This window comes from Actinomyces sp. oral taxon 180 str. F0310, from assembly GCF_000185285.1.
Taxonomy (GTDB): domain Bacteria; phylum Actinomycetota; class Actinomycetes; order Actinomycetales; family Actinomycetaceae; genus Pauljensenia.
This window is the reverse complement of sequence record NZ_GL622194.1, coordinates 2,039,373-2,097,043: the sequence shown is the minus strand read 5'-3', so window position 1 is coordinate 2,097,043 and position 57,671 is coordinate 2,039,373. Positions and strand designations below refer to the sequence as shown.

46 protein-coding genes (2 of these 46 cut by a window edge) are annotated in these 57,671 nt (G+C 67.2%); 9 read left to right on the top strand and 37 right to left on the bottom strand.

Going from position 1 to position 57,671, the window contains the following annotated elements; genetic code table 11:
* Positions 1-147 carry the end of a hypothetical protein gene (locus HMPREF9006_RS08955; RefSeq protein WP_009213273.1) on the top strand. 1,098 nt of this gene lie to the left of the window's left edge, so only the last 147 of its 1,245 coding nucleotides appear in the window; its start codon lies beyond the left edge, outside the window; its stop codon occupies positions 145-147.
* 69 nt (positions 148-216) lie between these two features.
* On the opposite strand, the gene HMPREF9006_RS08950 is transcribed toward HMPREF9006_RS08955, so the two are convergent.
* The 15 genes from HMPREF9006_RS08950 to HMPREF9006_RS08880 form a co-directional block, all read right to left on the bottom strand.
* A complete protein-coding gene (locus HMPREF9006_RS08950) occupies positions 217-588 on the bottom strand; it encodes a cupin domain-containing protein (RefSeq protein ID WP_009213272.1) in 372 nt (123 codons plus the stop codon).
* Positions 585-1,406, bottom strand: a complete 822-nt coding sequence (locus HMPREF9006_RS08945; RefSeq protein WP_009213271.1) for a class I SAM-dependent methyltransferase — start codon at positions 1,404-1,406, stop codon at positions 585-587. Before HMPREF9006_RS08945 ends, HMPREF9006_RS08950 begins: the two co-directional genes overlap by 4 nt.
* 75 nt (positions 1,407-1,481) lie before the next feature.
* Positions 1,482-3,155 carry a phospho-sugar mutase gene (locus HMPREF9006_RS08940; protein ID WP_009213270.1) on the bottom strand — a complete coding sequence of 558 codons (1,674 nt, stop codon included), beginning with the start codon at positions 3,153-3,155 and terminating at the stop codon, positions 1,482-1,484.
* A 7-nt stretch (positions 3,156-3,162) separates the two neighbouring features.
* A complete protein-coding gene (deoC, locus tag HMPREF9006_RS08935) occupies positions 3,163-3,816 on the bottom strand; it encodes a deoxyribose-phosphate aldolase (protein ID WP_009213269.1) in 654 nt (217 codons plus the stop codon).
* A gap of 20 nt (positions 3,817-3,836) precedes the next feature.
* The gene (deoD, locus tag HMPREF9006_RS08930; protein WP_009213268.1) at positions 3,837-4,544 is read right to left on the bottom strand and encodes a purine-nucleoside phosphorylase; all 708 of its coding nucleotides are present in this window, start codon (positions 4,542-4,544) and stop codon (positions 3,837-3,839) included.
* Between the two features lie 101 nt (positions 4,545-4,645).
* Positions 4,646-5,641: a sugar-binding transcriptional regulator gene (locus tag HMPREF9006_RS08925; RefSeq protein WP_009213267.1), complete on the bottom strand. Its 996-nt coding sequence runs from the start codon at positions 5,639-5,641 to the stop codon at positions 4,646-4,648.
* A 31-nt stretch (positions 5,642-5,672) separates the two neighbouring features.
* Positions 5,673-6,959, bottom strand: a complete 1,287-nt coding sequence (locus HMPREF9006_RS08920; RefSeq protein WP_009213266.1) for a thymidine phosphorylase — start codon at positions 6,957-6,959, stop codon at positions 5,673-5,675.
* The gene (locus HMPREF9006_RS08915) at positions 6,946-7,398 is read right to left on the bottom strand and encodes a cytidine deaminase (protein WP_009213265.1); all 453 of its coding nucleotides are present in this window, start codon (positions 7,396-7,398) and stop codon (positions 6,946-6,948) included. The genes HMPREF9006_RS08920 and HMPREF9006_RS08915 overlap by 14 nt, the downstream gene beginning before the upstream one ends.
* A gap of 12 nt (positions 7,399-7,410) precedes the next feature.
* Complete coding sequence (locus HMPREF9006_RS08910) at positions 7,411-8,694, bottom strand: ABC transporter permease (RefSeq protein ID WP_009213264.1); 1,284 nt, start codon at positions 8,692-8,694, stop codon at positions 7,411-7,413.
* The gene (locus HMPREF9006_RS08905; protein WP_009213263.1) at positions 8,681-9,817 is read right to left on the bottom strand and encodes an ABC transporter permease; all 1,137 of its coding nucleotides are present in this window, start codon (positions 9,815-9,817) and stop codon (positions 8,681-8,683) included. Before HMPREF9006_RS08905 ends, HMPREF9006_RS08910 begins: the two co-directional genes overlap by 14 nt.
* The gene (locus HMPREF9006_RS08900; RefSeq protein ID WP_034231627.1) at positions 9,814-11,379 is read right to left on the bottom strand and encodes an ABC transporter ATP-binding protein; all 1,566 of its coding nucleotides are present in this window, start codon (positions 11,377-11,379) and stop codon (positions 9,814-9,816) included. The genes HMPREF9006_RS08905 and HMPREF9006_RS08900 overlap by 4 nt, the downstream gene beginning before the upstream one ends.
* 92 nt (positions 11,380-11,471) lie before the next feature.
* Positions 11,472-12,560 carry a BMP family lipoprotein gene (locus HMPREF9006_RS08895; RefSeq protein WP_009213261.1) on the bottom strand — a complete coding sequence of 363 codons (1,089 nt, stop codon included), beginning with the start codon at positions 12,558-12,560 and terminating at the stop codon, positions 11,472-11,474.
* A gap of 154 nt (positions 12,561-12,714) precedes the next feature.
* Complete coding sequence (locus tag HMPREF9006_RS08890; RefSeq protein WP_034231624.1) at positions 12,715-14,997, bottom strand: bifunctional metallophosphatase/5'-nucleotidase; 2,283 nt, start codon at positions 14,995-14,997, stop codon at positions 12,715-12,717.
* 64 nt (positions 14,998-15,061) lie between these two features.
* Positions 15,062-17,392, bottom strand: coding sequence for an ExeM/NucH family extracellular endonuclease (locus HMPREF9006_RS08885; RefSeq protein ID WP_009213259.1), 2,331 nt, complete (start codon positions 17,390-17,392; stop codon positions 15,062-15,064).
* Positions 17,393-17,563: 171 nt separating this feature from the next.
* Positions 17,564-18,688 carry a GuaB3 family IMP dehydrogenase-related protein gene (locus tag HMPREF9006_RS08880; protein WP_009213258.1) on the bottom strand — a complete coding sequence of 375 codons (1,125 nt, stop codon included), beginning with the start codon at positions 18,686-18,688 and terminating at the stop codon, positions 17,564-17,566.
* Between the two features lie 80 nt (positions 18,689-18,768).
* Between HMPREF9006_RS08880 and HMPREF9006_RS08875 the strand changes: the two genes are divergently transcribed.
* Positions 18,769-19,521 (top strand): exonuclease domain-containing protein, encoded by a 753-nt coding sequence (locus HMPREF9006_RS08875; RefSeq protein ID WP_009213257.1) that lies wholly within the window; start codon positions 18,769-18,771, stop codon positions 19,519-19,521.
* 885 nt (positions 19,522-20,406) lie between these two features.
* On the opposite strand, the gene HMPREF9006_RS08870 is transcribed toward HMPREF9006_RS08875, so the two are convergent.
* The 4 genes from HMPREF9006_RS08870 to HMPREF9006_RS08855 form a co-directional block, all read right to left on the bottom strand.
* The gene (locus HMPREF9006_RS08870) at positions 20,407-21,096 is read right to left on the bottom strand and encodes a transaldolase family protein (protein ID WP_009213256.1); all 690 of its coding nucleotides are present in this window, start codon (positions 21,094-21,096) and stop codon (positions 20,407-20,409) included.
* Between the two features lie 105 nt (positions 21,097-21,201).
* Positions 21,202-22,722, bottom strand: coding sequence for an IMP dehydrogenase (guaB, locus tag HMPREF9006_RS08865; protein WP_009213255.1), 1,521 nt, complete (start codon positions 22,720-22,722; stop codon positions 21,202-21,204).
* A gap of 90 nt (positions 22,723-22,812) precedes the next feature.
* Positions 22,813-24,084 carry an AGE family epimerase/isomerase gene (locus HMPREF9006_RS08860; protein WP_009213254.1) on the bottom strand — a complete coding sequence of 424 codons (1,272 nt, stop codon included), beginning with the start codon at positions 24,082-24,084 and terminating at the stop codon, positions 22,813-22,815.
* A gap of 119 nt (positions 24,085-24,203) precedes the next feature.
* The gene (locus tag HMPREF9006_RS08855) at positions 24,204-25,124 is read right to left on the bottom strand and encodes a MerR family transcriptional regulator (RefSeq protein WP_009213253.1); all 921 of its coding nucleotides are present in this window, start codon (positions 25,122-25,124) and stop codon (positions 24,204-24,206) included.
* A 292-nt stretch (positions 25,125-25,416) separates the two neighbouring features.
* Here HMPREF9006_RS08855 and HMPREF9006_RS08850 point away from each other — a divergent pair, with 292 nt between their 5' ends.
* Positions 25,417-25,713 (top strand): WhiB family transcriptional regulator, encoded by a 297-nt coding sequence (locus HMPREF9006_RS08850; RefSeq protein ID WP_003790481.1) that lies wholly within the window; start codon positions 25,417-25,419, stop codon positions 25,711-25,713.
* Positions 25,714-25,819: 106 nt separating this feature from the next.
* Entirely contained in the window at positions 25,820-26,638 is an 819-nt protein-coding gene (locus HMPREF9006_RS08845) for a DsbA family protein (protein ID WP_034231620.1), read from the top strand.
* A 158-nt stretch (positions 26,639-26,796) separates the two neighbouring features.
* Here HMPREF9006_RS08845 and groES read toward each other — a convergent pair whose 3' ends face one another.
* A complete protein-coding gene (groES, locus tag HMPREF9006_RS08840; protein ID WP_009213250.1) occupies positions 26,797-27,093 on the bottom strand; it encodes a co-chaperone GroES in 297 nt (98 codons plus the stop codon).
* Between the two features lie 238 nt (positions 27,094-27,331).
* Between groES and HMPREF9006_RS08835 the strand changes: the two genes are divergently transcribed.
* The 4 genes from HMPREF9006_RS08835 (at position 27,332) to HMPREF9006_RS08820 (ending at position 34,261) form a co-directional block, all read left to right on the top strand.
* On the top strand, positions 27,332-28,570 hold the full coding sequence (locus HMPREF9006_RS08835; protein WP_009213249.1) for a class I SAM-dependent methyltransferase: 1,239 nt from the start codon (positions 27,332-27,334) through the stop codon (positions 28,568-28,570).
* A gap of 65 nt (positions 28,571-28,635) precedes the next feature.
* Complete coding sequence (locus HMPREF9006_RS08830; RefSeq protein WP_034231605.1) at positions 28,636-29,805, top strand: glutamate--cysteine ligase; 1,170 nt, start codon at positions 28,636-28,638, stop codon at positions 29,803-29,805.
* A 209-nt stretch (positions 29,806-30,014) separates the two neighbouring features.
* The gene (locus HMPREF9006_RS08825; protein ID WP_009213247.1) at positions 30,015-32,696 is read left to right on the top strand and encodes a bifunctional lysylphosphatidylglycerol flippase/synthetase MprF; all 2,682 of its coding nucleotides are present in this window, start codon (positions 30,015-30,017) and stop codon (positions 32,694-32,696) included.
* Positions 32,693-34,261, top strand: coding sequence for an alpha/beta hydrolase (locus HMPREF9006_RS08820; RefSeq protein WP_009213246.1), 1,569 nt, complete (start codon positions 32,693-32,695; stop codon positions 34,259-34,261). Before HMPREF9006_RS08825 ends, HMPREF9006_RS08820 begins: the two co-directional genes overlap by 4 nt.
* A gap of 132 nt (positions 34,262-34,393) precedes the next feature.
* On the opposite strand, the gene tsaD is transcribed toward HMPREF9006_RS08820, so the two are convergent.
* The 12 genes from tsaD to glmS form a co-directional block, all read right to left on the bottom strand.
* A complete protein-coding gene (gene tsaD, locus HMPREF9006_RS08815; RefSeq protein ID WP_034232380.1) occupies positions 34,394-35,449 on the bottom strand; it encodes a tRNA (adenosine(37)-N6)-threonylcarbamoyltransferase complex transferase subunit TsaD in 1,056 nt (351 codons plus the stop codon).
* A gap of 57 nt (positions 35,450-35,506) precedes the next feature.
* Complete coding sequence (locus tag HMPREF9006_RS08810) at positions 35,507-35,758, bottom strand: hypothetical protein (protein ID WP_009213244.1); 252 nt, start codon at positions 35,756-35,758, stop codon at positions 35,507-35,509.
* Between the two features lie 114 nt (positions 35,759-35,872).
* Positions 35,873-36,334, bottom strand: a complete 462-nt coding sequence (locus tag HMPREF9006_RS08805; RefSeq protein WP_009213243.1) for a hypothetical protein — start codon at positions 36,332-36,334, stop codon at positions 35,873-35,875.
* Positions 36,335-36,364: 30 nt separating this feature from the next.
* Positions 36,365-37,108, bottom strand: a complete 744-nt coding sequence (locus HMPREF9006_RS08800) for a succinate dehydrogenase/fumarate reductase iron-sulfur subunit (RefSeq protein ID WP_009213242.1) — start codon at positions 37,106-37,108, stop codon at positions 36,365-36,367.
* Positions 37,105-39,084 carry a fumarate reductase/succinate dehydrogenase flavoprotein subunit gene (locus HMPREF9006_RS08795; protein WP_009213241.1) on the bottom strand — a complete coding sequence of 660 codons (1,980 nt, stop codon included), beginning with the start codon at positions 39,082-39,084 and terminating at the stop codon, positions 37,105-37,107. Before HMPREF9006_RS08795 ends, HMPREF9006_RS08800 begins: the two co-directional genes overlap by 4 nt.
* Positions 39,085-39,100: 16 nt before the next feature.
* Positions 39,101-39,814 carry a succinate dehydrogenase cytochrome b subunit gene (locus HMPREF9006_RS08790; RefSeq protein ID WP_009213240.1) on the bottom strand — a complete coding sequence of 238 codons (714 nt, stop codon included), beginning with the start codon at positions 39,812-39,814 and terminating at the stop codon, positions 39,101-39,103.
* A 203-nt stretch (positions 39,815-40,017) separates the two neighbouring features.
* On the bottom strand, positions 40,018-40,494 hold the full coding sequence (gene rimI, locus HMPREF9006_RS08785; RefSeq protein WP_009213239.1) for a ribosomal protein S18-alanine N-acetyltransferase: 477 nt from the start codon (positions 40,492-40,494) through the stop codon (positions 40,018-40,020).
* Positions 40,491-41,186, bottom strand: coding sequence for a tRNA (adenosine(37)-N6)-threonylcarbamoyltransferase complex dimerization subunit type 1 TsaB (gene tsaB, locus HMPREF9006_RS08780; protein ID WP_009213238.1), 696 nt, complete (start codon positions 41,184-41,186; stop codon positions 40,491-40,493). The genes rimI and tsaB overlap by 4 nt, the downstream gene beginning before the upstream one ends.
* Before the next feature lie 9 nt (positions 41,187-41,195).
* Positions 41,196-41,816, bottom strand: a complete 621-nt coding sequence (gene tsaE, locus HMPREF9006_RS08775) for a tRNA (adenosine(37)-N6)-threonylcarbamoyltransferase complex ATPase subunit type 1 TsaE (RefSeq protein ID WP_009213237.1) — start codon at positions 41,814-41,816, stop codon at positions 41,196-41,198.
* Positions 41,809-43,089 (bottom strand): alanine racemase, encoded by a 1,281-nt coding sequence (gene alr / locus HMPREF9006_RS08770; RefSeq protein WP_009213236.1) that lies wholly within the window; start codon positions 43,087-43,089, stop codon positions 41,809-41,811. The genes tsaE and alr overlap by 8 nt, the downstream gene beginning before the upstream one ends.
* A gap of 4 nt (positions 43,090-43,093) precedes the next feature.
* The gene (locus HMPREF9006_RS08765; RefSeq protein ID WP_009213235.1) at positions 43,094-44,896 is read right to left on the bottom strand and encodes a bifunctional ADP-dependent NAD(P)H-hydrate dehydratase/NAD(P)H-hydrate epimerase; all 1,803 of its coding nucleotides are present in this window, start codon (positions 44,894-44,896) and stop codon (positions 43,094-43,096) included.
* 146 nt (positions 44,897-45,042) lie between these two features.
* The gene (gene glmS, locus HMPREF9006_RS08760; RefSeq protein ID WP_034231602.1) at positions 45,043-46,956 is read right to left on the bottom strand and encodes a glutamine--fructose-6-phosphate transaminase (isomerizing); all 1,914 of its coding nucleotides are present in this window, start codon (positions 46,954-46,956) and stop codon (positions 45,043-45,045) included.
* A gap of 87 nt (positions 46,957-47,043) precedes the next feature.
* On the opposite strand from glmS, the gene coaA reads away from it, so the two are divergent.
* Complete coding sequence (coaA, locus tag HMPREF9006_RS08755; RefSeq protein ID WP_082157975.1) at positions 47,044-48,069, top strand: type I pantothenate kinase; 1,026 nt, start codon at positions 47,044-47,046, stop codon at positions 48,067-48,069.
* Between the two features lie 100 nt (positions 48,070-48,169).
* Here coaA and HMPREF9006_RS08750 read toward each other — a convergent pair whose 3' ends face one another.
* The 5 genes from HMPREF9006_RS08750 to HMPREF9006_RS08730 form a co-directional block, all read right to left on the bottom strand.
* On the bottom strand, positions 48,170-51,856 hold the full coding sequence (locus tag HMPREF9006_RS08750) for a cadherin-like beta sandwich domain-containing protein (RefSeq protein WP_009213232.1): 3,687 nt from the start codon (positions 51,854-51,856) through the stop codon (positions 48,170-48,172).
* Positions 51,857-52,009: 153 nt separating this feature from the next.
* A complete protein-coding gene (locus HMPREF9006_RS08745; protein WP_009213231.1) occupies positions 52,010-52,945 on the bottom strand; it encodes a carbohydrate ABC transporter permease in 936 nt (311 codons plus the stop codon).
* Positions 52,942-53,853 (bottom strand): carbohydrate ABC transporter permease, encoded by a 912-nt coding sequence (locus tag HMPREF9006_RS08740; RefSeq protein ID WP_034231597.1) that lies wholly within the window; start codon positions 53,851-53,853, stop codon positions 52,942-52,944. The genes HMPREF9006_RS08745 and HMPREF9006_RS08740 overlap by 4 nt, the downstream gene beginning before the upstream one ends.
* 103 nt (positions 53,854-53,956) lie before the next feature.
* The gene (locus HMPREF9006_RS08735; protein WP_009213229.1) at positions 53,957-55,357 is read right to left on the bottom strand and encodes an extracellular solute-binding protein; all 1,401 of its coding nucleotides are present in this window, start codon (positions 55,355-55,357) and stop codon (positions 53,957-53,959) included.
* Positions 55,358-55,506: 149 nt separating this feature from the next.
* Positions 55,507-57,671: the 3' portion of a glycoside hydrolase family 2 TIM barrel-domain containing protein gene (locus HMPREF9006_RS08730; protein WP_034232368.1), read on the bottom strand. It continues 661 nt past the right edge of the window; only the last 2,165 of its 2,826 coding nucleotides appear in the window; its start codon lies beyond the right edge, outside the window; it ends in the stop codon at positions 55,507-55,509.

Below are 57,671 nucleotides of genomic sequence, written 5' to 3'. Positions count from 1 at the left end.
CGCGTCACCCTGACGAGGCACCCGTGGGACGGCGGGCAGGAGCAGACCGTCCTGTCCACCGCGGACCTCGCGCCGTACCTCGCGGGCAACTTGCTGACGGATTCTCTCTCCATCGACTCTTTCGCCCTTCGCCCCGGATGGGGATAGACCCGGGGCCGCCAAAGCCGCGTCCCGGCCTCGGTTTCCGCGGGGCCGGGACGGCTGATGCGAGCGAGTTCAGGCCTTGGGACGCTCGCGCCGATCGAGCATATACAGGGCCAACTTGGACGGTTCGAGGGCGCGCACCGCGTGCGGCAGCCTCGTCCCAAAGTGAATGACATCGCCCGGCTTCAGGACGACGCTCCGCCCGTCCGCCTCGATTTCGAGAGAGCCTTCGAGCGCGTGCAAGATGGCGGGCATCGCGGCCGTGTGCTCGCTGAGAAGCTCGCCCGTGTCGAAGCTGAATAGGACCAGCCGGACGCCCTCGGCGTGCATGACCGTGCGCGAGACCGTGGCCCCCTCGTTGACCTGAATCATCGAGGCGATGTCTTGCAGGTCCGTCATGATGGGCGTGGGAACCTCGGTGTTCGATTCGGGCGACAGGCTCATTGATCCTCCTTGGGTTTGCGCGCGACGATAGCAACGCCGCACAGGTTGTGGTTGTACTTGTTGAAGGTGCGCGCCATCGTCATGACGCGTCCGCGCAGCTCCTTGTCCCGCGCGACGTTGCGGAGGATGCGCAGGGCGCCCCGCAGTCCCTCGTCGGCGATCACACGGCCGGGCCGAAGCAGGGCCATGGGAGCCGTGCGCGTCTCCTCCACGACCAGGCCTGCCTCCTCCAGGCAGGCACGCCACTGGGCCACCGTCAGGGGCCTGGCGTTGACGTTGATTGCCCGAGCGAGGGCACGGCGAATCTCGGTCGCCACCTTCTCGTCGATGGTGGTGGGTGTCATCGCCAGCTCGTGGATCACGTAGCGTCCGCCGGGGCGCAGGATGCGGGCCGCCTCGCCGACGATGGCGCGCTTGGCTTTCTCTCCCTGCATGGTGAGCATCGCCTCGCCGACCACGACGTCCGCGCTCTGGTCGGCCAGACCTGTCTCGGCGGCATCCGCGTTGACGCAGCGGCCAACCCCCGATGCGATGGCATTGACGCGCGCGCAGGCATCCGGGTCCCGCTCTACTCCGACGTAGGAGGCGGGACCAACCCCGATGATCGCGCCGGCTGTCACACCCAATCCGGGGGCGAATTCGACGACGTGGGCGCCGGGTATGCCGGCGTGCTTGAGTGCCCAGGTGCTGAGTGCGAGTCCCCCGGGACGCAGGACCTTCTTTCCGGCGCGGGCGAGCACCCAGTGGCCGGGAGCCCGCTCGACGGGCCGGTCGGCGAAAGGCAGGGTGTTCGCCGACGTTTCTGCATAAGTTGCCATATACGCAAGTATAGCGTTAGCTATTTCGCTGCGCAGGCCTCCGCAGAAGAAGCGCCGACGAACACCCCGCCGCCATCACAGTCCGATGATCTGACCAAACTCCCGCTTGATGCGCTCCAGGCGCTCGCGTGCTTCCTCCCACGGAACCGGCCCGCCCTCGGGTACCGGGAGGATAACCTCCAGGTAGCACTTGAGTTTCGGCTCCGTGCCCGAGGGACGGGCGATGACGCGGTCACCGTCGCGGGTGAGCACCAGGACGCCGTCCGTGGGGGGCAGTCCCTGGTATCCCTCCGACAGGTCCGAAACCTCAACGACCGGAGAACCCGCCAGCTCGGTCGGCGGCTGGGCGCGCAGGCGCGCCATTCCCTGGGCGATCTGTTCGATCTGTTCGACCCGGAAGGTCAAAGGACCGGTCACGTGCAGGCCGTGGAGGCGCGCCAGCCGATCCAGCTCGTCCCACGCGCTGCGCCCCTGCGCCTTCAAGGAAGCGAACAACGACGCGGCCACGACGGAAGAGGCGATGCCGTCCTTGTCGCGGGCGACCGACGGATTCGGACAAAAGCCGATGGCCTCCTCGTATCCGAAGGCCAGCTGCGGCGCGCGAGCGATCCACTTGAAACCGGTGAGGGTCGTGTGGTGGACCAGCCCGTGAGCGCGTGCGATCCGACCCAGCAGACGCGAGGACACGATTGAGTTCGCGAGCGACCCGCGCACCCCGCGCGAGGCCAGGAACTCTCCCAGCAGGCAGCCAATCTGGTCTCCGCTGAGCGGGGTCCACCCCGTCGGCGAGGCGGGGTCCGGCACGGCGAGAGCGCAGCGATCCGCGTCGGGGTCGACCGCGATGATGAGGTCAGCTCCCTCGCTTCGCGCCTGCTCGATCGCCATGTCGAGGGCGCCGGCCTCCTCCGGGTTGGGGAAGGGCACGGTCGGGAAGTCCGGGTCCGGTTCGGCCTGGGCTGCCACAAGCGAGACGTTCGTGAACCCGGCCTCGGCCAGGACGCGCGACGTCAGCGACGCGCCCACGCCGTGCATGGCGGTCAGGACGATGCGCAGGTCCTGCCGTGCTGCGATCTCACCGGAGGCCAGCGCGACTGCGGAGGCCACGTACTCGTCGCGGGGGTCAACGGCCTCGACGAGGTCGTCGTTCATCGGAACCTGGTCGGCCGGCTGGGTGGCCTTGATGGCGTCGGCGATCTCGGCGTCGAAGGGCGGCACGATCTGGACGCCCTGGCCGTCGCCGGTGACGACGCTGCCTCCCAGGTAGACCTTGTACCCGTTGTCGGGTGCGGGGTTATGCGAGGCCGTCACCATGACTCCCGCGTCGGCGCCGAAGTGGCGCACCGCAAAGGAGGTGAGCGGAGTCGGGTTGGCCTGGGGCAGGGCGAGGACCCGCACGCCGGCTGCCGAGGCGACGCGGCACGCGGCCGTGGCGAACTCGGAGGAACCGTGGCGGGCGTCGCACCCGACGACCAGCGTGGGCGTGCCCGTCGCGTGGCGCTTGACGACCTCACACAGGCCTGCGGTCGCGCGGATGACGACGGCCAGGTTCATGCGGGATTCGCCGGGGCCGACGACGCCGCGCAGCCCGGCGGTACCGAATTCGAGAGGGCCGTTCATGGCGGCGCGCACGCGCGCCAGAGCCTCCTCGTCGCCGGCACGCGCGGCCTCAACATCCCCCTTCAGGGACGAGGCCGTCGCGGGATCCGGGTCGTGGTCTGCCCAACGGCGGGCGCGATCGAAAACGTCCATGGTGTTCTCATTCCTCCAGTCCTGCCAGAATGGCGTTGGTTGCCGAGACCCCCAGACGGGAAGCGCCGGCCTCGATCATGGCGAGCGCCGTTTCGGCGTCGCGGATTCCTCCAGATGCTTTCACGCCCAGGGAATCGCCGACGGTGGCACGCATGAGGGCAACCGCGTGCGTCGACGCGCCTCCGGCGGGGTGGAAACCCGTCGACGTCTTGACGAAGTCGGCGCCAGCCGCCATCGACGCCCGGCAGGCAGCGACGATCTCATCGTCGGTGAGGGCCGCAGACTCGATAATGACCTTGAGGACGCGGGGGGAGGGAACGACCCGGCGAACGGCGGCAATCTCCCCCTCCAGGTCGGCAAGCCGTCCATCCTTGACCAGCTCAATGTTGATGACCATGTCGATCTCGTCGGCACCGTCCGCGACGGCGAGGGCAGCCTCGAAGGCCTTCACCTCGGGCTTGACGGCTCCCGAGGGGAAGCCGACCACGCAGGCAACCTTGAGCCCCTCGGGCACGTCCAGGGGCAGCATCGAGGGAGAGACACACACCGAGAAGGTTCCGGCCCCGGCCCCCTCCTCGACGATGCGCGCCACGTCCGCGCGTGTCGCTTCCGGCTTGAGGATCGTGTGGTCGATCATCGCGGCCACGTCACGTTTCTTCATGAGACGACGTTCTCCTAATCTCACAGGGCTGCCAGCGGCAGGGCGAGTTCCATCATCGTCGTGAAGGCGGTCTGCCGAGACTGGGCGTCCGTGGCCTCTCCGGTGACGAGGGAATCGGAGACGGTGAACATGCCGAGGGCCTCGACGCCGGCGTGCGCGGCCGTCGCATACAGTCCAGCCGTTTCCATTTCGACCGCGAGGATCCCCATGCGCGTCCATGCCTCGTTGAAGGTCTGGTTCGCGTTGTAGAAGACGTCGGAGGACATGATGTTGCCGACGTGGAAGGGGACTCCCTCCTCGCGGGCGCGGCGCACCACGTCGTCAATGAGGCGGAAGGAGCCGATCGGAGCATAGGTTCCGGGGAGCTGGTACTGGTCCATGAACGCCGAATTCGTGCAGGCTCCCTGGGCGACCACAACGTCGTAGAGGTGCATGTCGGGCTGCAGAGCGCCACACGTTCCAACGCGCACCAGGCGCCGGCAACCAAACTCGTGGATGAGTTCATAGGCGTACAGGGAGATGGAGGGGATACCCATGCCAGACCCCATGACGGACACGGGGGTGCCCTGGTAGGTACCGGTGAAGCCGAGCATGTTGCGTACGGCGTTGAACTGCTGGACGTCCTCCAGGTAGGTATCGGCGATGAACTTCGCGCGCAGGGGGTCTCCCGGGAGCAGGATGGTTTCGGCGATGGGAGCGGTGGGATCAATGTGCGGTGTGGAACGCATGTGTCGTGTCCTTCGTTGTGTCGAGGAGAACTGGGCTCCTCTCGGCGTCTTTACCTGTGTGACAAGGCTATGCCCTGAGTTACAAATGCGTCAATAGCAATTTAACAAATGTTCCATCCTCCTGTCGTTGCGTCATCCACCCCCTCCGAGGGTTCCTCGCTCGTCTCGTCCAGCAGCGCGAGGGCCAGATCCTGGTCGACCACCAGGTGGGTGGCCAACCCCATGCGAAGCCCCGCCTCCAGAGCCCGGGCCTTCACGAGCCCTCCCGCGACGAGCAGCCGGACGGGACGCGCGCGCAGGTCGTCCAGGGAGATGCTGACCGTGCGGCGCTCGATCTGGGGACGCGCGATGGTGCCGGACTTTGTAAAGAAGTGGGAAAAGACGTCGCCGACGGCGTCGCGCAGCAGCGCCTCTACCTCCGCCTCCTCGAGCTGCCCGAGGTTCAGGGAGATGACCTCCCGGCCCATCGCGCCGACCGTGAAGACGGCGACGTCGACGCCCCGCCCCTCCTCCAGGATCTTGGCGATCGCCCGGTCCTGGCGCACGATCGACAGGGTCGCCGTGTCCTGAAAGATGACGGGGAGCGGCAGGTATCGGGGCTCGGCGGAGAATGCCTCGCAGAAGGCTCGCATGACCTCGAAGTCGTGGGTCCCGCGCTCGGAGAAGGAGGTCCCTCCCTTGAGCTGGACGACCCGCACTCCCGATCGCGGGGACCTGGACAGGTGGGAGGCGAGCGAGTTCATCGTGCGACCCCAGGAGATGCCGACGCTCATGCCGTCGTGGACCAGCTGGCTCAACAGGGCAGCTCCGACGCGCCCGACCTGGTCGATGGCCTCCTCCTCCCTCATCGCTCGCCCGTGTGCGACTCGCGCGCAGGCCAGCCCATATCGCTTCTCCAGGCGCGCCGCGAGCTCGGAGGCCTCGTCGCGCGGATCGTGGATGTCGATGGTCACGAAGCCTCGCGCGTGGCCGTGCGCGAGGAGCTTGGCCACCGTGGGCCGCGAGCACCCCATGCGGGAGGCAACCTCGGCCTGGCTCAAGTCTTGCTGGTAGTAAAGCTTGAGGGCCTCGATCGACTGCTCGTCGCGCTTCTCCACGATTCCTCCTTCCCCGTGCCGTACGGTTGCGTCAGGAGACCGTGTCCAAGATGACGCCCCGATCCTCGACGACGCCCCCATCAGCGATCGTGATCGCACCCGCGAGGCTTTCCACGGCTCGCTCGATGCGCCACTCGTCGTCCGTGTAGAGGGTGAGCAGCGGCTGCCCCGCTCGCACGCTCTCGCCGGGCTTGGCATGAATCTCGATGCCGGCACCCGCCTGGACAGCGTCCTCCTTGACCGCGCGCCCCGCGCCCAGGCGCCAGGACGCGACCCCGACGCCGAGGGCGTCCATGCCGACGACCGTTCCGTCGGCCTCGGCCCGAACCTGGTGCGCGTGGGCGGCACGAGGCATCGGCGCGTCCGGGTCGCCGCCCTGCTCGCGGATCATCTGGCGCCAACGGTCCATGGCGCGCCCATCACGCAGGGCCTCCTCCACGTCGGCGTCGTGGACGCCCGCCAGGTCCAGCATGTTCCGGGCGAGTTCGCAGGTCAGCTCAACGACGTCGGAGGGGCCTGCGCCCGCGAGGACCTCGACCGATTCCTCAACCTCAAGAGCATTGCCGATCTTGCGTCCGAGGGGCACCGACATGTCGGTCAGCAGCGCGCGCGTGGCAACGCCCGCGTCGCGCCCCAAATCCACCATGGTGCGCGCGAGCTCACGCGCGGTGTCCAGGTCCTTCATGAAGGCACCCGACCCAACCTTGACGTCCAGGACGAGCGCGCCCGTCCCCTCAGCGATCTTCTTGCTCATGATGGAGCTGGCGATCAGCGGGATGGACTCCACGGTCGAGGTGATGTCGCGCAGCGCGTACAGCTTCTTGTCCGCGGGTGCCAGGCCGACCCCGGCCGCGCAGATGACCGCGCCGCATCCGCTGCCCAGCTGCGTCATGATCTCCTCGTTGCTCAGCTGTGCCCTCCAGCCTGGGATCGACTCCAGCTTGTCCAGGGTGCCGCCCGTGTGCCCCAGGCCTCGGCCCGACAGCTGCGGGACGGCTACCCCGAAGCACGCGACGAGCGGCGCCAGGGGCAGGGTGATCTTGTCCCCCACGCCTCCCGTCGAGTGCTTGTCGGCGGTCGGCTTGCCGATCCCGGAGAAGTCCATGCGCTGCCCCGACCGGATCATCGCATCCGTCCACCGGGCAATCTCCTCGCGGTTCATTCCGCGCAGGAAGATCGCCATGGCCAGGGCGGCCATCTGCTCATCCTTGACGACGCCGGAGGTGTAGGCATCGATCACCCAGTCGATGTGCTCGGGGGATAGGGTTCCCCCGTCGCGTTTCGTACGAATGACGTCAACGGCATCAACGATCGCCATCGTTTCCTTCTTTCGTTTCGGAATAGGCCGGGGCGCTTGTCGCTCCCACCCCGTCCAGGTCATGGGGGCCGAAAGCACCGGGGAGGACCTCGCTCATGGGGGCGACCCCGCCGGGCATGAGGACCAGGCAGGAGGGGCCTCCGTGCTCGAAGATGAGCTGGCGGCACCTCCCGCACGGGGAGACGGGAACCGCGTCACCATTGACGGCGACGACACCGACGAGCGTGCCCCCGCCGGAGCGGATCAGGTCCGAGACCATGCCGCACTCGGCACACAGGGTCACCCCGTAGCCGGCGTTCTCGACGTTGCAGCCGCTGACGATCCGACCGTCGTCCGTCAATCCGGCGGCGCCGACCGGGAACCCCGAGTAGGGGCAGTACGCCCGCTTCATCGCGTCTGTGGCGACGCCCAGCAGGGCGTCCCAATCGATCAGAGGCATCGACCCCACCCCTCACTTCACGTAGGGGACGTTCTCGGCGGCGGGCGCCCGGGACTTACCGACAAAGCCCGCAACCGCGACAATGGTCACGACGTAGGGGATCATCGACACCAGGTTGGAGGGGACCGCGCTGGTCAGGTTCGGCAGCATGTGAGCCAGGGCTTGGGCGAAGCCGAACATGACGGCGGCGCTCATCGCTCCCAGCGGGTTCCACTTGCCCAGGATCATCGCCGCCAGGGCGATGTATCCGTTGCCCGCGGAGATGTTGTCCGTGAAAGCCAAGCCCGAGCCGATCGTGAAGAACGCGCCCCCCAGACCCGCGAAGGCGGAACCGAGAATCGTGTTCGTCGTGCGCGTGCGCTGAACGTTGATGCCGACCGTGTCGGCGGCTCGAGGGTGCTCGCCGCAGGCACGCAGGCGCAGGCCCCACCGCGAGCGGAACAGGAAGAACGCCAGCGCAACGACCGCCACGTACATCAGGTACACGAGGATCGACTGGTTGAACAGGGCCGGCCCCACGACGGGGATCTCCGACAGGAGCGGGATCTTGATGCTCGACAGCGAGTACTGGTTCGTGTTCAGGCTCACCGCCGGATTCTTCATGACGGTGCCCGCGAAGAACGTCGTGAGACCCAGGGCCAGCACGTTCAAGACGACGCCGACGATGATCTGATCGACCCCGTACTTCACGGAGAAGAGCGCCAGCAGCACGCCCAGGGCGGCTCCCGCCAGCGGGGCCGCGAGCAGTCCGGCGTATGGGTTCTGGAAGAAGGAGGCCACCATCACGCCCGCGAAGGCGCCGACCAGGAGGTCACCCTCAATTGCGATGTTGACCACGCCGACTCGCTCCGAGATCACGCCCGAGAGGGCGCCGAAGATCAGGGGCGTCGACAGTGCCACCGTCGAGACGAGGGTCGAAGTCAGCGTCACGGATCCGGTGGCCGACCCCGAGCCCGCGTACACGAGGAACCCACACACCGTCGACACGCCGACGACGACCATCGCACCGACACGTGCCCACGACGGGGAGCTGGCACGACGCAGCGTCGAGGCGATCGTCCACGCGGTGATCGCGATGGAGACGAGGGCAAGCACCCACACGACGGGGGCGCCCGCCACGACGATGTCGGGGATCGAGTACGACTGCGACTTGTCGTTGAGCAGCACCCGCACATCCCCGCGGGTGGCGGCGGCGAGAATGACCAGAAGGATGCAGGCGGCCACGTAGACGCCCGGGAGCTTCCAGGATCGTTTGACCTCAACCTGCGTGCGCGTTCCACGCTCACTTGTGCTCATCACTGCTCCCCTTTCGAAGTTCTTCCACACGCCGGGCGTTGGGCAACCGGAACAGCCACCGCACGAGCGCCGGCGCGGCGATCAGCAGCACGATCACCGACTGCAGGATCAAGATCATGTCGATGGGCACGCCCTTGGTTTGCATCAGGTAGCCGCCCGCCTTGAATGCGCCGAACAGCAGGCCCGCTCCGAAGGTGCCCAGCGGCTTGTTGCGCCCCAGCAGGGCGACGGTGATCGCGTCGAAGCCGATCGACCCGGCGACGTCGCGCGAGACGTAGCCGAGGGTACCCAGGGCCTCGTTGGCGCCGGCCAGGCCCAGGAACGCGCCGGAGATCACCATCGTCACCGCCGTGATGCGCTCCACCGATATTCCGGCCGTGCGCGCCGCGGCCGCGTTCGCCCCGACCGCCCGAATCTTGAAGCCGAGGGTCGAGCGCTCCATCAGCCACCAGAAGGCCGCGAGAGCGATGATGGCCACGATGATGCCCGCGTGCAGCTTGAAGGGGGCGGACAGCAGACGCGTCAACTGGGCGCTCGGGTCAACGTTGGGGGTGATGGGCTGATTAGACCCGGGGGCTTGCCATGCCTTTTGGCCCAGGAGGTAGCCCAGGCCGAGCGTGGCAATCGAGTTGAGCATGATCGTGACGATGACCTCGTTGGCCCCCGTCTTCGCCTTCAGCACGCCCGCGATGCCCGCGTACACTCCACCCGCGATCATCGCGGCGAGGAGGGCTACCAGCGTGTGAAGCACGGGAGGCAGCTGCAGCGAGAAGCCCACCCACACGGCCGCGAGCGCGCCCATGATGATCTGGCCCTTGCCGCCGATGTTGAACAGGCCGGCCCGGAAACCAACCGCCAGCCCGAGGCCCGAGATGATCAGAGGAATCGAATAGAACAGCGAGTTCGTCAGGGGCACGATCATGCGGGTAAAGGTCGCCGCCTCGGGGTCCACGATGGCCCCGCGGAACATCGCGTAGTACGCGTCCGTCACCGAGGCCCCCGACATCGCGATCAGGATCGCGCCGATCACGAAGGCGATCAGGACCGCCAGCACCGACACGAACCATTGCGAGGCCAGGACTCGGACAATCGCGATCCGGGCTCCGCTCTTGTGCGTAGTCATTTCTTTTCCTCCCCGTCAACGCCCTCGGTGTCGGCGGATCCCCTCGACGCGGCCACGGCCTCGTCGAGGGGGACGCCGGCCATCATGAGGCCCAGCACGTCGCGCCCCGTATCCGGCGCAACGATGCCGACGAGGCGTCCGCGGTACATCACGGCGATACGATCCGCCAGGGCCACGACCTCGTCCAGCTCCGACGAGATGAGCAGGACCGGGCAGCCCTGGTCTCGAACGTCCACGATCCTGCGGTGAATGAACTCGATGGACCCGACGTCAACGCCGCGCGTGGGTTGGTTGGCCACCAGGAGCGTCAGGTCCTTGGAAATCTCCCTTGCCACGACGACCTTCTGCTGGTTGCCGCCGGACAGGGAAGAAATCGGGTCGTCGATCGACGTCAAACGGATGTCGTATTCCTGTTCCTTCTCGCGGGCGTTGCGCGCGATAGCGCCGAGCTTCAGGGAGCCTCCCGCCGAGAATTCTCGGGACGTGAACTGATCCAGGACCAGGTTGTCGGCGATGGAGAAGGAGGCGATGATGCCATCCGTCGACCGGTCCTCCGGAATGAAGCCGACGCCCGCGTCCAGGGAATCACGCGGATTGGCGTGAGTGATGTCCGCGTCCCGGAGACGAATGATGCCGCTGTGGGGGGTGCGCAGGCCGAGGATCACCTCGGCCAGCTCCGTCTGACCGTTCCCCTGGACGCCGGCGACCGCCAGGATCTCTCCCTGACGAACGTCGAAAGACACGTGGTCGATGAGGGGCACTCCCCCCGAACCCAGCAGGGATACGTCCTCGAAGGCCAGGCCGCTGCCCTCGGGCTTCGCCGGGTCCTTCTTGACGCGCATGAGCACCTCGCGTCCCACCATCTGGGTGGCGAGGGACGCCTCGGAGTCCGTGGGGGATGCGTGGCCCACGACGCGGCCCCGCCGGATGACGGTGATCTTGTCGGCGACCGCTCGGATCTCGCGGAGCTTGTGGGTGATGAACACGATGGAGGTTCCCGCGTCCGCGAGCTGACGCATGATGGTCATGAGCTCGTCGGTTTCCTGCGGGGTCAGCACGGCGGTGGGTTCGTCCAGGATGAGGACCTTTGCCTCGCGCGACAGGGCCTTGACGATCTCGACGCGCTGCTGGGCGCCCACGGGCAGGTCTTCGATGAGCGCGTCGGGGTCCAGGTCGAAGCCGAAGCGCGCCGACACCTCTCGAACGGTCCCCCTCGCGCGCTCGCGGCTGATGATCCCCGCCGGACCGGTCGGCTCGAACCCGAGCGCAATCGACTCGGCCACGGTGAAGACCGGGATCAGCATGAAGTGCTGGTGCACCATGCCGATGCCCGCCGCAACTGCGTCCCCCGGCCCCTTGAAGGTCACGGGAGTTCCGTCGATCAGGATCTGCCCCTCGTCGGGGGCGTGCATCCCGTACAGGACGTTCATGAGCGTGGACTTACCCGCGCCGTTCTCTCCCAGTAGGGCGTGAATCTGCCCCTCCTCGATCGTCAGGTCGATCGAGTCGTTTGCTGTGAGGGGGCCAAACCTCTTCGTGATCCCCCGCAACTCCAATTTCATTCCTTCGTCCTTCCCCCGCTTGGGCCCGCGCTGCGCGCCCGACAGGCGGGTGGGGCTGGCCCCCTCATCGCGGCCAGCCCCACCACCGGGCATCACTTCGGAGCGTTCTGCGATTCGATCGTCAGCTTGCCCGACTTGATGTCCTCGGTGAGCTTTTGCAGGTCATCCTTCAGCTCCGCAGGAACCTTCGCATCGAAGTCGTGGAAGGGAGCCAGGGAGACTCCTCCGTTGGCCAGCGTTCCCACGTACGGGGTCGCCGAGAAGTTACCGTTGACCGAGTCGGTGATGGCCTGCTCGACGGACGCGCCGATCTCCTTCATGACGGAGGTCAGCACGATCGAGGAGTAGTCGGGGTTGGCCTCGTACCAGTCGGAGTCCACGCCGATGATCGACGTGTTGCCATCGGCCATGGCTGCGGCCGCGGCACCCAGGCCGACAGGGCCGGCCACCGGCATGATGATGTCAGCTCCCTGAGAGATGAACTGCTGGGCCTGCTGCTTGCCGAGCGCCTGGTCGTCGAAGGACTGCGTGAAGGAGCCGGTCTGGCTCGCCTTGTCCCAGCCCAGGAGCTGGACCGAGGTGCCCTTGGCCTTGTTGTAGGCATCGACTCCGTCCGCGAAGCCATCCATGAACACCGTCACGGAGGGGATCTGGATGCCGCCGAAGGTGGCGACCTTTCCGCTCTGGGTCATCCCGGCGGCGGCGTATCCGGCGAGGTAGGCGGCCTCGGCGGTGTTGAACAGCAGCGGGCGTCCGTTCTCAACGGTCACCGTGTTGTTGTTGCCGTCGCTGAAGCTGGAGTCGACCAGGGCATAGTGCAGGTCCTTGTTTTCGTCGGCCGATGCGTGCATGGCCTTCTCGAGGTTGAAGCCCACGCCGATGATCAGGTTGCAGTTGTCGGAGACCATCGTCTCCACGTTCGGCTTGAAGTCGGCGTCCGAGCTTGACTCGGCCGTGTTGATCTGGATGCCGAGCTTGGACTGGGCGGCCTTCAGGCCGTTGTAGGCGGACTCGTTGAAGGACTTGTCGTCCCAGCCGCCGGCGTCGGAGACGGCGCACGCCTTAAACGAGGCGGCGTCCTTGGCTTGGCCGGTCTGTCCGGCGCTTCCTCCCCCGCCGCATCCGGCCAAGGCGAGCGTAGCAACTCCCGCAGCAGCAAGGAGTTTTGTGAGGTGCTTCATGGGTTTTATCCTCCGTTGATGTGGATTCTTCCTTGAACAGGTGGCGGCGCGGATCGCAGAGGCACTCCACGCACCCGGTACGCGAACATTTGTCACGATGGACTTTTGCGTATGCTACGAGTCTCCCGCGCCGCCACCGGCGTGTCAACAACAACTAGTTCTCGCTTTGGTAACGATTCGCACGTCGACGAGCGAGAACCCCCGCGCCGCCGATCGCGGCGATGGCCGCCGCGCCGAGCAGCGCCTCGGCGTAAGCGCCGGTGCGAGCCAGGCCGCCTCGCTTGCCGCCCGGGCTGGGCGAGGCGGAAGGCGTCGGAGCACTCGGCGTCGCGTCACCACCGGCGTCAGGGGTCGGGGACGGCTGGGCGGCGCCGTCACCGGCGCAGGCGACGGGGATCGTCACCCCGTCCGAGGCCTCGACGACCGTGGCGAAGTCAGTCGCCACGGTCACCGGCGCCCCCACGACCTCTCCGGCCGCCTTGCCTCGGCAGGATCCCACGACGGTTACGGACACCGATGCCTGGCCCGCACCGTCGGTCGTGATGATCGAGGCCGCGTCGGAGGCGTGCGCATCGACCAACGAGTTGTCGACATCGGCCACGGCCTGAGCGCCGCCCGCGCTCACGCGCACCTTCGAGGTGATCGACGGCCCCTCGGAGAAGGACAGCCCGCGCAGCGGAATCGTCACGGTCGCGCCGTCCGCCACCGGCTCGGTGGGCAGCGTCAGCCCGATCGAGGACTTCGCCTCGCGGGGGGCGAGCGAGCTCATCGCCTGCGCGCCTCCCTTCTTACCACCCGAGTTCTCCGCGAGGTACTCGTTGAAGGAGTCTCGGTCCAGGTTGCCGTTCGTCGTGGCAGCTCCCCCGCGGGTCAGGGCCTCGAAGGAGTCGCCACCCGCCAGCAGGAAGGACACGGAGCCGACCGTGTACGTCGCGTCGGCCTTCAGCGGCTCACCGTTGATCGTCACCGACGTGATGCGCTGGCCATAGGGTTTGGCTGGGTCGTAGGTATAGCGCACGTTCGAGGAGAGGCCCAGCTTGAGCATCGGCCTGGAGTTCTGTGAGTTCAGGTCCGTCTTCCACTGCTGCTCGAGCGCGTCCTTGACGTCCGATCCCTTCAGGGTGACGTATCCCAGCTCATCGGAGAAAGGCTCGACCTCGTAAGTCTGCGCGTAGGTGATCGTGCCGTCCTCGTTCGGCACCAGGTCGGCACGCAGGCCGCCCGCCATGATCATGCCGATGTCAACGCTCTTTCCATCCGGGGTCAGGATCGTTTCGCGCAGGGAATCCGCCACCAGGTCGCCCAGGGAGGATTCGATGCCTCGGTTCGATCCGGGGTCCGTGGCCCCCTCGGGCGTGGTGAAGACGCCGCGCTTGAAGGGGGTCGTGTAGCCGGTCGCGACGACGCGCTTGCCCGCCTCCTTCGAGTCGGCTTCGGCCTTGTCGACGACCGCCTGGGTCGCCGGATCCGCGCCGCACGCCGCGACGTCGGCGGCGGGAATGAGGATCGAATCCGCCGAGCTGACCTTGCGCGTCTTGGGGTCGATCGTCAGGCGGATGAGCCCCAGGTTATCCGTGTAGGAGCCCGACGCGATTCCCGCCAACAGGGGATTGGCCGAGTCGAAACGCTCGTGGGAGTTGACGTGGTCGAACTCGTAGGGCACGTGGGTGTCGCCGCCCATCAGGCCGTCCACGTCCTTGCCAACCTTCGGGTAGTTGTTCTTCACGTCGTCGTCGAGCATCGCGATGACGACGTCGGCCGTTCCGCTGCTCTTGAGCTGCGCGGCCAGGGAGTCGATGCGCTTGATTGGGTCGGTGAAGGTCAGTCCCGCGGTCGTTCCCGGGCTCAGCTTGTAGGGGACGTCCTCGGCGATCGCGCCGATGAACGCGACGGTCATACCGGAGGGAGACTTCCACAGCTTGTAGTCGCCGAGGTAGGGGGTCCCCTCCCCGTACGTGCCCATGCCCTGGATGTTCGCTCCGAGGTAGGGGAAGGTGGCCTGAACGAACTCGCTCGGGTTGGACCCGTCGACTCGCTGCTTGAAGACCGCCTGTCCCATGTCGAGCTCGTGATTGCCAATGGTCGAGGCCAGCGGATTCATCGTGTTGAGGGCCGCGATCGTCGGGTTGTCCTTGAGGGAGCCCGAGATGTAGGGGGATGCTCCGATGTTGTCTCCCAGCAGGGTGAAGGAGGAGTTCGGATTCTCCTGGGTCGCCTTCTTCAGGTAGCAGTTCATGGCGGGCAGTCCCGCTTCGCGAACCACTCCCTTCTTGGACACCTGCTGAATGTGCCCGTGGACATCCGTCAGGTTGTACAGGTCCAGGGTGATGGGGGCGTCTGTGCCCTCCTGGGCGTCCGCGAGCGCCGCCGTCGGCACGAATGCCAGGGCGAGCGCCGCCGTCGATGCGAGCGCCACGTGTCTCCAGGGTGTGCGCATGGTGTGTTCCTTTCTGAGCGGCTACCGTGCCGCATCCAGCGTGATGGTTGGGATAAAGGGGTGCTCAGCTCCGACGCCTCCAGCGCCGCGACAGGCCCAGGCTCACGCCCCCCGCGCAGGCCAGGAGCGATCCGAGGAGGACGGCGTGATCAGCGTGCGAACCGGTGGCCGCCAGGCGGTGCTTGTGCGCCGCTGAGGGCGCCTGGGGCTGCTTCGAGCCGGGCGGAGGCGATGGGAGCGCGGAGGGGGTCGGCCCTCCCGGCTCCGCCGATGGGCTCGGATCGCCTCCGGGGGTCGGGGCGAGCAGGGTGAGGCCGATGATTTCGGGGTTGTGGTCCGAGGATCGGTAGGGGTTGTCCGCCTCGATCCTCAGGTGTGCGTTCATCCCGGCCCGCGAGTACTCGAAGGCTACGGATTCCTGGGCGTTCACCGCCCAGCTGGTCACGCCCGCCAGGAGGGATTTGGCGGCCGCGTTGGCAAAGACGTGATCGAGGGAACCGGAGCGGCCGGAGTACACGTAGGATGCTTCCCCCTGGCCCGAGACGCGTTCCCATCCTCTGGCGGTCAGGGCTCGGACGGGGTCTTCCTGCGAGTAGGAGTTGAAGTCGCCAACCAGCAGGGTCGGCTTGTCGGCAAAGCGAGCGGCGAAGGCGGCGAGGGCCGAGGCCTGGGCGACTCGGATCGCGTTCGCGTTGCCCTGGCCGTCTCCGTTGTCGCGGTTACCCTCCCCCGCCCCGTCGGGGACGGATCCCTTGGACTTGAAGTGGTTGGCGATGACGACGAAGGACGAGGAGCTCGCGCCGGTGCGCGCAAACTCCTGGGCCAGCGGCTGGCGCGCCAGACCGGCGAAGGCCGGGTCGTCGTGAATGAGGGAGTCGCCCACCGGGGTGACGATCGCAGGCTTGTAGATGAAGGCGACGCGAATGACATCCTCTCCCGCCGGGGTGATCGGGGGCGATGGCACGTATGCCCACTCGGCTGTCCCCGCCGCCGTGTTCAGCGCAGACACGAGTCGAGCCAGGGAGGCGTCTCGATCTGTCCCCACCCCCACGCCGACCGGGTTCTCAATCTCCTCGAGAGCAACGACGTGCGCACCCAGGGCATTGATCGCCGAGACGATCTTGGCTTCCTGGTTCGCAAAAGCCTCCCTCGAGTAGGCTCCACGCACCCTGCACTTCTTGGTGGTGACGAAGGCGCCGGTGCGGTCGGGATACCCCGTGCATCCGGCCTCGTCAACCCCCAGATCGGAGAAGTAGTTGAGGACGTTGAAGGTGGCGACTCGGGTGTCGCCACCAAGCGTCGGGGCGCTGGGGCGCACCCCCGTGATCGCGATGGGGGAACGATCGGGGTGCGCGGCGACCATGGAGGTGGGCTGGAGGATCCAGGAGCCGTGCCTGACTTCAAGGATGACCGGGGCTGCAAAGGTCGCGTGGTATCCGACGCGTGCGGGAGACCCGTTCGCCAGGTACGCGTAGGGGGCTTCGGTGGCCGTTCCCTTCTGGAGGTTGGTGTTGGCTCCGTCGTCGAGCGCGATGGCCTTCGAGGCGTTGTCCGCTTCGTAGTCGCGGGCCGCCTGACCGGGTGCGACAACATCGGTGGCGGCTCGCAGCGGAGCATCGCCCGGCGTCAGGGTAAGGGTTCCGTAGAGGTTGGCCTGATAGTTGTCGGTGATGGTCCAGGTGCCCTGGGGGGCGAGCAGCATGGATTCGTAAGCTTCCGCCGATGCGCCCCGGGGCACGCCCGTGATCGGCGTCGGTTTCGGCGCCTGGCAACCGCTCACCTCGGTGACGGTCGTGGCGGCGAGCTGGGTGAGGCTCTCCGGGTTTCCTTTCGCGGTCGTGGCGGGAAGCTCACCGACCGTTCCGCTCACGCGCACGCAGGTGCCGACCGCCGGGATTGTGCCCTCCTTACCCGCGTAGACGAAGAGAGCGTCGGATCGGCTCTTCCCCTCCTCCCAGGTGCCGCCGGTTCCCGGAGTCTGGATCGTGTAGCCGTCCAGGGTGCCGGTCAGGGACGACTCGCCAGCCGGATAGGAGGCGGTCACGACACCAAGCGTCGTGACCGACGTGCCGGTCAGGGCGGAATCGTCACCCTCACCGAGAGCTTGGATGTCCGCGATGGGCGTGTCCGCCTCCGATTCTTGGGAGGTCACCGCCTCGGCACCGGGGCCACTCTGTGCGGCCTCGGGGCTGGGCGAGGTGGTGGCTCCCTCCCCGCTCATCGCGGGCTCGGTCGGCGTCGGCGAGGGCTGGGCGCTCACCGCGCCGATGCCCGCACCCCCAGGCGCGGCAGCCTCATCGTCTCCCACGTCCCGCGCCCACGAGGCCGGGGAAAGCCCCAGGCCACACAGCGCGAGCGCTCCAACGACAGCTAGTGAACGTTTCCCGTAGGTCATCGGGTGTCCTCTTCTCAACCTCACGTCGTCGTGAGGGACCAGCAGGCCCCATGCATTGGCCATCCTTACCCAATGCAACACGAGTATTGACAAGTGTAAACGACATCCAGCGAAAATGGAAACAGTCGGGACACTCCCCCGTCACATTCCGCGCGGGGGATGAACTCGCTCTCAGGACGCCGAGTAGGGGGAGACGACCACCTGGGCGCGCTGGAGATCCTTGACCTCCGAATACCCCGTCGAGGCCATGGTCCGCTTGAGTGCGCCCACAAAGTTCAGGGAACCGTCCGCGCGCGTCGAGGGGCCGTAGAGGATCTGCTCGAGCGTACCCGTCGTCCCCACGCGCACGCGCTGGCCACGCGGCATGTCCGGATGCGTGGCCTCCGACCCCCAGTGCCAGCCCCTGCCCGGGGCTTCCTCGGCGCGAGCGATTGCGGCACCCAGCATGACCGCGTCGGCCCCGCAGGCGATCGCTCGCGACAGGTCGCCGCTGCGCCCAATCCCCCCGTCGGCGATGACGTGTACGTAGCGTCCACCGGACTCGTCCATGTAGTCCCGACGCGCGGCAGCCACGTCCGCGATCGCGGTCGCCATCGGCGCGTGGACGCCCAGCGACCGACGGGTCGAGTGCGCCGCTCCCCCGCCGAAGCCAACGAGGACCCCGGCCGCGCCCGTGCGCATCAGGTGCAGGGCGGCGGTGTCGGTGCACACGCCACCAACGATCACGGGAACATCCAGCTCGTAGATGAAACGCTTGAGGTTCAGGGGTTCGCGACGCGACGAGACGTGCTCGGCCGACACCGTCGATCCGCGAATGATGAACAGGTCGACGCCTGCGTCGACGACCGCGCGCCAGTACTTCTGGACGCGCTGGGGCGAGAGCTTGCCCGCAACGACCACTCCCGCCTCGCGCAGCTGCCTGAGGCGCGCCGTGATGAGCGAGGGCTTGATCGGCTCGGAATAGACTCGCTGAAGCGTCGCGATCGACTCTTCCTGCCCGAGGCGCGCGATCTCCTCCAGGATGGGCGTCGGATCCTCGTACCTCGTCCACAGGCCGTCCAGGTCAAGAACGCCGATGCCGCCGAGGCGCCCGAACGCGATCGCCGTCTCCGGGCTCATCACCGAGTCCATGGGGGCTGCCATGAGGGGGGTGTCCACGTGGTAGGCGTCTATCTGCCAGCCCACGTTGACGTCCTCGGGGTCGCGGGTGCGTCGTGCTGGAACGAGCGCGATGTCGTCCAGGGTGTAGGCGCGCCGACCGCGCTTACCGCGCCCAATCTCCACTTCGTGGCTCATGAGCCGATTCTACTGCCTCCGCGACGCAGATGCGCCCGCCCTCTGCCACACTGGAGTCACCGGCGAGAACAGGAGCAATCATGAGCTGGATCGACGACCCGTGGATGGGTTTTGACACCGAGACGACGGGCGTTCGTCCCCTCAAGGACCGCCTGGTCACCGCCGCTCTCGTCCTGCGCATTGACGGCGCCTCCTACCGCTTCGGCGTCAGCGAACCCGATCAGGTTGCCACGTGGCTGACGGATCCGGGCGTCGAGATCCCGGAGCAGGCGACGGCCGTTCACGGCATCACGACCGCGCAGGCGCGAGACGAGGGACGCCCCATCGAGGAGGTCCTCCACGAGCTCGCGGGTTCCATCGTCGAGCACTGGTTGCGCGGCTACCCCCTCGTCGCGTTCAACGCGAGCTACGACATCACGTTGGTGAACCAGGAGCTGCGCCGACATCGCGTGGGGTCTTTCGAGGAACGCCTCGAGGGGGCGCCCATGCTGGTCGTCGATCCCCTGGTCCTGGATCGTAAGCTTGATCGCTTCCGTAAGGGCAAGAAGACCCTCACGGAGATGGCCCCCGTGTACGGGGCTGCGGTCTCCCCCGACGCGCACACTGCCGAGGTGGACGTGGCTATGACCCTCGACGTGCTGGCCGGAATCGCCGACAAGTACCCGCAGCTGGCAGACATGAGTGCCCTGGAAGTGACCGACTACCAGCGTCAGGCCCACCAGGAGTGGGCCGAGGATTTCGAGAAGTACCTGCGCAAGCAGGGGCGTGAGGCCACCATCGACCGGGAGTGGCCGCAGATCACCCCCCGGGGGCGCGGCGGCGATCAGGAGTAAGACCGCAGGCAGCGGAAGTAGGTATCGCTCTATTCCGCCTCGTCGCGGGCGCGTAGTCTGCAGGGAGTGTCCGGGACGACATCCACGAGCTTTCTCCGTGGGCAACTCTTGCCCGAGGTGGAGCGAGGCGTCCAGGTGTCAGCTCCGCCTGACCCGGAGCGAGGCGTCCAGGTGTCAGACATGCCCGAGGCGCGACAGCACGCGTCACGGCCGTTGCACGCCTAACGGTATCGAAACGTGCGCGCGAATCGGTTCTCATGCGCGCGTTGACCCACGCCCCGCGCGCCGCCCCGATTTACGCACACATGACCGCTGTTCCGCACGTTAACCCTTTAACTTGCATGCTCAACCCTACAACCTGCACGCAGGCAGCACTGCCCACGTGCGTATCAAGGGGTCCACGAGCGCGTCGGGCGTTAGCGCGCGGGAATGCATCAGGCACACAATGGGGAACGCCGCCGCGCTCTCAGGCCTCCACTCGCGGATAGGAAACGGCCATGCGGATAGCTTATGAACACGCGGATAGGCTAATAACCTATCCGCAAGGCGACAACCTATCCGCGTAGCAACAACCTATCCGCGAACGTGCCGAATGAGCGGCTGAGCAAGACGGCACTCGCTCGCGGTATCCGTGAGGTGTACGAGAGGCCCCATTCTCGAGGTGTAGGAGAATCCAACGGCCACCTCGCAGGCTCGCGGCCAGGCTTTGAGCCGAGGGATCGAGGCGCGGGCGGGCAGGCCTACGGTGCCCGGACCACCGGTGGCACAGCCAGCAGAAACCCCAGCAACGCAGCCAGCAAGAACACCTGTGCCACAGCCAGCAAGAACCCCGATGACATGAAAAGCCCGGAGGCGCATCTGCGCCTCCGGGCCTCAACACAAGGCTCACTTTTCCTTGATGAGATCCAGCCACGTGCGGCGCTCACCCACGAGGAAACCGAAGTCGCGGTTCTGATCCGCGATCGCCGCATCCGTCGCGGGGTTCTTGATGAGTGCGGCCAGGACGTCGGGGGCAGCGGTGATGGCACCCACGCCCTGGCGGACCAGCTCGAGGACCTGCTCGGAGTTCTTGAAGGATGCGGCCAGGACGTCGGCCTGCAGGTCGTAGGAGCGCAGTGTCCGGTGGATCTCGGAGGCGACGCGCACGCCGTCGATGCCGTAGTTGTCCATCCGGTTGACATAGGGGGCGACGTAGCGGGCCCCGGCCTTGGCGGCCATGAAGCCCTGCATAGACGAGTGGATGCCCGTGGCGGTGACCTGCATACCTTCGCGCACGATGCGCGGGATCGCGGCGAAGCCCTCGCGCGTCACCGGCAGCTTGATGAAGAGGTTGCCTCCGATCTCGCCACGCAGGGCGCGGGCCTCGGCGACCATGTCGTCGGCGCGCTCGGAGACGATCTGCACGTGCAGCTGGGCGCCGTCGGGCAGGATCTCCTTGATCTGGTGGAGGACCTCGAGGGGCTCCTTGCCCTCGCGATACAGGATCGTCGGGTTGGTCGTCACGCCGTCAATGGGCAGGTATTCCAGGGTCTTGGCGATGGAATCGACGTTCGCGTGATCGATGAGGATGAGCATGTGAGCAGCTCCTTTGCGGGGTTGTGAGTTTTCGCACCCCTAGGATAGCGCGGGCGGGAGCAGCCCACTGGCCTCTCCCGCCCGCCTCCTCAAGCGATCCGCAGACTACCGAGCGGAGGAGTGATAGTTCGGCGCCTCCGTCGTCATCTGCACGTCGTGGGGATGCGACTCGCGTAGCCCCGCGGAGGTGATGCGCACGAAGCGCCCGTTGGCCTTGATCTGGGCGATCGTGGAGGCACCCAGATAGAACATGGTCTGATGCAGACCACCCACGAGCTGATAGATCACCGAGGCAAGGGAACCCGTGTAGGGAACCTGTCCCTCGATGCCCTCGGGGACAATCTTGTCGTCCGAGGTGACATCGGCCTGGAAGTAGCGGTCCTTGGAGTAGGACTTGCGGCCGCGCGAACTCATAGCTCCCAGCGACCCCATGCCACGGTATCGCTTGAACTGCTTGCCATTGGTGAACACGACTTCGCCCGGCGACTCCTCGCAGCCCGCCAGCAGGGAGCCGAGCATGACGGTGTCGGCGCCGGCCACGAGAGCCTTGCCGATGTCGCCCGAGTACTGCAGTCCGCCGTCCGCGATGAGCGGGACCCCAGCCTCGCGGCACGCCTGGGCGGCCAGATGGATCGCGGTGATCTGGGGGACGCCGACGCCCGCGACGACTCGGGTCGTGCAGATCGACCCCGGTCCCACACCGACCTTGACGGCGTCAACACCGGCATCGATGAGCGCCTGGGCACCCTCGGTCGTGGCAACGTTGCCGCCAATGATGTCGATCCCCTCAAACGCCGGATCGGCCTTGATTCGTCGGATCATGTCGAGAGCAAGCTGCGCCCCACCGTTGGCGGTATCAACGACCAGGACGTCCACCCCGGCCTCGGCCAGCGCGCTCGCGCGCTCCCAGGTGTCACCCCAGTAGCCGACGGCCGCCCCGACGACGAGGCGTCCACGCGAGTCCTTCGTGGCGTTGGGGTACTGCTCGGTCTTGACGAAGTCCTTGACGGTAATGAGGCCCGTGAGTCGATCATTCTCATCCACGATCGGCAGCTTTTCGACGCGATGCTCGGCGAGCAGGTGCTTGGCGTGCTCGCGGGAGATGCCCACCTGACCGACGACCAGGCGGTCGCGCGGAGTCATGCAGTCGCGCACGCGCAGCGTCGCCCACTCTTCCTGGGGAACAAAACGCAGGTCTCGGTTCGTGATGATGCCCAGGAGCGAGCCGTCGTCGCTGACGACGGGGAGGCCGGAGACGCGGTAGTGGCCACACAGGCGATCGAGTTCGTCGATTGTGGCGTTGGGACCGACGGTCACGGGGTCTTCCACCATGCCGGACTCGCTGCGCTTAACCTGGCGGACCTGCGCGGCTTGCTCCTCAATCGAGAGGTTGCGGTGCAGGATACCGATTCCCCCCTGGCGCGCCATGGCGATAGCCATCCGCGCCTCGGTGACGGTATCCATCGCGGCGGACAGGAGGGGCACGCGCAGCGAGATATTCGTCGTCAGGCGGCTCGTGGTGTCAACGGATGAAGGAACGACGTCCGTGAGCTCGGGTAGGAGCAGGACGTCGTCGTAGGTGAGGCCGGTCAGGCCGAAAGGATCGTGTGTAGCGAGTTCTCCCATGGGCCAATTGTAGGCAGTCGACACGGCTTTCGCGTACCGGCCTCACCCGGGCAGGCAGGGACTCGCCCGCCCCGACGGGCCCGGCTCCTCTCATTCGTCGCCGCGCCCGTGGGCACGGCGCGCACGCGCCATCGTGGCTCCCGTGACTGTGAGATCAATCGGCGCGGCTCCCCGCGCCAGCATACGGGCGGCGGTGAGAGCGTCGGGGCGTCCCTCCCACACGCGCATCGACACGGAGCCATCGGGGCCGACCTCGTGAATCCACCGGCCCATTCCTGCCCGCGCGTGCGAGTCGGCCCACGCCACCGCGCGCGCGTAATCAACCGCGAGAGCCTCGGCGCGGTCGGCGGGGACGAGTTCGGCGAGGACGCGGGCCGCGCTCGCGGCCTCGCACACCACCCAGTGCATGCGCTCGGGTGCGGCGACCGCTCCGGTGGGGTCCAGCGTATAGACGAAGCCGCCGATTCCCCGCTCCGTCCATCCGTCGGCGAGGGCCCGGTCGTACAGGGCGATGGCCGTGTCCAGCATCCACGCTCCGGGCTCCTCGCCCATGGTGCGCAGGATCGCGATCACCTGTCCGATGAGGCGCGCCGCCTTGAAGCCCAATCCCGGCACGGTGTCCAGTGGGCGGATGAGTTCGCGCGCCGCCTCGTCGTCGGCATCCGACAGGGGCCGCCACTGCGCGTCGTAGAGGTCGGGCAGGGCGAAACCGGCGCGCGCGGCGACCTCGCCGACGAGGCGCATGATGGCACGCGCCCGATCGAACCAGGCACGCCGGGAGGTCGCCTCCCACGCGGCGAGGTAGGCCTGCGCGGTGTCGAGGTTGGTGGAGAGGCGTCGCAGGGGCGAGCGGAGGCCGCTCGCCGCGTCGATCTCCTCGCGCACGCTGCCCGTCCGCGGATCCCACCAGCGCCGATCCTGATCCGCGTCGAGCTCGTCGAGCAGATGCGCGGCCCCCTCGTGGCCGAGCATGGAGGCCGCCGCGGCCGCTCCGATCATCGCCGACTGCGCCCGCTGGGACAGGAGGGCGCGCGGAACCGGCGTGGCGCTATCCTGCGAGGTCGGCACCACCTCGGCGTACCACGCACCCTGCTCGGCGCGCAGCGGGCCGCGCATCGCGGCGAGGCCGTGGGAGACGAGGTGAGAGGCTCCTTCGATACCTCGCATCTGCGCAAGGGCGAAGACGTGGGTCATGCGAGCGCTAATCCGGGCATCCAGGGGACGACCGAGATCGGCCTGCCCGTCCGCGCGCAGGAAAGCAAAGCCGACGCGCGCCTTCGACCGGGACGCGAAGGCGACGAGCGCGTTGAAGTCGGCGTCGAAGGCACGGCGCAGGTCTTCGTTGTTCCAGGGGGCGTTCATGACTGTTCTCCTACCGGGACGTACCCTCACCGTAGCACCTGACCAGGTCATTTCGCCCCAGCGAGCAGATTGTGCGCCAACGACGTCAAGCCTGGGGGCCCACACCCTTACCGGTCGGCTCAGGAACGGCCAACCAGCTGCAGGTCGGCCTGGGGAGCGAGAAGTGCGAGGGCCTCCTCCACGCACGCGCTGACGGTGCGCACCCTTTGCACCCGGGGCGAAAGGACCTCGGGGGAATCGCTTCCCACCACGATCATGGGGACGCCGTAGCGCGCGTCAAGTTCCTCGATCGTGTCCGCGCACGTGGCCCCGCAGCCGAAGACGACCGCGAGCGCCGGCACCCCGCCGCGCACGTACTCGCGGAATCGATCACAGGCGGTCGCGCCGTCGTAGTCCTCACTGGACAGGACTCGCACCTCGCACCCGTACCAGGCCAGGGCGATGCCGATGACCTGGGCTGCCGTCTCGTGGGGGGCATCGCTGATGAGGGCGACCCGGTCTCCCCCGACGAGTGCGCGCGTGGGACGCGAGTGGTAGACGCCGCGACACACGCGCTGGAAGGCGTTGATCAGCATGAGCGCGGGAGCGGCTCCGACGGGGTCACCGGCGGGGGCGGAACGCAGGGATTTGAGGGCAGGCTCGACGAAGCGCGACCACGTGTGAACGAGGCCGTGGCTGGCGACCGTCGCCTCAAGAACCTCCTCAAGGCGCGGGTAGTCGTCGCCGAGGGCGACCGTTCGTAGCTGGGCGGCGTTGGCAGGTCCCACGCGCGGATGCAGGGACGTTTCGGCGAGCGCTCGGCGGGCTGCTTGGGCTGCGGGCATCCCCGCTCGGATGTGGTTGATCATCGCACGCAGGCGCTCGACGTCCTCGGGCATGTAGCGGCGGCGGGCACCCGCCTGTCGCCCCGTCGGGCCCAGGCCGTAGCGTCGTTCCCAGGTCCGCAGGGTCGAGGCCGAGACGCCCAGTTCGTCGGCGACGGAGGAGACCGTGCGACAGCGATTGGCCTGCGTGGACTGCGTGAGAATCGCCCGCGGCATGTCCCCTCCCCCTTTTGTTCATGCTGGTATGACTTCGATTGTTGCGTGTTCTCCACACAATCGCCACAGGAGGAACCTCGAGATTTGCCGCTAAGTTATTCACGTAGTTGTTCATATTTCGTTCAGCATTTGCAGCATACTTTTTTCAGCATTTTTACAGACATTTTCCCTCATTCTGAGAACTGGCTCATACTTCAAGAAAGATGCTTGAATAACTACCGCACAAGTGTCTATCCTTGCCAGCATCGTGTGCCGAAAATGTCGGCACGACAGACATGAAGGAGGCACCCAAGTGACTGACGTCTCCCGCCTGCCCGGCCCCATGATCGACGCATGGGAGTGGCAGTACGAAGCGGCGTGCCGAGACCTGGACACGGAGCTGTTCTTCCACCCCGAGGGTGAGCGCGGCTCCACGCGCCGACGCCGCGCGGCAAACGCCAAGGCGATCTGCGCGACCTGCCCGGTCATCGAGCAGTGCCGATCCTACGCTCTGGCCGCTCAGGAGCCCTACGGCATCTGGGGCGGAATGACCGAGGAAGAGCGCCGCGAGGAGATCCGCTCCTCGGGGCGCGGACGCCGCGTTTCCTGACCCGCGACGCAAACGCCGGTGCGGCATCGCCACCGCGATGCCGCACCGTTTTACTGCCCACGCGACCCGCGAGACCCGATCGACGACCACCTACCAGAGAGCACACATGACCACCAACGAGGCCAAGGAAGCGGCGAGCACGCCGCCCGGCAAGCACCCGTCCACCCCTTACAAGACGCTGTTCTTCGTCACCGCTCCCATCACGGCGATCCTCGCAGGAGCCTGCGTGTGGATGGGCGTGCAGCTTGCCTCCGCCCCATCGGCATCCTCATCGCCAACCCCGACGGCAGCCACAACGGCCGCCGGACAGGCACCCGCCAACGCCGAGACCGCCGCCCCCAGTCAAACGAATCAGAACAACCTGACGATCATGGAGTCGTTCATGCGTCACCAGGCGGATGACCCCCAGGCCAAGGGCGACATCAACGCCCCGGTGACGCTGGTGATCTTCTCTGACTTCGCCTGCCCGTACTGCACCAAGTTCGCCCAGGAGATCGACCCGGCGCTGGCCGACCTCGTCGAGGACGGCACGCTGCGTGTCGAGTGGTACGACCTGGCGCAGATCACCGAGTCGTCACCGCTCGCCGCTCAAGCGGGCATCGCGGCCGGCGAGCAGGGCAAGTTCTGGGAGTTTCACGACGCCGTCTACGCCGCCGCCGACCCGACGGGGCACCCCCAGTATTCGCAGGATGCGCTCGTTGACTTTGCGGCCAAGGCTGGCGTCTCGGACCTGGAGAAGTTCCGGGCGACCATGCTGGACGAGCACACCGCCGCGAAGGTGAGTGCCGCCAAGGAACGCGCCCACCAGGCGGGCATCACCGGCACCCCCACGATGTTCATCAACAAGGCCTTCATCAGCGGTTACCGGGACGCCTCCTATGTGCGCGCGACGATTATGGACCAGGCTGCTCAGACCGTCTCCTGAGATCCCGCGTCGCCAGCCTGAGGGCTCCGGCACGCAAGCGCGCTTCGCCGGAATGCTCCCGCCAGGAGCGGGACGCCGCGACACCAGCACAAGAGGGGCGGCCCGGAAGGAATCCTTCCGGGCCGCCCCTCATCGCCGGTGAGGCGATCTCAGAGACCTCAGCGCTCGACAACCGCCAGGACGTCACGCGAGGACAGGATCTGGAACTCCTGGCCGTCGTACTTGACCTCGGTGCCACCGTAACGCGAGTAGATGACGGTGTCGCCGACCTTGACGTCGACGGGAACACGATTGCCGTTGTCGTCAACGCGACCCGGACCCACGGCGACAACCTCGCCTTCCTGGGGCTTTTCCTTGGCGGTATCCGGGATGACCAGGCCGGAGGCGGTGGTCTGCTCGGCCTCAACCTGACGGATGACGATGCGGTCCTCGAGGGGCTTGATGGAGATCGACATTGTCGCTCCCTTTCTTTTTGTCACGAAGGTGCTCGTCCTTTCCCTGCCGTCGCGGGGGTCAGGTGCAGGACCGGTCGCGGATGTTCCGCGTTTCCTCTCCAGAGTGTAGGCGCGCTCCTGGCACTCGGGCAACCCGAGTGCCAGGAGCGTTCACCCTCGGCGTGAAGCGGACGAGGTCACGCGTCGTCCACAAATGCCGGATGCCCCGCCCGAGCAGCGAAGATGACACAATGGCCCGGTGAGCACCCTAACCCCCGTCCTCTCCTCGCCCGGCTGGGAGCTGCTGGAATCCCTCCAGGCCCGCCAGGACACCACCCCCGTGTCCCTGCCCGAGTTGGCGGGTGCCCTGCGTTCCTCCGGCGTGCCAGCCGAGCTCGCGGCCGCCGTTGTCACCCAGCTCGCCCTACGTCGCGCGGCGCGTGCAAAGTTTGGCCCCATCGCCTCGCACATGGTGTTCACCCGCGACGGTCTCGAACAGGCAACCCGTCTCGTCGTGGCCGCCCGCCACGCCCAGCGATTCCGAGACGCGGGTGTGAGGCGGGTCGCCGACCTGGGGTGCGGGATCGGCGCAGACTCCGTCGCCATCGCGGGCCTCGGGATGGGGGTGCTCGCCGTCGACATTGATCCGGAGGCCGCCCAGGCGGCGGCCGCCAACCTGCGCGACTTCGACGACGCTCAGGTGCGCCTGGGCGACGTCATGGATCTCGACATCGCCGAGCTGGCCGGTGACGGGGTCGACGCCATCTTCGCGGATCCCGCCAGGCGCACGGGAGCAGCACGCGGCTCAAGCCGCATCACCGACCCCGAGCGCTGGTCTCCTCCCCTGTCCTCCGCCCTGAGGTGGGCCCAGACGATCAGCGCCGTCGGCGTGAAGGTCGCGCCCGGCATCGCCTACGATCGGATCCCACCCACGTGGCACGCCCAGTGGGTCAGCGTGGGAGGCGACCTCGTTGAGGCATCGCTGTGGTCTCCCCCTCTCGCCCCCGAGGGACCGGGGCGCTCGTGCCTCCTCCTGGACGAGACCGGGGCGGCCCACGGCATCTCCTCGCGCGACGGTCAGGAGGCCAACGCCCCCGCCGAGGTCGTTGACGTGGTACCGCTGGGGAACACGATCGCAGAGCCGGACCCGGCGGTCATTCGCTCGGGGATGCTCGCCCAGCTCGCTCGGCTCGTCGGCGCCGGGATCGTCTCGCCCTCGATCGCATACCTGACTGGGGACGATTTACCCGCCAGCCCCTTCTACGACCGATTCGAAGTCCTGGAGGTGACGAACCTGCGGGCGAAGGCGATCTCAGCGGCGCTGCGAACGCTCAACGCGGGCAGCGTGGAGATCAAGAAACGCGGAGCGGACATCGATCCCGACGCCCTGCGCAAGTCCCTGAAGCTGAGCGGAGTGGGCCAGGCCACCGTCATCGCCACGCGCGTCGACGGGCGCCACCGTGCCATCGTCTGCAGGCGCTTGCCCGCAAACCTGTAAGGAAGCTCTCCGCCGACGACCCGCCTTCGCCTGCCACAATGAAGGCACCCAGCGAAAGGAACGACATGCCTCTGCCCTTCGGTTCCTCGGAGCGCTCAACGATCGGAGTGGAGTGGGAGCTCCAGCTCGTGGATCGCGACTCCCACGACCTGCGCCAGAGCGCCGACGCCATCATCGACCGGGCCACGACTCACGGACAGCTCTACCCCGGCGTCCATCGGGAGATGCTGCTCAACACCATCGAGGTCGTCTCCAAGCCCCGTTCCACGGTCGCCGAGTGCCTCGCCGATCTCACGGACTGCGTTGACTTCCTCACGCCCCTGGCATCCGACCTGCGCATCGACCTGGCCACTGCCGGGACCCACCCCTTCGCCCGCCCGGGCCGACAGCGGGTCACGGACTCGGACCGATACGCTCAGCTCGTCGAACGCACCGCCTACTGGGGACACCAGATGCTGCTGTACGGGGTCCACGTCCACGTCGGCGTCGAGGACCGCGCGAAGATCCTACCCATCCAGGCCGCGCTCACCGCCCACCTCGGGCACCTCCAGGCACTGTCGGCCTCCTCCCCCTTCTGGGCGGGCGAGGACACCGGCTACGCCTCCAACCGGGCGATGGTCTTCCAGCAGCTGCCCACGGCGGGTATTCCCCGTCAGTTCGACACGTGGGAGGATCTGGAGGCATACACGGACGACATGGTCCGCACCGGCGTCATCGAGGGTTTCGACGAGGTGCGCTGGGACATCCGCCCCTCGCCCGCGTTCGGGACAATCGAGAACCGCGTCTACGATGCCGCGACCAATGCGTTCGAGGTCGGCGTCTTCGCCGCGGTCACCCACGTCCTCGTCGAGCACTTCTCACGGCTCTACGATGCCGGAGAGCCTCTCCCGTTTCTTCCCGATTGGTTCGTCGCCGAGAACAAGTGGCGGTCGGCCCGCTACGGGATGGACGCGACCCTGATCGTCTCACGTGACGGTGCCACGGAAAGCGCCCGGGACGGGCTTGCGCGCCTAGCGCAGGAGCTCGCCCCCGTCGCCGCGGACCTCGGCTGCGCCAGTGAGTTCGCGGGCCTGGAGACAATCCTTACCATCGGCGCCTCCTACGAGCGCCAGCGCGCCGTGGCGGCGGCCGCTCGCCCCGGACAGGGCCTTGATGCCGTCGTCGATCTCATGCGCGCCGAGATGAGTGCCGGGCACCCCCTGGCTCTGGCTGAATTCGCCACCCTCAATGCCTAACCCTAGGGGCGTACGCCGCCTTCCCTCGATTCGTCCGTCCGCCAGTACGTGTGCCGCCCACGGCGCCTCGCATCCCACGCCCGAGGCCTGGGTCAGCGGGCCCACGGCCGCGCGGAACCGACACTTTGTCAGCGCTTTTTCAGGCCCTTTTCAGGCCGACGGCGTATCCTTGAGGCCGGACAAGAAGATACCGGAGAGGACACTAGACCGTGGCTGAGGACCTGCACGGCTCACATGCACCCGCGCCGACAGAACCCCCACTGAGAAGGCTCATCGCCCCGGTCGCAAACACCCTCGCGACGCTGTGGCTCCTCCTGTCTTCCCTGGCCCGTCTCACTGCGCGATGGCTCTCTGGATGCCCGGCCACGGCGATCGTCACGGTCGCCCTCACCGCGTGCTCGGCGAGCTACTGGGTGTGGCGTGACCAGTTCGTCACCCTTGAGGCCTCCCCGTCCTACTCGCACTGGTGGTCGATTTTCTCCTCCATCGGCGCGATCCCCGGCAATTTCATCGCCACGGCGGTGCTCGGCATCATCACCATGATCCTCGCCGGAGGCGCGGCGGAACGTCACCTGGGCACCCGCGCGTGGGTGACGGCTGCCCTCGCCGGGCAGGTCATCGGGGTCACCGCGACCTGGCTGACCCTCCCGCTTCTGACCGCCACGTTCTCCATGTGGGGCAACGCCATCGGCAGCGGCACCCTGTGGGGAACGAGCCTCATCCTCGTTGCCCTCGCCGGGGCAGCTGGCGAATCCCTCGGCTCGCGCTGGCGCTGGCGCGCCCGCTTCCTGCTCATCGGTGTTCTCGTGCTGTCGTCCGCAGTCCTCGGATCCGCGATCTCCTACGCGCGCGTCTGGGCGCTCCTGGCGGGAATGGTGGCCGCGCGACTGGCCGGCGTTCACGGGGCGAGGTCCGAATCGAGCGACGACATCACCATCCGACGCCAGCTCGCCTCCATCGCCGCCCTGTGCTGGGCGTGCGCCGCCGCGCTCACCGTCGTCTCCTCGACGCAGGAGGGACCCCTGGCGCAGATGCGCTGGTCGCTCGGCCCGGCCTGGTGGCTCGAGGGCCGCACGGGGGTCTTCGCCACCCTCCTGTGCCTCATGCCCATCACCCTGCAGGTGATCTTCGCGTACGGGCTGCGCAAAGGTCGGCGCCTGGCCTACGTGGGGACGCTCACACTCCAAATCGTCCTCGGTCTCTCAACGATCATCTCCAGCGCCGTCGCACTCCTCGAAGGGGTCACTCCCGATGGGGACATCGCCCCCGAGTTGTTCACCACCGCGACCTTCCTTCTCGTTCCCGTCATCCTCAATCTGACGATGTGCATCATCGTGTTTTGGATGCGCCGGGCGTTTTCGATTCACGCCCAGCGATCCACGACGATCACGCTGCTGCGGCGCTGGGCGACCCTGATGATCGGCTGCGCGGCGGCCGCGCTCGCCCTCGGCGCCCTCACGAGCGATTCTTTCGTTCCCTTCGAGGTGCTCGCTTCCAGCGACGAGCTCACCGTCACCGACTATGCGACACCCCTGCAGGTCTTCCACGACTACCTCCTGGCACTCCTGCCCACCGCCACCGCCTCGATCTTCGAGCCGACCCTCGTCCCCATGACCCTCATCGCGGAGGCTCCCGTCCTGTGGCTTCCGCTCATCGCCTGGGTGGGCACCCTCGGAATCATCCTGAGCGCGTTGCTCTCACGTCCGCGCATTCCGCGCTCGTGCCCGCCCGAGGAACTGACCTCGCTCGTGCGCACCCATGGAGCGGGCACCCTGGGGTGGATGAGCACGTGGGAGGGCAACCTCGTGTGGCTCTCCCCCACCGGGGACGCCGGCGGGGCCTACCGGGGTTCGGGCGGCGTTGCCCTGACCGTGGCGGACCTCGCGTACGCGCCGGGGAAAGCTAGCGCCGCGATCACCCAGTTCTCCGAGTTTGCTCTCGCCTCTGGCCTGACCCCCGCCCTCTATTCCATCCACGAGGAGCTCGCGCTGGCCGCGAAGGACGCGGGTTGGACGATCATGCAGGTGGCCGAGGAGTCCGTCCTCGACCTTCCGGACCTGGCGTTCCGCGGCAAGGCCTACCAGGACGTGCGCACCGCCATGAACCACGCGACGCGCGAAGGCGTCGAGGCCGTGTGGACCACCTGGGACGAGTGCCCGGAGGGCTGGAAGGACCAGATCACCGTCATCTCGGACGCGTGGAGCGCGGACAAGGCCCTGCCCGAAATGGGCTTCACGCTCGGCGGTGTGCGCGAGCTCTCCGTTCCCGAGACGCGGATCCTCGTCGCAATCGACTCCGATCACACGATCCACGCCGTGACCTCGTGGCTGCCGATCTACCGCGACGGGCAGGTGATCGGGCTGACCCTGGACGTGATGCGCAGGCGTGCCGAGGGCTGGCGCCCGGCCATCGAGTTCCTCATCGGCAAGGCCGCTCTGTCCGCCCAGGAGGAGGGGCTGAGTATCCTCTCCCTCTCCGGCGCTCCCCTGGCCCGTTCCAAGGACGATACCTCAGCGTTCGGACCGCTCATCGACGCGCTGGCCTCCATCATGGAGCCTCTCTACGGGTTCTCCTCTCTGCACGCCTTCAAACGCAAGTTCAAGCCCCGCACCCAGTCCCTCTATCTGGCTGTTCCCGATCCCACCTCCCTGGCCACCGTCGGGCTGGCCATCGCTCACGCCTACGTTCCCTCGCTTCGTCCGGCGCAGACGCTCGCGCTCGTTGCCTCGGTCGCAGGCGGGCTTGCGAAGCGTGCCGCTCGGGGGGTCGGTGACCTGCGTTCCTCCCGAGGTATCGGACACCAGGATGCGCCGACCTCTCACCCCGGAGCCGGGCGCGATGCCGAGGGGTCTCAACCATCGTCAAATCACGGCAAGAAGGATCAGCAATGAGCGTCCTTGGTTCTATCCCCCTCACCTCTTTTCGCACCCTGGCGGTTGTGGCCGCTCTGGCGCTCGTCTCCCTGCTCGCGGGAGCATTCTTCCTTCCTCGCCTGACCCCCGCGCGTTGCCCGCGTCGCGCACGGCGATGGCTCGGCCGAACCGCCGTCATCCTGATTCCCACGCTGCTCGTCACTGCGGCTGGAGGACTTGTTTTCAACCGTTCTCTCGGCATCGTCAAGACCAGCGGGGACCTCGGTCGCCTCGCTGCGGCCACGCTGTTGGGCACGAAGAAGGCCGCAGGTACGGAGACCAAACCCGAGCGCCAGCCCCTCGAGGAATCCGAACTCGACGCCACCTTCGAGCGCGGCGACGACGGCATGCTCACGACCACGTGGACGGGGCCCACGAGCGGGATCACTCAGCCCGTGTACGTCATCGTCCCCCGCGACTACGCGCCGGGTGACGGAAAGACCTACGGTGTCATCGAGCTCCTCCACGGCTACCCCGGCGCTGCCGACGGCATCTTGCAGAACCTCAGCATCCAGGAGGCCCTCGACAACGCGATCGATGCCGGGATCATCCCGCCTTCGATCGTCGTCGCCCCCTCCCTGAACGTCGACGAGAACGAGCACGATTGCGCGGATTTTAGCGGACGCCCCGCGGTCTTCACGTGGACCGCGCACGAGGTTCCAGCGATGATTCGGCACAACTTCCCGGGGGTTTCCTCCGACCGCAACGCGTGGATGATCGGTGGCTTCTCCTCGGGCGCATACTGCGCCGTGTGGACCGCCCTGCGCACGCCCGAGACCTTCGGCGCCGCCGCAATGCTCTCCGGGTATGACACGCAGATCGAAGGCCAGATGAAGACCCAGGGCACGCAGTACCTTGCGGACAATACCCTCTCCACGATGCTCGCGACGCGCGCACCCGACGGAATGCGGATCTACGCCATGGCGGCGGCCGACGACGGCGCCGGTGGGGCACCCGCGGCTCTTGCGATGGCGAACGCCGTGAAGGAACCCGACAGCGTGACCACCGACATTCCTCCGACGGGCGGGCACGCCGGTCCCCTGTGGATCGAGAAGGTGCCGACGATGCTTGCCTGGTGGGGGTCCTCCGACGTCGTCTCCTCCGCGGTTGGTGCCCCGCCCACGGCGCAGACGGCGCGCGCATCGAGCGCCTTCAGCTCGATCGTAGCCGCCACGACCGTCACTCACCGCTCGCGTCCGCTGGCCCCCAACACCTTCGCGGCCCTGGCTGTCATGTGCGCGCTCGCACTGTGTTTCGTGATTCTCACGTGGCGCGTGGCCGGCAACTGGCGGTTGCTCGGCAAGAATGAGCTCGCCGACATGGCGCTCTCGCGGTCGCGCTTTTGCCGCCCCACCGTTGCCGCGGTGCTGAGCGCTCTCCCGCGTCCCATCGGCGCGGGAGCGGCCTACCTGGCTCGCTTGGGTTGCCTCGGCCTCGCGGTCTCGACCTCGTCGGTCCTCATCGGCATCGCGTCAAACATCGCCGGAGGGTTCTACACCTCGTGGGGTTCCGTGGCATTGACGCTCACGAGGACCCTCGGCTAGGCGCACGCGCGCCCAGGCTGGGCGCATACGGTCCCGGGGCGCCGAGGCGCCTTCTGAGCAGGCGGGCGCACGCGCGCGGGCGACACCCCTCGAACAGCGAGGCGGTCCGGCGCCCGACGCCCGTTTGCTCTCCTACGCGCTGGGCGCGACGTAGGTCCGCGTCAGCTCCATCCCGGAGTCGGGCGAGAAATCCCAGTCCGACGGGGGCAGTCCCGCCGCAACCAGCTCCGATCCGATCGCCGCGATCTGTGCACCGTTGTCGGTGCAGAACCGCAGGGGCGGCATGCGCACACGGATGCCGACCGCGTCGGCGCGTTGCGCGAGCAGGGAGCGCAGCCGAGAGTTGGCGGAAAAACCACCCCCGACGACGATGTCGCGGCAGCCCCTGTCGCGGGCCGCCTGCACGGCCTTGGCCGTGAGGGAGTCGTTCACCGCCTCGGAGAACGCGGCGCACACGTCAGCGGCGCTCACGTCCTCGCCCCTGGCGCGCGCCCCCTCAAGGTAGCGGGCAACCGCCGTCTTCAGGCCTGAGAAAGAGAAGTCGTAGCGGTGGCGTTCCTTGTCTTTGCCTGCGGAAAGACCGCGCGGAAAGCGCAGTGCCTCACGGTGCCCCTCGCGCGAAAGACGATCGACGTGGGGCCCGCCGGGATAGGGAAGACCCAGCAAGCGCCCCACCTTGTCGAAGGCCTCGCCCGCCGCGTCGTCGAGAGTTCCACCCAGCTCGACAACGTCCGTGGCAATGTTGCGTACCTCAAGGATGTTGGAATGACCGCCCGAGACGACCAAGCCGATGAAATGCCCCGGCAGCGGGCCGTCGGCGAGCTTGTCCACGGCGAGGTGTCCGATCACATGGTTGACGCCGTACAGTGGCTTTCCTAGGGAGGAGGCGAGGGCCTTCGCCGCGCAGATGCCGACGGTCAGGGATCCAACGAGGCCGGGGCCAGCCGCAACCGCGATCGCGTCAACGTCCGCCAGGGCCACCCCCGCCTCGTCCAGGGCGGCATCCAGCGTCGGAAGGAAGGACTCCAGGTGTGCGCGCGAGGCGATTTCGGGGATGATGCCGCCGTAGCGCGCGTACTCATCCATCGAGGTCGCCGTGCGGTCGACGAGCAGATCCGTACCGCGCACGAGGCCGACACCCGTCTCGTCGCACGTTGACTCGATACCTAGGACAAGGGGTTCACTCACGCGCACTAGTGTAGGCCGCATGCCTGCGCGCCGCCCGGGCGCACGAGCCCCGGTCCCCTAGTCCGTTTCGTTCTCGCTCCGGCCCCTCGCGTTTGCCACGAACATGGCCACGCCCGCGACCGCGAACACCAGCAGCGACCACGGGAAGAGGGAATCGGCGAGAGCTTTGATTGACGCCGATCCGAAGAGGACACCGAGAAGGAGGAGGATCGACAGGAGTGCGAACACGGCCATCGCGCCGATCCCGACGGTGGCGCCAACCCGGTAGCGCCGCGTGTGCGTGTTGGGGCCGCTCTCATCGAACTGCATGGCTCTGTTCCTCTCCGCGCCGACGATGCCATCATGATACGCCTCGGCGGGTGCGCAGCCGCACGGATGGAAGCCTCGAATCTGCCCGCTGGCCGACTCGCCGCCTCGCGGCGATCAGGAGGGGAACATCGAGGCCCCGCACCCGGAGCAGAACCTGGCGTCCTCGGTCTCGAGATACCCGCAGGCGGTGCAGCGGACCCTGATCTGCGGTTGTCCCGCGGCCCCCTGTGCGACCGCGTCGCGGACGATCGGCATCTCCTCGAGAGCGTCTTGCATCTGGGCGCCCCGCGAGCGTCGCCACGGTTCGGCATCCCGGGCCTTCCCCTCGGGCGAGAGAACAACTCCGGAGCCCGCGAGCCCCTGACGCCCCACGGCGCGAAGGCCCTGCCCCGCCAGGATGAGAAAGAAGCCCACGAACGCCAACGGAGAGTCCCGGAACGCCAGGCCGGATCCGCCCGCGCCCGAGGAGAGACCGTCGCAGAAGGAGAAGACGGAGAGGAAGGGAACGAAGAACAGGACGAAGCCCGGCAGCGTCAGCGCCGCGCCCTGGGTAGGCGCGCGGGGGCCCGGCGCCACGCGCCGGGCCCCCGCGATCAGGACAGTCGATCAGACGCCCTTGAAGGCGGCCTTTCCGAGCTGCCGGTTCAGGTTCGCGATCACGTCGAGAGGGATCTGCTTGGGGCACACCGCCGCACACTCTCCGATGTTGGAGCAGGAGCCGAAGCCCTCCTCGTCCATCTGGTTGAGCATGGCGACCACGCGCTTGTAGTTCTCGGGCTTGCCCTGCGGGAGCAGGCCCAGGTGCGTGACCTTGGCCGAGGTGAAGAGCATGGCCGATGCGTTCGGGCAGGCCGCCACGCAGGCACCACAGCCGATGCAGGCCGCGGCCTCGAAGGCGCGTTCCGCATCCTGCTTGGGCACCGGGGTCGCATGGGCGTCGGGGGCGGCGCCTGTGTTCACCGAGATGTAGCCTCCCGCCTGGATGATGCGATCCAGGGCGGAGCGGTTGACCACCAGGTCCTTGATGATCGGGAAGCCTTCGGCGCGCCACGGCTCGATCGTGATGACATCGCCATCGTTGAAGGAGCGCATGTGCAGCTGGCAGGTCGTGGTGACCTCCGGGCCGTGTGCGATGCCGTTGATGACGATGCCGCACTGCCCGCAGATGCCTTCGCGGCAGTCGGAGTCGAAGGCGATGGGTTCCTCGCCTCGCGCGAAGAGCTCTTCGTTCAGGACGTCGAGCATCTCCAGGAACGAGGACTCTTCCGAGATTCCCTTCACCTGGTATTCATGAATTGCGCCCTTGTCGTCGGGACCGTTTTGGCGCCAGATCCTCAGTGTCAGGTTCACTTGTAGCTCCGCTGCTTCAGCTCGATGTCGTTGTAAATCAGGTCTTCCTTGTGGAGGATCGGGGGTTCGCCATCACCGGCGAACTCCCAGGCCGCCACGTACAGGAACTTGTCGTCGTGACGCAGGGCCTCGCCCTCGGGAGTCTGAGACTCCGCGCGGAAGTGGCCGCCGCACGACTCTTCGCGGTGCAGCGCGTCGATGCACATGAGCTCGCCCAGCTCCATGAAGTCGGCCACGCGGCCAGCCTTCTCGAGGGACTGGTTGAGTTCACCGATCGACTTGCCGGGAACGCGAACGTTCTTCCAGTAGTCGGCGCGCAGCTCCCGAATCATGCCGATGGCCTTCTTCAGGCCTTCCTCGGTGCGCTCCATGCCGCAGTACTCCCACATGATCTTGCCCAGCTCCTTGTGGAAGGAGTCCACCGAGCGAGTTCCGCCCACCGACATGAGCGTGTCGATGCGTCCCTGAGCCGCGTCGAGGGCTTCCTTCACGGACGGCGAGTTCTCGTCGAGCGCGGGCAGGTGGAAGCAGTGTGCCAGGTAGTCGTTGATCGTGTTGGGCAGGACGAAGTATCCGTCCGACAGGCCCTGCATGAGCGCCGAGGCACCCAGGCGGTTTGCGCCGTGATCGGAGAAGTTCGCCTCACCGGCCACGTACAGGCCCGGCAGGTTCGATTCGAGGTCGTAGTCAACCCACAGGCCACCCATCGTGTAGTGAACGGCCGGGTAGATGCGCATGGGCACCTCGTAGGGGTTATCGCCCGTGATGCGCTCGTACATGTCAAAGAGGTTGCCGTACTTGGCGGACACGGCCGAACGCCCCATGCGGGAAATGGCCTCGGAGAAGTCGAGGTAGACGCCGCGGGCGACGCCGTCGATCTTCGGGCCGACGCCTCGTCCCTCGTCGCACATGTTCTTGGCCTGGCGGCTCGCGATATCGCGGGGAACGAGGTTACCGAAGGAGGGGTAGATCCGCTCCAGGTAGTAGTCGCGATCCTCCTCGGGAATGTCGCGCGGGTCCTTCTCGCAGTCCTCGGCGCGCTTGGGAACCCAGATGCGGCCATCGTTACGCAGCGACTCGCTCATGAGGGTCAGCTTCGACTGCTGGTCGCCGTGCTGGGGGATGCAGGTCGGGTGGATCTGCGTGAAGCAGGGGTTTCCGAAGTAGGCACCCTTGCGGTACGCACGCCAGATGGCGGTGCCGTTGCAGCCCATCGCGTTGGTCGACAGGAAGAACACGTTACCATAGCCGCCGGTGGCCAGGACCACCGCGTCGGCGATGAAGGTCTCGAGCTTGCCGGTGGACATGTCGCGGGCGACGATGCCACGCGCCTTACCCTCGTCGACGATGAGCTCGACCATCTCGTGGCGGGAGTACTCCTTGACGGTGCCGGCTGCCACCTGACGCTCGAGCGCCTGGTAGGCGCCGATGAGCAGCTGCTGACCTGTCTGGCCGCGGGCGTAGAAGGTACGGGAGACCTGCACGCCGCCGAAGGAGCGGTTGTCGAGGAGACCGCCGTACTCGCGGGCGAAGGGAACGCCCTGAGCGACGCACTGGTCGATGATGTTCGCGCTGACCTCGGCCAGGCGGTAGACGTTGTCCTCGCGGGCGCGGTAGTCCCCGCCCTTGACCGTGTCGTAGAAGAGACGGTACACGGAGTCGTTGTCGTTGCGGTAGTTCTTCGCGGCGTTGATGCCGCCCTGCGCGGCGATCGAGTGCGCACGACGTGCGGAGTCCTGGTAGAAGAAGCAGTCGACGTTGTAGCCCATCTCGCCCAGCGAGGCGGCAGCCGCGCCGCCCGCGAGGCCCGAGCCGACGATGATGACGCGCAGCTTGCGTCGGTTGGCGGGGTTGACCAGCGCGGCAGTGAACTTACGCTGTTCCCAGCGCCGCTCGATCGGAACGTCGTGGGGTGCCTTGGCGTCGGCGATCTTCTCGCCTTCGCGGTACAGGCCGTGGATGATTGTGTCGGTCATGATTGCGTGCCCTTCCTCAGTGAATCAAGCCGGTGACGATGGCGACGGGCGGGGCCATGAACATCACGAAGATGACGAGGCCAACCAAGCCCGAGAGGACAACCAGGGGCCGACGCGTCGCGGGGCGAACCCAGCCGAGCGACTGGAACATGGACCAGAAGCCGTGCGAGACGTGGATGCAGGCGCAACCGACGAACACGGCGTAGAGGATCACGAGGACCGGCGACTGGAAGGAAGCGATCATGCGAGCGTAAGGAGTGGTGACGTCAGCGCCGAAGTTCGCGAGCTTCGCGGGCAGGCTCACGGTAGTGAAGTGAGCGATGTGGAAGATCAGGATCAGCAGGATGAGAACACCGCTCATGCGCATGGTGCGGGCCGCGTAGGAGTCCGTGACGGACTTCTTCACGACGTAGCGGGTGGAGCGAGCGCGACGCGAGCGGTTCCACGTGTAGGCGGCGGCCCACAGGTGGATGACGAGCATGAGCACCATGGCGGCGCGGAAGACCCAGATGAATCCGCCGTGCGGGAAGATCGGCACGAAAGCCTCTTCATGCAGCCAGTGCGCGTAGTCGTTGTAGACCTGCTCGCCCAGGAACATCTTGAGGTTGCCGTAGGAGTGGAACAGCAAGAAGAAAACGAAAACGAAGCCCGACACTGCCATCAGCTGCTTGACGAAAACGCTGGTGGTCCACGCGCGGCGCTTCTTCGTTGCGACATTTTGAGTGGCCATGGCTTGAGCATATCGGTGGGATTGTGCCCGCTCGTAGGACCATGGCGCGCCCCCACCGGGCACCCTCCGACACGCGCCGCGCCTTTCCGCTATTTTCCGCCATTCTCAGGGTCGCCTTTGCCCGCGATTACAAGGATAACTTCCGGGGGCGCCGCGAGCGCCGGGCGGCCTGAGGAAGCCGATTTTTGATACACCGACGATGCCTATTTGGTGGCCGTCGCCGCATCCGCGCGGGTCAGGAGTGCTCGCATCTCCATGGCTTCTTCGACGGGGTTGCGAAAGTAGCGAGGTCGGCGCCCAATCTCGACGAAACCTCGCGACTCATACAGGCCGATGGCCGCGGCGTTGGATGGACGCACGTCGAGGAAGATCTCGTGGGCGCCCGCGGCGGCGGCCCACCTCAGGAGGGTGTCCAGGAGGGCCGCTCCCAGGCCGCGGCCACGGGCCTCGGGGCGCACTCCGATGGTCATGACGTCGGCCTGGTCGCCCCCGATCTTGACGCCTGCGTAGCCGAGCGGCGTGTCGTCCTCGCCGCGAGCGATCCAGTAGCGCGACGCCGGGGAGGAGAGTTCCTCGGCGAGCATGACATCACTCCACGGGTCCTCGGGGAAGGTCAGCGCCTCGAGACCGATGAGCGCTTCCAGGTCGCTCGGGTGCGCGCGGCTCAGGCGGGTCCTCATAGGCGCGCTGTCGGCTGGCCCTGAATGTCGGGACGGCGCAGGTAGAGGGGGTCCGTGCGCAGCCGGTGTTCGTCGCCCGCCGCGAGCCTCGTCGCGGTGATGCGGCTCATAACGGCCGGGTCGAGCCTCACCTGGGGGCCGAGGTCGGCGCGTGCCAGAGCGTGGGCGCTATGCTCGGGAATGTCCGCTCCGGCGACAACGAGGCCGGGGGCGGTACGCATGGCCGCCAGGAGGGAGGTGACCTCGCCCACCTCAAGGCGTCCTTCGAGGGTCACGTCGTGCGGTCCGGCGGCCACGTAGGAACCCCAGTAGAGTTCGCGCCGCCGCGCGTCCGCGATCGCGTAGACCCTCGTCTCGGGCGGGAGGAGATCCAGGCCCTGGCGGGCGATCACGTCCAGCGACGACACGCCGTAGACGGGCACCCCGGCGGCGGCGGCGAGGACGCGGGCGGACACCAACCCTGCTCGCAGTCCGGTGAAGGGCGCGGGTCCCGTACCGATCAGCACCCGATCGAGCGAGGCCTTTCCCAGGACCGGGGAGAGTCCCGCCTCGGCCAGGGCGGCGCGAACGAGCGGGATGATCGATTCGGCGTGGTGGCGCCCCGAGTCGTTGCGGGCGCGGGCACGCACGCGGCCGTCCTCGAGGACGGCGACGGTGGTGGATGCTTGGGTGTCCAGGGCTATCTCTCGCACGCTGCGATCCTACTCGTCGGCGTGTGCCTCGTCGCCGCAAGCGGGCGAGGCGCCGTCGCCAAACACCGCGGGAGCGTCGAGGCGCCGTCCCCCGTGGGCGGCAACGAGCCCTTCGAGGATGCCATTCCAGCGGCTTCCGTGCGCGTGCAGGACGATGCTGCGCGTCCCGTCGTCCATGTGCTCCAGGTCGATGACCTGCCCGTCCCGACACGCCTGCCCGCCCTCGGCTCGTCGCACATCAATGACGAGGCGCTCGGGGCTCATGGCTTCCGTCTTTCCCTCTCCCCATTCGACGACGGTGACGGCCTCGTCCAGGGAGGAGTCCAGGTCCAGGGTCTCGAGGTCGCCGAGGTCGGTAATGCGGTAGGCGTCGGCATGGATCAGGTCGGGGCCGCCGTGAAGGGAGGGATGAACTCGGGCGACGATGAACGTCGGCGAGGCGACGCGTCCGCGCACCCCCATGCCGGCCCCGATGCCCTGAGTGAGCGTCGTCTTGCCCGCCCCGAGGCCGCCGGAGAGCATGACGAGGTCGCCGGCGCGCAGCAACCGTCCCAGGTCCGTGCCAAGGTCGCGGGTCTGGTCGGCGCCGCTCGTGCGAACCTCAAAAGAGGCGGTGGGTCGGTCAGTCATGGGTGTTCCTCCCGTGCTGTGCCCCCTCGACTCCGCTGCGCACGTACGTGCGGGGGATGTGGGCGCCGAGGCGAGTGACGATCTCGTAGTTGATGGTGTCGGCCGCGTCTGCCCACTCGTCGGCGAGCGGCTCGCCACCCGCTCCGTTTCCCAGCAGAATCACTTCGTCTCCGACGCGCGCGGGCGGCTGGCCGGCGTGGGCGGTGGCTTCCCCGGCGTCCCCTGCCGCCTTCCCCAGGTCGATCATGAACTGGTCCATGCACACGCGTCCGACGACGGGGGCACTGAGCGGCCCAGACGCGGTGTGCACGAGGACCCGCGCACGGTTGGAGGCGGCACGCAAGATTCCGTCGCCGTAGCCCAGGGGAACCAGGCCGATCCAGCGACGGGTGGGGGCCGCCCAGGTTCCCCCGTAGGAGACCGGGCTCCCCTCCTCGATGACCTTGACCGAGGTCAGCGGCGCGCACAGCGTCAGCGCGGGGATCAGGCCGAGGTCGGCGGCGCTCGCGACCGCGGGGTCGGGGCTGAGTCCGTAGAGGCCGATGCCGACACGGACCATGTCGTAGTGGGTCTGGGGGTGCCACAGGATGCCGGAGGTTGCTGCCAGGTGGCGGATGCGCGGACGGACACCGGCCTCGCGAAGGATCCGCAGCCCTTCCTCGAAGATTCGCACGTGGCTCGCGGTCGATGCGTTGCCGCCGTCACTCGGGTCATCGGCGCGGGACATGTGGCTCCAGGCTCCGACAACGTCGATCAGTCCGTCGTCGCTCGCGGCCTTGAGGGCGGCGGCCAGGGTCGGAAGGTCGGCGAGGGTGGAGCCGGCGCGCGACATTCCTGTGTCGATCTTGACGTGGACGCGCGCGGGGCGACCTACCTGGCGGGCTGCGGCGCAGATATGCGCGAGGACCCACGTCCACGACACGGACAGGTCGATGTCGGCGGCAATGGCCGCCGCGAAGTCGGAGGAGGAGGTGGAAATCCACGCGAGGATCGGCGAGTCCTCGCGTGCGACGCCCGCCGCGTCCAGGCCCTCGCGCAGGGCGAATGCCTCGGCCAGCTGGGCGACGCCGAGCCAGTCGGCGCCCGCTTCCAGGGCGGCGCGGGCGACGGGAATGAGGCCGTGGCCGTACGCGTTGGCCTTGACGGTCGCGAGTTGGAGGGCGCCGGGGGCGGCGGCGCGCAGGACCTTCAGATTGTGGCCGATGGCGGCCAGGTCGATGCTCGCGCACGAGGGGTAGTCCCTGCCCTGGCCTCGTTGTTGTGTGGAAATCACTCCCCTAGTATCGCACGCCCGGGGCGCGCCGCTTCGTCAGGCGAGGGGTGTGCGCACCTCGTCGCTCCGGGTCGGCCAGCACGCGCGGGATCTGCGCGGCGATATCTGCCGCCTGAATGGGTGCCCTGCCCCGGTGGCGGTCCGCGGCCAGGCGGGCGGCGCGCCCGTGGAGCCAGACGGCCGCGGCCAGGCGTTCCATCGTCACGGGGAGCGCATTCGCCTCGCCTGAGGGCGCCGTTGGCTCGGGGCGCGCCAGGACGCCGGCGATGAGACCCGCCAGGACGTCACCGCTGCCGGCGACGCCGGCCCAGGGTGTGCCCGCCGGACTCACGCTGGCGCGGCATCCGCTTGTCCGCCGCGTGTCCGCCGTCTGCGGTGATTCCTCGCCCCCGTCGCCTCCTCGCCCACCCGCCTGGGTCCGCGCCCGCGCGACCGCGTCCGAGCAGACGATCGTGACGGGGCCTTTGAGGACGACGTGGCAGCCGGTGGCGTCGTGGAGTGCGCGCGCAAAACGCAGCGGGTGGGCGCCAATCTGCGCCTTTGTCGTCGCCTGCCCGAGGAGTCCGAGCAGGCGCGCGGCCTCCCCGTAGTGCGGGGTCAGAACGGTGACGTCGGGCCTCAGCGAGCCCAACAACTCGGGAACGAGATCGAGCGCCCACGCGTCGATGACGAGGGGCATGCCCGAGCGTCCACAAAACTGAGCGAGTTCGAGCGCGTCCTCACGGCGTTCATCGTCGAGGCCGGGCCCGATGAGGGCGGACTGGATGCGCCCGCCGACGGTGACGACTCCGGGCTGGTCGGCGAGCACGAGATCCTGCACGCGCCTCGTGGAGTTGAGACGAACCATGCCCACGCCGGCAGCCAGGGCGCCGCGCGTCGCGAGAAGACCCGCGCCGGGATAGGTATCGGATCCCGCGACGAGGCCGACCACGCCGCGCGCGTACTTGTCCTGCGCGAAGCCGGGGGCTGGGACCGCCATCGCCGCTGCCATTGTCCCCGCGCCGTAGGATAGCGGAACCATGTCCTCGTCCTCTTCCTCCATCGGGTTCGAGCCGCTCCACGGCATCGCGACGATGCTCAGATCGCCGGAATATTCGACGGCGGGAGGGAGAATCTCAGCGCGCTTGTAGGCGCCGACCGCCATCGTGCATGTCGCCCGGAGGATGGGGCCGCGGATTGCGCCGTCGTCATCAGTCAGGCCGGAAGGCACGTCGATTGCGACGATATGCCGGGGTCGGGCGGCGGCGATCCCGTTCAGGAGCGTCACGGCCTCGGCGAGCTTGCCGGTGAGGGGACCCTGTGCCCCGATTCCAACCATGCCGTCGATCCAGATGCCTGCACCCCAGATCGTGTCCCATTCCGGGGTCCCCCCAATGGAGCGCAGGGAACGGTCTGACAGGTCCACGATGGTCACGCCCGCTTCCCGTGCTGCGGCGAGGGCACGGCGATGGCAGCGCTTCTTGAGGAGGTATGCGGTCGCGCCGATTCCTCCACGCGCGAGGATCGCGCTGGCGTAGAGTGCATCGCCGCCGTTATCTCCGCCTCCGACGAAGGCGATGACGCGGTTGGGGGCCCAGTCGGCGCCTTCCGCCTCGCTGCGGTCATCGGAGTCTGCTTCGGAGGCGCTCTCCTGGCCGTTCCAGCCAACGGGCAGACTGGTCAGCCGCGCGACGGCGGCCGAGACCTCCCCCGCGACGTCGATCATGTAGCGGTCCGGATCCCCCTCGGAAGCCGCCTGGTCAACGCACTTTTTCTCCATTTTTCGCGCGTCGGCGAAGGACAGGGCAGCTCCATCAATCGTGAACATGGGCCATATTGTTCCACAGCGTGTCCGACTCGGGAAGGTGCTTGAGCACCAGCAGAGGCGGCACGTACGCGCATGCGCCGCGGGCCTCGTCCCACGAGGGAACGAGACCCGTGAACGCTCGCGAGGCCGCAGCCTGGCGCAGCTGGCTACTCCACCGTCACCGATTTCGCGAGGTTTCGGGGCTGGTCCACGTCCAGCCCCTTGACGGCGGCAAGCTCGCAGGCGAAGATCTGCAGCGGCACGACGGTCAGAAGCGGCGCGTAGAGCGTCGGGACGGGCGGGACGCGGAAGACGACCTCGGCGAACTCGTCGACGGAGGTGTCTCCTTCCTCGGCGACGATGATCGTGCGGGCTCCGCGGGCTCGCACCTCCGCGATGTTGGCCAGGACCTTCCCGTGAAGCTCGGGCCGGCGCGGAGTCGGGACGATGACGATGACCGGCTGTCCCTCGTCGACCAGGGCGATGGGGCCGTGCTTGAGCTCTCCCGCCGCGAAACCCTCGGCGTGGATGTAGCAGATTTCCTTGAGTTTGAGCGCGCCCTCGAGGGCGACGGGGAAGCCCACGTGGCGTCCGAGGTAGATGACCGAGGTCGCGTCGTTCATCGTGCGGGCGAATTGGCGCACGCTCTCTCCGCCGCGCAGAACCGTGGCGATGGCGTCCGGAACGCGCGCGAGCTTGTCCATGTAGTCGGCGATCTCGTCCGCGTACTTGTTGCCGCGAACCTGGGCCAGGTACAGGCCCAGGATGTAGCAGGCCGTGACCTGGGCCGTGAATGCCTTGGTGGAGGCGACGGCGATCTCGGGTCCGGCGTGCGTGAGGATCACGGCGTCGGATTCGCGTGAGATCGTCGACCCCGGAGTGTTCACGATCGCGACGACCTTTGCTCCCTGCTCGCGAGCGTGGCGAATCGCCTGGATGGTGTCCATGGTTTCGCCGCTCTGTGAGATGGCCACGACCAGGGTCTTTTCGCCGACGACGGGATCGCGGTAGCGGAATTCGCTGGAGAGTTCGACCTCGACGGGGATACGGCACCAGTGTTCGATGGCGTAGCGCGCCACCTGGCCCGCGTAGGACGCGGTGCCGCAGCCGATCATGATGACCTTGTCCACGCTGCGCAGCACGTGCTCGGAGATGCGTACCTCGTCCAGGGCCAGGTGTCCGTGGGAGTCGATGCGGTCGGCCAGCGTGGCACCCACCGCCTCGGGTTGCTCGTGGATCTCCTTCTCCATGAAGGTGGGCCACCCGTTCTTGGTGGCGTTGTCGGAGGCGAAGTCGATCTCGTACTCCCTGGGCTCCACGGCTGTGCCGTCCGGGTCAATGACGGTGACGTCTGTCGCCGAGACGACGACGATCTGATCCTGGCCGACCTCGACGGCGCGCCTGGTGTGCTCGACGAAGGCAAGCACGTCCGACCCCAGGAAGTTCTCGCCCTCCCCCAGCCCGATGACGAGCGGGGACGAGCGACGCGCGGCGACGATGACGTCCGGCGACTGGTTGCTCAGCGTCAGGAGCGTGAACGTGCCGCGAAGCTGGCGGGTGACCTCGCGCATGGCGACGACGAGCCGACGCGCGACCTCCTCGTCGGTCCCGGTCAGGCCCGCGACCGCACCCTGGTACGAGGCCTCACTGGCCGCATCGTAGGCTCGTGCGAGCATGTGGACGACAACCTCGGTGTCGGTCTCGGAGGAAAAGCTCTCTCCGGCGGCGATGAGCTCGGCACGCAGCACGTCGGCGTTTTCGATGATCCCGTTGTGGACGAGGGAGAAGCGCCCGTCCGGACTGGTGTGCGGGTGGGCGTTCGCCACCGTCGGGCGCCCGTGGGTGGCCCAGCGGGTATGCCCAATTCCGGCGTACGCGTCCTCGGGCGAGTCGGCGTCGACGGCTTCGACGAGGTTGACCAGCTTGCCGACCGTCCGGCGCACGTAGAGGCGGCCCGGCGACGCCAGGGCGATGCCGGCCGAGTCGTAGCCTCGATACTCCAGGCGCGCCAGCCCGCCGAGGACGACCTCGCGACTGCGCTGGGAAGCCTTGCATGCAACATGTCCAACGATTCCGCACATGCCTCCCATTCCAGCACACCGGCACCCCATCGGTCACCTGACGTGTGTCGCTTCACGCCGTGGATGTCCTCGCGCGCCCGTCCCCTCGTGGGGGACAATTGCGCTGTGAGCATCACCGAGTCCTTCGCGTCCTCCCCCTCTTCGGCCTCGTCCATTCAGTTGGGCGCCAGCGCACGCACCGGCCCCAGCCCCTACGCGCGATTCGATCGGACGGCCTGGGACCAGCTGGCGGACCGCGCTCCCCTGCCGCTCACGCAGGCAGACATCGACCGCATCGCATCCCTGGGCGACCCGATCGACATGAGCGAGGTGGACGCCATCTATCGGCCCCTCAGCGCCCTCCTGCAGCTCTACATCGACGGACGTCGGCGCACCGCCACCGAGCGGCACGCTTTCCTCGGCGAACCGGCGGCGTGCTCCACCCCGTTCGTGATCGGGATCGCCGGTTCCGTCGCGGTCGGCAAGTCCACGGTCGCTCGTCTGCTCCAGCTCCTCCTGTCGCGCTGGGATTCCACCCCGCGCGTCGACCTGGTGACCACCGACGGCTTTCTTTTCCCCAACCGCGTCCTTCAGGAGCGTTCCCTGATCGCGCGCAAGGGCTTCCCCGAGTCCTACGACCGCTCGGCTCTCATCTCTTTCCTTGCTTCCGTCAAGGCGGGGATCCCGCACACCAAGGCACCGGTCTACTCGCACGTCACCTACGACATCGTCCCGGACGCCTACGTGGAGGTCGATCGGCCCGACATCTTGATCGTGGAGGGCCTGAACGTCCTGCAGCCTCCGCGCTTAGCCCCGGGCTCGGTCTCCGTTGCGGTCTCCGACTACTTTGATTTCTCCATCTACGTGGACGCCGACGAGGCCAACATCGAGCAGTGGTACGTCGATCGCTTCCTGAAGCTGCGCGCGACTGCGTTCTCGCGCGAGGATTCCTACTTCAAGACCTACGCCTCGCTAACCGATCCGGAGGCGGTATCGACCGCCCACATGGTGTGGAACGCGATCAACCTGCCCAATCTGCGCGAGAACATCCGCCCCACCCGCGAGCGCGCGACCCTGATCTTCACCAAGGGCGGCAATCACCGCGTCGAGTCCCTGGCCATCCGCAAGGACTAGGAGCGCCATCCCCACTCGTCACCGACGTACACCACCCGAAAGGAAGGGGGAGGCCGCAGTCGGCATCTCCGGCTGCGGCCTCCCCCTTCTGAGGAGTCGGTTATTCGATCCAGGCGCCCGAGGACGCGAACTGGTACCAGGTTCCGCCGATGCGCTCCCAGCCGGTGGCCATGGAGCCGTTGCCACGCAGGTAGTACCAGGTGGGACCTTCCTTGTACCAGCCGGTCGTCATCGCTCCGTTGCCCTCCAGGTGGTACCACTGGCCGGAGACGCTGAGCCAGCCGGTGGCCATCGAACCGGAGGGGGTCAGGTAGTACCAGGCGCCTCCGTCACGCAGCCAACCGGTGCGCATGGCGCCGTTGCTGGACATGTAGAACCACGAGTCGCCGACCTTGACCCAGCCAGTCGCCATGATGCCCGTGTCGGGATCGAGGTAGTACCACTGTCCGCGCTCCTGAAGCCAGCCGTGCTGCTGTGCCCCGGATGAGGCGTGGTAGTACCAGTGTCCCTTGTCGTAGACCCACCCGAGCTTCAGGTAGCCGCTGGCGTCGAAGCGGTAGGTCTTGCCGTCGATGACGAGGGTCTCGTTGGCGGCGTAGGTTCCGTCGGGGTAGCTGTACCACCATCCGAAGTAACCGGACTTCCACTCGCCCACACGAGGCTGGGGCTGGGGGTCCGGGTTCGGCTGGGGCTGGGGGTCCGGGTTCGGCTGGGGATCCGGGTTGGGCTGGGGATCCGGGTTGGGCTGGGGGTCCGGGTTCGGCGTTGAGGCGTTCCTCGTGACCCAGTACAGGAAGCGCGAGTCGCCGCCGCCGACGGCCTTGAGGGTGACCTGCGAGGTCTCGCCCGCGCCGAGCTCCACCTCGCGGGTGGTCTTGTCAGCGGGATTGACCAGCATCAGGTGCGCGTCGGCGCTGGGCTTCTTGACCGTGAGCGTGATGTCCTGAGCGGTCTCGGCCAGCGACCCGTTGTCGGTGCGCGGATCGAGCAGCGTCGAGGGGTACTTGGTCGTGCCCGTCAGGGCGTTGACAACCATGAAGCCCCTGGGGACGGTCGTGGACTCTCCGAAGATCTCCGCGGACTTGGCGGTATCCAGGCCCTGGAGCTGATCGAAGTATCCGATCACGACGTCGCCGGGAAGCCCGTCGTTGACGGAACCGACGTTGGTCACCGAGACATCCACCAGGCCCACGCCCTGGTTCGCCGCCGTGGCTTCCTCACCCGTAGCGAAGTTGCCGTAGCGGTAGCCGCTCAGCATGGGGGCTTCGCCGCGGCCGTCGTACTGGCCGGGCTTGAGGGCGACGAAGGAGGAGTCCATGGCCTTCGTGTAGTTTCCGATGTAGGAGACGTTGCCGAAGATGTTGGAGAACTCGTAGAAGGAGCGCGTGGGCGCACCGTCGTGGTCGATGATGGAGGAGCGGTCGTAGCCGTTGTACTCCATGCGGAACAGGCCGAACCACTTCTGGCCGGTCGCGAGTCCCAGGGAGGGCACGATCGACTTTTCGGAGGCTGAGACGTTGGCGTCCCAGTTGTAGTCCAGGTACTGGCCGTACAGGATCGGGCTGGAGCCATCACCGGTGAGGCCCTTGAGGCCGTACTCGCGCTGCTTCTTCCAGGTGTTGGTGTTCAGGAGGCTCAGGACGACGTTGCGCGGCGCGGGGCCACCATTGGCGCCCCAGTAGTACTTGTCCCAGCTCAGCAGGTCGGGCTTGGCGTTGGTCACGTAGTAGCTCAGGTTGGCGTCGCGGTACCAGGAGGGGTCGTCCCAGGAGTTGGCGTGGACGACCGCGCCGGGGATGTTCTGCTTGGACCAGGAGAACCAGTTCTTGAAGCACTCGGATTCGACCCGGTTGAAGCCGCCCTCGTCGCCGTACTGAATGTCGACGAGCGTGGACGCGTAGGGCTTCATGTACTCGTTCATGAATTCACGCGGATCGCCCGCGTTGCACATGCTGTTCTTTCCGAAGGGGGCCTTCGCGAGCGCCCAGGGTGCTCCCTTGCCCAGGGATTCCATCATGGCGGTGTTGAACATGGGCAGGTCGTAGAACATGGGGAACGCGCCGCCGGTGAGGTCGCGCTCGTGGGCGTCGAATCCGCCGCGCCCGTACCCCTCCGAGGGCACCCACGCGGGCATCATGACGCCGTACTGGAGGGCGAGGGTCTGTGCGCGGTTGACGCCCCACTTGCCCTCACCCGGGTCGAATCCGGAGTAGCGCTCGTACATGGAGTTGTCGACCTCGGGCTTGGTCGGGGTCTGACCCGCGGGAAGGCCCCACACCTCGACGTCGTTGAAGGTCACGGCGGTGGCGATGTTCTGGGGAGTCTGTGGCTCGGTTTCATCGTTCATCCAGATGCGGATGTTCTTGGCCAGGTGATAGGCGTTGAAGTCCCAGTACCACAGGCCTCGCGCGTCGCGCGTGAGGGAGCCGTGGGTGACGATGGTCTTCCATTCGCCCCCGTCCGCTTCCTGTACCGCGATCGCAACCGAGTTGCCGCCGTGCCAGGACTGGGCGCCCGCGGGCAGGGTGGGCGTTCCCCACCCGTTCACGCGGTGCACGTAGCGCGCCTCGCCCAGGTGCAGCTCGATGCCGGTGATCGAGTCGGACCACTCGCTTGCCCGCACGAGCGGGTTCGAGGTCCACGTCGTCGCGGGGTTGAGGTCGGTCAGCGCGGCATTGTCGGCATCGGAGCCGCCGTTGGCCTTGGCCGTGGCGGGCACGAGGACATTGCCGCGGAAGTCGGTGTCAACCTTGGTGATGTTGACAACATATGTGGCGTATCTTCCGTCCAGGCTTGCGGTCGCGGTGATGACGTTGAGTCCGGGCTCGAGGTCAAGATTGGAGACTCGGCCGTCCGCATCGGGGGTGACCCCATTGATCGTGACGTCCACCTCGGGGTGGGCGTGAATGCGCGCCGAGACGGTCTTGGCGTGGAAGTATCCGGTGGCCTGGTATGTGTGGGTGGCGGGGTCGAAGTCGACCGGCTTGCCGGGTTCACCGTAGGGCAGCTGGTCGATGACGAAGTCATCAATCAGGTAATCGGCGCCCGATCCGGTCGCCGGGGTGTCGGGGTGTGGAACGGTCGGCCGGGGGCCGGAGTTTCCTCCTCCGCCCTGGTCAGTGCCGTAGGAGGTAATCGCGTTGCCGTCGCCGTCACAGGGCAGGAGCTTGATGTCGCTGAGCGCCATGTCAGACTTGCCCGGGGCTAGGGAGCGCAGGCCCGTGAGGGTGAAGACGCGCTTCGTGGTCGCCGGGAAGGTGATGTACTGTTCCTTGTTGCCGAACTGGAGGTCACTGCCGTGCTTAACCTCGGTACCGCCCTCCCAGGTTCCCTGCGCGACGGATGTCTTCCAGTCGGCGAACGAGGCGCTGGAGGCGGGGTTGCCGGGATCCTCGTCGAAGGCGAAGACTCGGTATTCGCCGGGGAACTGATCGTTGCCAAGGGTGGAATCGTAGGTGGGACGCGGGGTGAGTCCCAGGCCGCAGACCTGGGTGCCTGGGGTGGGGTTCTGGACGGCGAGGGCGTGGGGGTAGGTGTCCAGGCCTCCCTTCCACTTGGTGGTCCAGAAGGTCTTGGTTGCGTCCGTTCGCGCGCTGTCATCGTCGGTGAGGGCTGCAATGGTGCCGTTGGGGGCGCTTTCCCCGACCTTTTCCTCGGATGTAGCCCACAGGACGGTCGGGTGATAGGGGGTTTCGGGAGCGGCGACGGCCGCCGTGGGTGCCAGCCCGAGCATGGTGGCCGCGAGTACCGGGGCTCCGAGGGCTGCGATGATGGGTCTATTCCCCATGAGAGTAACTCCTTCGTCAGTATGGGGGGCCAGGGCAGGGATCCGTCGTCGAGCGAGTGTGGACCCACAGAACCTAACACGTATTAGCTTTTGTGACTCATCCTCCTTTCTGGCAGTGAAACATCCTCGCGGGCGACGCGCGCGAGGACGACGTCAGAACTTCAGCCCACCGTCCTCGATGCCACGGAAGAAGAACTTCTGGCTGAAGGCAAAGACCACGACGACGGGAACCATTGCGACGACCGCGCCGGCCAGGACGAGCTGATAGGTGACGCCCTGGGGCGAATTCTGAATCGCCGTGAGCGTGAGCATCAGGGTCTGCTTCTCGGGATCGGGCAGCATGAGCAGCGGGAAGATGAAGTCGGACCATGCGCCGATGAACGAGGTCAGGCCAACGACCGTCAGAGTGCCGCGCACCTGGGGCAGGAAGATCGACCAGAAGCGGCGCAGCTCACCGGCACCGTCGATGAGCGCCGCATCCTCGATCTCATCGGGGATGCCCATGAAGGCCGCACGCATCATGAGGATCTGGAAGGGGCCGATCATCGCAACCATCCACACGCCGGGAAGGGTGTTGTACAGGTCGAGGTTGACCATCATCTTGAACAGGGAGAGCATGATCGACTCAAACGGGAAGATCATGGCGGACAACACGACGAAGTACATGATGTTGCGCCCGGTCCATCCGCGCCGCGAGAGCATGTAGCCACCCACGCAGGACAGGATGACGTTGGAGGTGACGGTCAGGGCCGCGATGATCGCCGAGTTGCGGATCGAACCCAGGATGTTGGTGCGCTCGAAGAGCACGACGAAGGAATCCAGCGACCACTGCTGCGGCAGCAGCGTTGCCCCCTGCCCGAAGACGGATTCCCCGGGGGCCTTGAACGCTGCCATGAGCGGGAGCACCAGGGGGCCGACCAGAATGATCGCGACGACGACCAAGAGAATGTAGCGGCCGACGAGGGCGCCGCCGCGCATCTGGCGCGATGCGACGTTGCGGCTCTGACGCTCGAGACGGCGTTCCTTGCGCCACTGGGCGAAACGCGCGCCCAGCGAGGTCGAATCGGACTGCGAAACTGCGGTGCTCATGAGTCTTCAGCCTTCCTCTGCAGGCTCTGCGAAGCGATGATGAAGCCGAAGGTGATGAGGAAGAGGCACACCGACGCGGCGTCGCCCTGCCCCAGGGATCCGAAGGTGGGATCGACTATTCGGTCGCGAATGTACATGGTGAGCGTCTTGGTCGGCGAGGCCGAGCCACCGAGCAGGTAGACCTCGGTGAAGATCTTCAGGCAGCCGATCGTCGTCAGGGTCGCCACCAGGAACATCATGACCTTGACGCCGGGGACGGTCACGGTCAGGAAGCGACGGACGGGACCGGCCCCGTCCAGCTCGGCGGCCTCGTACAGGGACTTGTCGACGTTCGCCAGGGCCGACAAGTAGAGGATCATGTAGTAGGGCAGGCCCTGCCAGAGGGTGATGATCATCGCGCAGAAGAGGATGAACCACTTGTTGGACAGGAAGGGAACGGGATCCATTCCCCACGACGCCAACAGGTTGTTGATGGGCCCGCGCTGGTCCAGCAGGTAGCGCCACGCGAGGGAGATCACGACCAGCGAGGAGATTGCCGGCAGATAGTACACGGCGCGGAAGAAGCCGATGCCGGGGACGTGCGACTTGACGAGGAGCGCGAGGAGCAGGGGAAGAAGCACCATGAGCGGGACGACGCACACGGCGTAGATCAGCGAGTTTCCAAGCGACTGCCAGAATTCGCCGTCGCTCAGGATGGTCGTGTAGTTGTCGATGCCGACGAATCGTCCGATACGTCCCACGGGCTTCGTCTTGGTGAAGGAGACGAAGACGGTGGTGATAAAGGGGTAGATGTAGAACGAGATGACGGCTAGCACCGGCAGGGTGACCCACAGCCAGGGAACCCACGCCGGACGGAATCGGGCGGCGCCATTGAGGGAGCGCGTCTGTGCGCCCTTACGTTTCGGCATTCCATTGTCCTTCATAGGGGTGCGCGTGGCCGTGAGCGGGCGGACGCGCCGGTTGAGAAATAGGTGGGGGGCCGAGGCGTGGCCTCGGCCCCCCACCGGTCAATCAGTTGTTGAGAGCCTTGAGCTTCTCATTCATCTGATCCTGTGCGGTCTTGAGGGCGGTCTTGGGATCAACCTCACCACGGATAGCCTTGTTGACGTTCTCGATGAGAGCATCCTTGACGGCGCCGGTTGCGTAGAACACGTCGGTGTAGGCCTCGGCATCCTTGGCGGCCTTGGCGGCCTCCTCGTAGGCGGCCTTGAAGACCGGGTCATCGGCAATCTGCGGCGGGTTGGCGACCAGCTCATCAAGCGACTCGGCAACGGCCGGGAAGATGATCGCGCCGCCATCGCGCGTCCAGGCGAGTTCGTTCTCCGCGTTGGTCATCCACTCAGCGAACTTCATGGCCAGGGGGGCGTTCTTCGTGGTGACGGAGACTCCGATGTACTGTCCCTCGAAGACGGGCTTGATGCCAGGGTTCGTCGGGAAGGGGCCGACTCCGGTGTTCTCATAGACGGTCGCGTTGTTGTTCTTCACGGACTTCAGGAACGAGGCGTTGGGGGTACCGAAGGCGAGGTTGCCGTCGGTGTAGGCCTTGCCCGGATCGGGTTCGCCGGTCAGGGAGTCCTTCGGAATCGCGCCGTTGGCGTAGAGCTCGGCGAGCTTCGTCACGTACTTGACGGCGTTCTCATCGTTGGCGAAATCGAAGGCGGTCTTGTCGTCGTTGAGGAGGTCCACGCCCATGCCGTGCAGCTGGGCGACCATGTACCATTCGGGCGATCCGTAGATACCGTAGTCACCCTGGCCGTCGGCCCCGACCTTCGCGGCCGCTTCGAAGAGCTCGTCCATGGTCTTGGGAGACGTGTTCTCGTCAAGCCCGGCGCGCTTGAAGACTTCCTTGTTGTAGGTGGTGATGTAGGGGCCGAAGTACCACGGAAGCGCGGTGTGATGATCGTTTGCTCCCAGTGCGGTCGAGTCCCAGATGGACTTGACGAACTTGTCGCCGATGCCGGGAGCCTTGACGTCGTAGTCCATGAGCAGGTTCGACTTGGACAGGGCGAGGATGGTCGAGGAGGGGACGTTGACAACGTCAGCCATCTTGCAGTTGGAGGCCTGGGCGGTGATCGTCTGATCGAACTCGGCGCCGCCTCCCTGGTCGGTCCAGTTGATCGTGACGCCGGGGTTGGCTTCCTCGAACTCCTTGATCTTGGCCTTGAAAAAGTCTCCGAAGTCGTTCTGCAGGCCCTGGGTCTGGAAGGTGATCTCACCGTCGACCTTCGACGTGTCGATCTTGGACTCGTCGACGTTGCCCGAGGGGATATCGCAGGACACGTCGGGGGTGGGAATGGAACCGGAGGCGGAGCCACCGCCGCCGGATGCGGAGCCGTCATTACAGGCGGCCAGGCCAAGGGTGCCGAACATGGCGAGGGCGACTGCGCCTGCGGCCATCTTCTTCTTCAACATGCGAAACCTCCATTGGTCCGATTGACTGGTCGATCGACGGGATCGAGTCACTAACTATCTCGTGTTAGTTGATACCTGAATCATAGCGACCCGTGGCGCTCAGCGCATCATTTGCCAGAAACTTTGCGCATCGTTACCAAGCCGCAACATTATTGTTTACGCGCCCAATCGCCCGCTACCTGGGCAATCACGAACGTCACCTCCCGCTCACTCATGTGGGCGCCGTATTCGGGACGGGCGTCGGGCCCGCACGAGCGGGTGCCGATCCCGTCCTGGAACGCATCGAGCCACAGGAAGAGACGGCGAGGAGCGGGCAGTTCCTCCCAGTGCGTTGCCGCGGACAGCTCGCGCTCGCTCCAGGGGCTGGCGCTCCACCCGAGCTGCGTGCCGGGGAGAATGAGGAGCTCTCCAGGCTCGCCGCGCAGGGAGAGAGCCTCAAGTCCGGGCCTGTGGCCGCCTTCCTGGGGGCGCACGCACACGTCCCACAGGTCCGCCACGTTTGCGTGACCATATCCGCGGGTGCCCGGCACACGCATGTCGGGGTATCCGATGAGCGTGTCACCGAGCCACGACGCCTCCCAGGAGGCACCCGGAAGCTCGATGCGTACGCCGAGGCGCGGCACGCGTTCGGGCCAGCGCCCGTAGGGCTCAACGCGGGCGGACACAGCCAGGCCGACCGAGGCGCCGCTACCGATGCGCACGGGCGTGTACTCCCACGTCAGCGTCGCGCCAAACTGTGCGGCGGGAGGAGCCCACCGCTCGACGACCCTGCGGCAGGGGGCTTCCCCCTCGATCGAGACGACGCGTCGGCGGAGAAGGTGCAGACGCGCCCTCTCCCAGCGCGCGGCGTGCGAGGTCCCGGCCTCGCCGCGACCAACCCCGAGGGGCCCCAGGTCTTCCCTCCCGATGCCCCAGTAGTCGACGGGGCCGCGACCACGGTCGTTGTCGGTGGGCGCGCGGTAGACGCTGAGCTCGACAGATACGGGCACTGCCCCGATTCGCGTCAGGCGGCCACGCGGGTCGATCTCGTATGCGCCGGCCTGGTCCTCTCCCGTCAGGGCACGGATGGGCGCCTGCGCCAATGCCGCGAGGCGCTGCCCTCCGCCGTCCGCGCTCGCCGCCCCTTCGATGGCCGCGGCCAATGCGGGGGCGTGCGGGGCCATGGCCGCCACCCACGCCCACGTGCCGGCGTAGGGGCGCGAGAGCGCGTCGACGAGGCCATCGCAGACGAAGTTGCCGTCGTGAACGTCCTCGCCGAAGTCGCCGCCGTAGGACAGGACGCGGCGTCCATCCGGGAGGGTGCGCCACAGGGTGTGGTCGCGCCACTCCCACACGAATCCTCCCGCGTGGCGGGGGTGGGACATCTGCGCCGCGTATCCGTCGGCTCCGCCCGGCCCGGTTCCCATCGCGTGCAGGTATTCGCACATGAGGTAGGGGGCTCGGCGGATGCGCTCGCGCGCGGCGTCGTCGACCCGCGCGGCGACGTGCGTGGGCACGGCGACCTCGGCGTGGGGGTCGGATTCATCGAGGACCGCGTCGATCTCCTCGAGGGCGGGGTACATCCGCGAGTAGATGTCGGCGTACTCCATCGCATGGTCGCCCTCGTAGTGGACGATCGCGCGCCCGCGGGTGCGTTCGTGGATCCAGCGCGCGCATGCGGCCAGGTTTGCGCCGGTGCCCGATTCGTTGCCCAGGCTCCAGCTGAAGATTGAGGGGTGGTTCTTGTCTCGTTCGAAGGCACGGACCGTGCGGTCCATGTAGGCGTCGGCCCAGCGCGGGTCGTCGGAGGGGTTGTCAATCCACTCCCCCGCGCCCTCGAATCCGTGCGTCTCGATGTCTCCCTCGAGCATGACCCACAGTCCGATCTCGTCGGCAAGGTCGAGCAGGCGAGGGTGCGGCGGGTAGTGGGAGGTTCGAATGGCGTTGACGCCCATCGATTTCATGAGAGCCAGGTCCTCCCTGGCCCACCGCTCGTCGAACACGCGCCCCTCGTCGGCGCGAATCTCGTGGCGATTGACCCCGTTGAGCGTCAGGGGCGCGCCGTTGGCCCTGAGGACACCGTCGACGATGTCGACGCGTCGGAAGCCCACCCGCAGGCGTCTTTCTGCATCGGAGCCACCCCCCACGCGCACGCGCACGTCGTAGAGTGCCGGATCCTCAGCGCTCCACGGCCGCACGATTCCCACCTTGATGCGCTCGCTGCGGTAGCGCCCATCGGGGCCTCGGCGCAGGGTGACGCGGTGGGTGTCCCCACCCTCGATCTCGAGGCGCGCCGAGAGGGTATCGTCCATGGCTGCGAGGACCCGCGCCTCGA

What these genes read in the sequence shown, in the direction of transcription:
- HMPREF9006_RS08950 (WP_009213272.1), bottom strand. Translation starts at nt 588, where the DNA reads ATGAGCCTGTCGCCCGAATCGAACACCGAGGTTCCCACGCCCATCATG.
- HMPREF9006_RS08945 (WP_009213271.1), bottom strand. Translation starts at nt 1,406, where the DNA reads ATGGCAACTTATGCAGAAACGTCGGCGAACACCCTGCCTTTCGCCGAC.
- HMPREF9006_RS08940 (WP_009213270.1), bottom strand. Translation starts at nt 3,155, where the DNA reads ATGGACGTTTTCGATCGCGCCCGCCGTTGGGCAGACCACGACCCGGAT.
- deoC (WP_009213269.1), bottom strand. Translation starts at nt 3,816, where the DNA reads ATGAAGAAACGTGACGTGGCCGCGATGATCGACCACACGATCCTCAAG.
- deoD (WP_009213268.1), bottom strand. Translation starts at nt 4,544, where the DNA reads ATGCGTTCCACACCGCACATTGATCCCACCGCTCCCATCGCCGAAACC.
- HMPREF9006_RS08920 (WP_009213266.1), bottom strand. Translation starts at nt 6,959, where the DNA reads ATGGCGATCGTTGATGCCGTTGACGTCATTCGTACGAAACGCGACGGG.
- HMPREF9006_RS08915 (WP_009213265.1), bottom strand. Translation starts at nt 7,398, where the DNA reads ATGCCTCTGATCGATTGGGACGCCCTGCTGGGCGTCGCCACAGACGCG.
- HMPREF9006_RS08910 (WP_009213264.1), bottom strand. Translation starts at nt 8,694, where the DNA reads ATGAGCACAAGTGAGCGTGGAACGCGCACGCAGGTTGAGGTCAAACGA.
- HMPREF9006_RS08905 (WP_009213263.1), bottom strand. Translation starts at nt 9,817, where the DNA reads ATGACTACGCACAAGAGCGGAGCCCGGATCGCGATTGTCCGAGTCCTG.
- HMPREF9006_RS08900 (WP_034231627.1), bottom strand. Translation starts at nt 11,379, where the DNA reads ATGAAATTGGAGTTGCGGGGGATCACGAAGAGGTTTGGCCCCCTCACA.
- HMPREF9006_RS08895 (WP_009213261.1), bottom strand. Translation starts at nt 12,560, where the DNA reads ATGAAGCACCTCACAAAACTCCTTGCTGCTGCGGGAGTTGCTACGCTC.
- HMPREF9006_RS08890 (WP_034231624.1), bottom strand. Translation starts at nt 14,997, where the DNA reads ATGCGCACACCCTGGAGACACGTGGCGCTCGCATCGACGGCGGCGCTC.
- HMPREF9006_RS08885 (WP_009213259.1), bottom strand. Translation starts at nt 17,392, where the DNA reads ATGACCTACGGGAAACGTTCACTAGCTGTCGTTGGAGCGCTCGCGCTG.
- HMPREF9006_RS08880 (WP_009213258.1), bottom strand. Translation starts at nt 18,688, where the DNA reads ATGAGCCACGAAGTGGAGATTGGGCGCGGTAAGCGCGGTCGGCGCGCC.
- HMPREF9006_RS08875 (WP_009213257.1), top strand. Translation starts at nt 18,769, where the DNA reads ATGAGCTGGATCGACGACCCGTGGATGGGTTTTGACACCGAGACGACG.
- HMPREF9006_RS08870 (WP_009213256.1), bottom strand. Translation starts at nt 21,096, where the DNA reads ATGCTCATCCTCATCGATCACGCGAACGTCGATTCCATCGCCAAGACC.
- guaB (WP_009213255.1), bottom strand. Translation starts at nt 22,722, where the DNA reads ATGGGAGAACTCGCTACACACGATCCTTTCGGCCTGACCGGCCTCACC.
- HMPREF9006_RS08860 (WP_009213254.1), bottom strand. Translation starts at nt 24,084, where the DNA reads ATGAACGCCCCCTGGAACAACGAAGACCTGCGCCGTGCCTTCGACGCC.
- HMPREF9006_RS08855 (WP_009213253.1), bottom strand. Translation starts at nt 25,124, where the DNA reads ATGCCGCGGGCGATTCTCACGCAGTCCACGCAGGCCAATCGCTGTCGC.
- HMPREF9006_RS08845 (WP_034231620.1), top strand. Translation starts at nt 25,820, where the DNA reads ATGACCACCAACGAGGCCAAGGAAGCGGCGAGCACGCCGCCCGGCAAG.
- groES (WP_009213250.1), bottom strand. Translation starts at nt 27,093, where the DNA reads ATGTCGATCTCCATCAAGCCCCTCGAGGACCGCATCGTCATCCGTCAG.
- HMPREF9006_RS08830 (WP_034231605.1), top strand. Translation starts at nt 28,636, where the DNA reads ATGCCTCTGCCCTTCGGTTCCTCGGAGCGCTCAACGATCGGAGTGGAG.
- HMPREF9006_RS08820 (WP_009213246.1), top strand. Translation starts at nt 32,693, where the DNA reads ATGAGCGTCCTTGGTTCTATCCCCCTCACCTCTTTTCGCACCCTGGCG.
- HMPREF9006_RS08810 (WP_009213244.1), bottom strand. Translation starts at nt 35,758, where the DNA reads ATGCAGTTCGATGAGAGCGGCCCCAACACGCACACGCGGCGCTACCGG.
- HMPREF9006_RS08795 (WP_009213241.1), bottom strand. Translation starts at nt 39,084, where the DNA reads ATGACCGACACAATCATCCACGGCCTGTACCGCGAAGGCGAGAAGATC.
- HMPREF9006_RS08790 (WP_009213240.1), bottom strand. Translation starts at nt 39,814, where the DNA reads ATGGCCACTCAAAATGTCGCAACGAAGAAGCGCCGCGCGTGGACCACC.
- rimI (WP_009213239.1), bottom strand. Translation starts at nt 40,494, where the DNA reads ATGAGGACCCGCCTGAGCCGCGCGCACCCGAGCGACCTGGAAGCGCTC.
- tsaE (WP_009213237.1), bottom strand. Translation starts at nt 41,816, where the DNA reads ATGACTGACCGACCCACCGCCTCTTTTGAGGTTCGCACGAGCGGCGCC.
- HMPREF9006_RS08765 (WP_009213235.1), bottom strand. Translation starts at nt 44,896, where the DNA reads ATGTTCACGATTGATGGAGCTGCCCTGTCCTTCGCCGACGCGCGAAAA.
- glmS (WP_034231602.1), bottom strand. Translation starts at nt 46,956, where the DNA reads ATGTGCGGAATCGTTGGACATGTTGCATGCAAGGCTTCCCAGCGCAGT.
- HMPREF9006_RS08750 (WP_009213232.1), bottom strand. Translation starts at nt 51,856, where the DNA reads ATGGGGAATAGACCCATCATCGCAGCCCTCGGAGCCCCGGTACTCGCG.
- HMPREF9006_RS08745 (WP_009213231.1), bottom strand. Translation starts at nt 52,945, where the DNA reads ATGAGCACCGCAGTTTCGCAGTCCGATTCGACCTCGCTGGGCGCGCGT.
- HMPREF9006_RS08740 (WP_034231597.1), bottom strand. Translation starts at nt 53,853, where the DNA reads ATGCCGAAACGTAAGGGCGCACAGACGCGCTCCCTCAATGGCGCCGCC.
- HMPREF9006_RS08735 (WP_009213229.1), bottom strand. Translation starts at nt 55,357, where the DNA reads ATGTTGAAGAAGAAGATGGCCGCAGGCGCAGTCGCCCTCGCCATGTTC.